The sequence below is a fragment of the Pseudomonas sp. WS 5051 genome (genome assembly GCF_012985715.1).
GTDB lineage: Bacteria > Pseudomonadota > Gammaproteobacteria > Pseudomonadales > Pseudomonadaceae > Aquipseudomonas > Aquipseudomonas bubulae.
Genome location: NZ_JAAQWV010000011.1, coordinates 1 through 57,671 on the forward strand (window position 1 = coordinate 1; position 57,671 = coordinate 57,671).

Here is a 57,671-nt window from a genome sequence, read left to right on the forward strand (position 1 = left end):
AGATATCTGCAACCAGATCCCAGGCTGCGTCGGGGAGTTCATACCGCTTTGCCATCTTGGCCTCCTGGCTTTAATGGCGGTGTATTTTACAGAAAATCGTATTTCTTGGGTTTACGTACAGAGCCTAGTGCTGGCTCCAAGGCTGGGGGGCTAAACTAATTTTATCCATGCGCTTATAGCTGGTCGAGCACCGCGCATCCGCACCTCTCACGTGCGAATTAGAGATTTCTGGTCGCTAAGTGAGCACGGTGTAGCAACTAGCATTGTAAAAACTGAGAACCGTAAACGGTTGATCGCACGGTACGCGCGTCAACATTTCAAGAAAGCCGCCGAATATTACAAAATTGTAATTTCTCAGACATGCCCCCGTTATCTACAGATTGCAACGATACAACTCGGCGATGATACAGGAGGCGCGACCAGCTTCCTTCAAACAACAATTCCAGCCGAAGAGCTTTCTAGTTCTGCCGAACCGAAGGAGTGATTAATGATTAACAATACAAAATTTTCGATAGCCGCTATGGCAATGGTTGTCAGCTCTGTGCCGTCCATGGTGAATGCGGAAGAAAAAAACGGCGGCTTTATAGAGGATAGTAGTCTTACCGTTCTTAACCGCAACTACTACTTCAATCGCGAACATCGTAACGGTGAGTCAAGCCCTACAGGCAATGGATATTCCGAAGCATGGGCAAACGCTATTATTACTAAATTCGAGTCTGGATTTACCCAGGGCACAATCGGTGTCGGAGTGGATGCGTTTGCTATGATTGGAATAAAACTCGACACGGGTGGCGGCCGTAATGGCGGCCGTAGTTCATTTGATGTCCTTCCAGTAAATAGCAACGGAGAGGCAAGGGACGAATATACAAAAGTGGGAGGTGCGGCAAAAATTCGCGCCTTTGACACCGTAGTAAAAGTCGGCGACGTATTCCCATCCACCCCAGTTGTGGCTGCTGGCGACTCAAGACTACTACCGGAAAGTTTCACTGGTGTCACAGCAACAAATACTAGCATTGAAGGCTTGACCGTTCAGGGCGGTCGCCTACATGCCATGAGCCAGCCAGTTTCGAGCAACATGCGCGACAACTTTGCGACCTTCTATGCCGGGCCTGTTAACTCGCCTTGGGTAGGCTACTTTGGTGGTGATTATAACTTAAACAAAAACGTCACCCTTAGTCTTTATTCCAGTCGCCTCAAGGACGCTTGGAATCAATACTATGCTGGCACCGGGCTAAACTACTCATTGTCAAATGAGCTTTCCGTATTCGGAGGCCTTAACTATTATAAAGCAGTCGACGAAGGGAAAAAATTACTTGGCGATTTCGACAATAACATATGGAGCGGGAAAATAGGCGTGAAGTATGGCGCACACACACTTGCACTATCCCATCAGCGAAATAATGGCAATAATGACTTCGATTACCTGCGTCAGTCGGACTCGATCTTTCTTGATAACTCAATTCAGTACAGTGATTTTAACTCACCTAAAGAACGCTCTTGGATGGTTCGCTACGACCTCGACATGACATCGTATGGTGTGCCTGGCTTGTCGTTTATGACGCGTTACGGTCGTGGCACTGATGCTGATTACTCTAACGCTAATACGACGTACATGAGACGCGATGCGGATGGAAACCCACTTACCGACCAGAAACGTTGGGAGCGTGACATCGAAGTAAAATATGTCGTTCAGACAGGCACCTTGAAAGATATGTCTTTGCGCCTACGGCAAGCTAATACTCGTGCAACCACATTTGAGTCGGATCTGGATGAGGTTCGTGTGATTATTGAGTATCCATTAGCTATTCTTTAAGATCTGCGCAGGATGAATCATCCTAGACGAACATTACGTTTTTGCTGAAAAATTTCAAAAATGTAATTTTTCAATCATCTTCCTGTTAGCTTAAGTAACTTATAGTAAACTGGAGTTTATAGCAATCTGCTAGCGCATCTGGCCAGATTGCTACAGGTAAGTAACACCCTTGCAAAAACCTGAAGCTCACTGCTGTCAAGTTGAAGCTCCGCATCCACTTTTAGATTACTCATCTAAATACGATGTATTTTAAGACGCCCTTCGGGGCGTCTTTTTTATGCCTGCCGTAAACACCCCCCCACATTTTATGTCTTATGACGCACGTCAAAAAGATGAGCCCCTATGCCAAGAGCGTAGAGGCTAACCACCTTTACGGCATGTTCCGGCCACTGTGTATCTGACTGTATTCAGTACTCCTTCAGAGTCTTCGTATGTCATAGCTGCGGGCATCACCCCGCACCCTTCCGCTGGTCGCACCATGCTAACTACATTCACAACATCTAATTTCATTCCGTATTTATATTGCTTAGCTACGGGAATATTTTTTCCATGCCTAATCGCATACTGCTCCATAGCTACGGAGTTGGCACTCATTCTTTTTTCAAAAACCTTGTCACTATCTTTAGCAAATACGCTTGAAGAGATCGCAGCGACCACAATAAAAATCACAGAATTAATAGTCTTCACTTTTTGCACCTCACATGTCAATAAAAACCCCGCAACCGGAATCGGGGCGGGGCTTATGTGTAGCACCACTACATTTACTTACTAATCTGGCCCTTATCACCGCCTGACATTTTCGGAGGAGTTTTTTTCAGCTCTTTGGCTAAAAACTTCTCCATAGCCTGCTCGGTAGCTTGAGTAGCTCTAGCAAAAGTCCGGTCTCCACCACCCTCAGCCAATGCAGTGGAAGAAAGAATCAATGCTCCTACAAGAGCGTAAATTTGTGCGATTTTCATTTCGACACCTCATATTAAATACTGGCATTAGAGTATCAATACGAAGCTATCAATACGGTGGCATTAAGATTACATATCCGTCATCATTGATATAAGTAGCCCGCTAATGAGGATCAGCAGCGGGCTTTAAAAACAAACTGCTATACTATTTCTTGTTTTTCGCTGTCTGCCTCTTCATCTTTACGGTGTGCCCAGTGATATAACGCAGGAAGTATAAGTAGGGTCAACGCAGTTGAGGACAGTATTCCCCCGATTACAACGGTAGCTAGGGGCCGCTGGACTTCCGCGCCTGTTCCAGTAGCTAGAGCCATGGGGATAAAGCCAAGGGATGCCACCAAAGCTGTCATTAATACTGGGCGCAACCGCGTTAGCGCTCCTTCATTGATCGCAGAATTCAACGAATGTCCCTCTTCTCGAAGGTTGCGGATAAAAGCAATCATCACCAGACCGTTCAGCACTGCCACACCCGACAATGCAATGAAACCAACACCCGCCGAGATCGACAGTGGGATATCACGTAGCCACAACGCCATAACACCACCCGTCAATGCGAATGGAATCCCGGTGAATACCAACATGCCGTCTTTGAGATTGTTAAACATCATGAACAGCAGGGTGAATACCAAGAGCAGAGCTACAGGGACAACTATCTGCAAGCGTTTGGCAGCTGATTGAAGTTGTTCAAACTGCCCACCCCAGGTTGCCCAATAACCGGCCGGAATCTCTACCTGCTGATCAATGGCGATGCTAGCCTCCTTAACGAATGAGCCGATATCCCGTCCACGTACATTGGCGCTGACAATGACCAGACGCTTACCGTTCTCACGACTGATCTGATTCGGGCCAAGTACAAGATCGAGGGTCGCCACTTCTGAAAGGGCAATAAAACCGATCTGATCGGCATTGCCATTGAGCAGCGCCGGGACTGGAATCAGCAGTGTGGACAACCCCTCAACGTCCTTACGCATGGCGTCGGATAAACGCACCACTATGTCGAAGCGGCGATCTCCCTCATACATCGTCCCGGCCTGGCGGCCACCGACAGCCACCGCAATGGTGTCTTGAACGTCTCCAACGTTCAGACCGTAACGTGCGGCTTTGTCGCGGTCTATGTTTATGGTCAGTACAGGTAGCCCCGTTGTCTGTTCGACTTTGACCTCGGAGGCGCCATCGACCCCCTGCATTGACGCGGCAATTTTCGCAGCGGTACTGTTAAGCACTGCCATGTCATCACCGAAGACCTTGACCGCCACATCACTTCGCACGCCTGAAATCAACTCGTTGAAACGTAGTTGGATAGGCTGGGAAAGCTCATAGTTGCTACCAGGCATAGCAGCCGCTGCTTTCTGGATCTCTTCTGTCAACGTCTCCCGGGATTTACTTGGATCAGGCCATTGATCCTTCGGTTTGAGCATCACATAACTATCAGAGATGTTCGGCGGCATTGGATCGGAAGCAATCTCTGCAGTACCGGTTCGAGCAAACATCCGTTCGACTTCAGGCACTTTTTCCAGCACAAGCTTTTCCAGGCGCTGCTGCATTTCCACCGATTGCGTCAGACTTGTACCGGGTACTCGTAATGCTTGCAGTGCAAAATCGCCTTCGCTGAGACTAGGTACAAACTCACTGCCCATTCGACTGGCGACCACGCCACTCGCAGCGATGACACCTAATGCCATGGCAAATGCCAGCGATCGATGACTCATGACCCAATCCAGCGCGGGGGCATAACCCCGTCGCGCTCCTCGCATTATCACGTTCTCATCTTCCTTGACTTTGCCCGTCACGAACATGGCAATTGCCGCAGGAACAAAGGTTACGGACAGCAGCATCGCGCCTAGCAAGGCGATCACGACGGTGAACGCCATGGGGTGGAACATTTTCCCTTCGACACCGGTCAGGGCAAAAATAGGTAGATAAACGACCATGATGATCAACTGCCCGAAAATCAGTGGTCGACGGGCTTCCTTGGCTGCTGCAAACACTTCGTGAAAGCGCTCGGAGCGAGTTAGGAGGCGCCCGTGATGGTGCTGCGCATTGGCGAGGCGCCGTATAGCATTTTCGACAATAACCACTGCACCGTCGACGATAATACCGAAATCCAGAGCCCCCAGGCTCATCAGGTTGGCGCTGACTTTGTTGGTGAACATGCCTGTGAAGGTAAAGAGCATGGCTAAAGGAATAACCATGGCAGTGATCAGTGCTGCGCGAATATTGCCTAGGAATAGGAACAAAATCGCGATTACTAGGATTGCACCTTCAATCAGATTCTTCTTGACCGTGGCAATAGCCTTGTCTACCAAGTTAGTACGGTCGTAAACAGTGATCGCAACCACCCCTTTGGGCAGTGAACGGTTGATTTGCTCTAGCTTGACTGCAACGGCCTGAGAGACGGTACGGCTGTTCTCGCCTATCAGCATGAACACCGTGCCGAGTACGACTTCACGACCGTTTTCGGTCGCCGCACCGGTACGCATTTCACGCCCAATATCCACGGTCGCCACATTTTTAATACGTATAGGAGTGCCATCGACGTTGGCGATCACGATATTGGCGATGTCGTCGGTGGTCGCCACTTGGCCAGGGGCACGAATCAGTAGTTGTTCGCCACTGCGCTCAATGTAGCCGGCTCCTACGTTAGCGTTGTTGCTTTCCAGCGCGGTCACAATGTCTGTCAGGGTCAGCTTGTAAGCGGCCAAGCGTTTTGGATCCGGAGCAATCTGGTATTCCTTGGCGAATCCGCCAATGGTGTTAATTTCGGCGACCCCAGGAACGTTGCGCAGCTGAGGTTTAATAATCCAATCTTGGATTACCCTCAGGTCGGTCGGCGTATAGGGGCTACCATCCTCTTTTACGGCGTCTTCTCGGGCCTCGACAGTCCACAGAAAAATCTCACCCAAACCGGTAGAAATCGGCCCCATGACAGCTTCCACGCCTTCGGGCAATTGTTCCTTTGCCATCTGCAATCGTTCATTGACCAATTGCCGGGCGAAGAATAGGTCGGTGCCTTCCTTGAAAATCACCGTAACTTGTGAAAGACCCGAGCGTGAGAGTGAACGCGTCTGCTCAAGTGCCGGCAGACCTGCCATGGCGGTTTCAATAGGGAAAGTGATGCGCTGCTCAGTCTCCAGTGGCGAGAAACCTGCGGCACCAGTATTGATTTGCACCTGGACGTTGGTGATGTCGGGCACGGCGTCGATCGGCAGCTTCTGGTAGCTAGCAATGCCGAGTCCGGCCATGAGGAGAACCGCGAGCAGGACGATTATGCGTTGCTCGATGGCAAATTGGATTAGGCGTTCGAACATGAGAACCTTCTCGTGGAAGTGGCGGATCAGTGGGCGTGTTCAGCCGAGGCTTTACCCAGTTCTGATTTCAGAATGAAGCTGCCGGCAGCAGCGACTTGAGCTCCGGGCTCCAGGCCCTCTGTGATCTCAGCCAGACCTGCTGCACGACTACCTATTACTACTGCTTGCGCCTTAAACCCGTCATCAGTTCGCACGAAAACTGTTGGCCTATCCTCGACCGTCTGGATTGCTGCTTCTGGTACTGCGACTTTCGCCAGCCGGGTATCGGTATCAACCAGTACGGTTACGAACAGCCCGGGACGCCAAGCTCCTTGCGGATTCGCTATGGACACACGGACAGTGGCGGTACGAGTCTGCTCACCCAGTAAACTCCCAACGTAGGCCACGGCACCCGTAACTTCCGCATTCAACTCAGCGGCACTAACCGTGACAGACTTGCCCACCAGGACTTTGCTCAAATCCTTAGGGGAAACGCCAAAAGTCACCCAAACATGCGACAAGTCCGAGAGTGTGAACGCATTGCTGGTTTCACTGACAACCTCACCAAGGCCCAAGTGCTTTTCGACCACAACGCCATCGAACGGTGCACGCAGCTCATACCGGTTGCCACCACTGGTCACCGAGCTGCCACTAAGTACGCTGATTTTTTGTCGGGCATTACTGACAGCGATTTCGGCCTCTTGCAGAGCCTGACGGGCTTGAAGGAAATCCTGTTCGGCAGAGATTTTGTCCTGCCATAACTGGCGTTCACGCTCGTAGGTAGTGCGCGCCAACTCTAGACGACGTTGCGCTGCGGCTTGCTCACTGCGCTGATCAGAAATTTGTTGACTGGCAATCACGGCTAGTAGCTGACCTTTTTTCACTGTTTGGCCAAGATTGACATGTACCGACTCGACGACACCAGGAACCCGGGGTACCACATGCGCAGTACGGTCTTCATCGAAACGGACTTCTCCAGGAAACGGCAATGAGAGGCTGATGCTCTGTTCCTTAGCTTCGATTAACTGAATGCCGGCAGATCTGATCTGATCGTCGCTCAGAGTCAGGTGACCTTCTTCTGCTTCCCCTTCTGCATGCCCGCCATCAACTGACTCCTTGGCCGCACCCTCGTTGCTGTGATCAGCATCGTGGCCCTGTTCTTCTTGCGTCTGTACGCCGGTGGACGCTGTTGACGTGCTACCCATCCAGAGCGAACCAACACATATGCCCACCGTGAGGGTCAGTGCGGTGACAAGGATTTGTTTTTTATCCATGGGACTCCCTACGCAGCTCAGTGGGCAGTCACGGATTACCGTGGCACTGCGATGCTGAGTAGCGGTTAAAAAAGTGTTATATGAAATTCAAGGGGTATGAGTGAGCTTGTCGACATCACCGAAAATTCGCTCGATACGCACCCAGGCGTCTGTCGCCTCAGCAATGGCCTGGATGTACTGACCGCGTGCGCTGATTAAGGTGCGCTGGGCATCTAGCACATCTAGGAAGTTGAATTTCCCCATTTCGAAACCACGGGTAGCGGTATCTACAGCACTTTGCGCGGCAGGTAGGATGGTTTGATTGAACGACGTGATTTCAGTGTTCGCTGTATTCCACTGAGCTAGAGTGGTCTGAATTTCTGTGCGCAGGCGTAACTCGCTGGCATTGCGAAGGTCGCGGGCCTGATCAGTTCGGCGGGCGGCTGCCAACACATTGCCCTGATTACGATTGAATAATGGGATGGGCATCGACAGCCCTACGACATTCACGCGCTCACGCTCCCGTTCATCGTATTGGCTACCTAAACTTACGGTTAGGTCAGGAATGCGCTGGGCTTTCTCCAAGCCAAGTGAGGCTTCACGCTGGTCAATTTGCAGCTTTGCCAACCGTAACTCCGCAGTCTGACCTATGCGATTAAGGAGCAGCGAAGGTTCCGGTACAGTTGGCATTGGCTGACTTGAATCACTTACAGACGCAAACGCCGGCAAAGGCACACCCATGACTCGAGCGAGTTGTTGATAGGCATTTGCCTCATCTCGCTCTGCCCGTTTCAGCTCTAGGCGTACCTCCGACAACTGGACTTCTGCTCGCGTACCTTCAACAGGCGATGACTTGCCACTACTGATGCGACCTTGAGCTACATGCAAGCCACGCTGTGCGAGCTCAAGTGATTGACGTGATAACAGCAACCTTTGCTGAGCCGTAGATGTGTTGTAAAACGCCTGAATGACATCGGCACGTAGAGCATTACGCTTGCGCTCCAATTCAATCTCGGCTGCATCTTGCGCTCGACTTGCCACTTCGATCCTAGCGCCTCGCTTACCGCCAAGCTCGATCGGCTGATTGATCATCACCGTCGTAGTGCGCGAATTTCGCCGGGTATCCTCAGCCTCCCAAGACAACTCAGGATTGGGAATCAAGCTCGCCTGCTGCCGATCTCCCTGAGTGATACCAATTTCCCACTGTGCTGCCGCTAGGTCAGGATTGTTGGCAAACGCCATTTGAAGAACTTGATCCATTGTCAGCGCCTGTGAAGCCGAACCAGCGGAAAAAGCCGTGCCTGATAGTGCAAGCGTGCAACTTAGGCCTATTACCAACATGGATTTTATGATACGCAAGGGGGTAATGAACTTTCTAAGCCAACGCAATTTTATATTTCCTTTAAAGCGAATTTTCTCAACGTAGTAACTGTAGAGTTCTTCACTTATCAACAAGGTGACTGAAGAATTACAAATATGTTATCCAGCTCTACTGCTGTAGATTTTGCTCTAATATAGGAGGTGTTAAAAAAGAAAAAACTTAAGGCGGTAATATGATGAAACAAAAATTCAGCAATTATCTGCCGAAGCGCACTTGTCGAATTGGGGTATTCATATGAGCACACGATGTGCTATATAGCCCCTGGATTATTTCCCGCGACAGATTGTCGCAACCCTAGCTTTGGCGCCTCAAAACCGCAGCTTTGGCTTGACCCTGAAGCAGCTACAGGCTTTAGAATGAGGGCTGTCATCTCGTAAGTTATTCAAACCATATGAGGATTGAAAATCCTATAAAAAGATAACACCAATCAGAAAACCACACTAATACGGTTATTATTTTTCTGAGCCCCCTTTAACTCTAGTCATTAAGAAGGTGAAATGTCATGCGAATCCTTGTAGTTGAGGACGAGCTCAAAACTGCCGAATACTTACATCAGGGACTGACTGAAAGTGGCTACATTGTTGATCGTGCGATAACTGGCGCGGATGGACTACATCTGGCGCGCCAACATGTTTATGATTTGGTGATACTTGACGTTAATCTTCCCGAACTTGATGGCTGGGGTGTTCTTGAACGTCTACGACAAAGCAGTAATGCCCGGGTCATGATGTTGACGGCCCGAGGGCGCCTAGCGGACAAGATACGCGGACTAGATTTGGGTGCCGATGATTATCTGGTTAAACCGTTTGAGTTTCCTGAGTTACTTGCACGGGTACGAACCCTGATGCGTCGCAGTGAGCACATACCTGTCCCGCAGGTACTAAAAGTAGCCGACCTGGAACTAGACCAAGGACGTCATCGTGCTTTTCGCGGTGAGCAGCGCATAGATCTGACAACCAAGGAGTTTGCGCTGCTGCACTTGCTGATGCGCCAAACTGGAGAAGTGCTTTCTCGCACCCAAATCATTTCACTGGTCTGGGATATGAATTTTGATTGCGACACTAACGTTGTCGAGGTTTCAATCCGTAGGCTGAGGGCCAAAATAGATGACCCCTTCGATAACAAGTTGATCCACACCCTTCGCGGTGTTGGTTACGTATTAGAGGCGCGTGTATGAAGCCGGTCAGCCTGTCAATGCGACTAGGTTTGACAGTAAGTATCTTGGGGGCGTTGTTGGTAGTGTTTTTGGCTGTCTTGGCCTTTTTTGCGCTGACGCACGAGCTGGATAAGTTGGCAAAAAACAGCCTGATCAATAAGATGGAGCAGGTTGAACATAGCCTCTCGCTATACGATGACACGGCCGACGTAAATTCCAAACCGCATTCGTTACTGGATCAGGTCATGGGACATGACAATCTGAATCTGACCATCTATGACCTGAAAAACCTCAGGGCGCCCTTACTGAAGTTTGGGCCTGGATTGTCGGATCCGCGGACTGAGTTGAAAGCTGCGACTGCTGCCGTTGACAAGGTTTCCTATTCCACCAATTCAGATGGTGAAGGTCGACACTTCCTTACCGCATCCAAGCTCATCCCATTAAAGAACGGTGTAAGCGTTCCCGTATTGCTGTCGATGGATTGTGCGAACGATGAAGCGCTGCTCAGCGCGTACCTTAGGTCGACGATTATTGCACTACCGCTTTTACTAATACTCATCGGAGCAAGTGCTTGGGCCGTAGTACAACAAGGACTTTCTCCACTGAGAGAGTTCCGGAAGGTCGCCGCCATGATCTCGGCTCAAGATCTCAACCATCGACTTTCTGTTGTTAAAATGCCTCAGGAGCTTAGTGAGTTGGCTCATGGCATCAACTTCATGCTGCACCGGCTCGACAGCGGTATTCAGCAGCTGTCGCAATTTTCAGATGACTTAGCCCATGAATTACGATCCCCGATCACCAATTTGATGGGCAAGGCCCAGGTTACCCTTTCTCGGGAGCGTCCGGCAGAAGAATACAAAGCTGTGCTGGAGTCATGCACCGAGGAGTTGGGCCGTGTCACGCGAATTGTCTCGGATATGCTCTTCTTAGCTCAGGTCAGCCATCCCGCGGCACTTGTCCCGTTCGAAATAATCACCTTAGAAGATGAAGCATTTAAGGTGGTCGATCTGTTTTCACTGTCTGCGGAAGAGAAACGTATCACCCTGAATGTTACCGGAAATGGCAAGACCATTGGCGACAGGTTAATGATACAGCGAGCAATATCCAATCTATTGTCCAACGCAATACGCCATTGCCCTGCGGGACAATCTATTTCAATTGTTATTGAAAACTATGCCAAACAGGTATCGCTACTTGTAGGCAACCCTGGAGCAGGAATCGAACCTCAGCATCTGCTGCACTTGTTTGACCGCTTTTATCGAATTGATACAAGTCGCTCGCGTGCTGAGGGTGGCACTGGTCTTGGTTTAGCTATTGTTCGATCGATCATGAGCCTCCACCAGGGAACTGCGGATGTTCAAAGCATGCCTGGCAGCATGACCGTTTTCAGGCTGAGCTTCCCAAACCTCGACGGACAGACCACTTGGCAACAGGCTAGAAAGGTTTAAGGGTAAATTCCCGCAACAAACCTGTGCAACTCTCCCTGCACCACTGGATATGCGCCTGTGGTCAGGTTTTTTAATGTCCGCTGAGTTCTGAGTACATCGCAGCAGCCCCTACTCCGACATGAGATGTTTGCAAGATCCCGCTCTAGTGCTGCATGCCTTCGTTTTCTTCAAGCGTTGCATGAAACTGCAAGTTTTCCAATTGAAGAGTCGTATGGCTGATATGGAATACCTCGCTCATCAGCCGAGTCACCTCAGCCAATATATCTTGCTCAGCTCGGGAGCTACGCAGGATTACAAGGTGAGCACTCATGACATTCTTGCCGCTGGTCAGGGCCCAGATATGCAGGTCATGGATATCCTCAACGCCTTCAACCGCCCTGATGCACGCTTCCACTTCAGCGATATCGATGCCATCCGGAACCCCTTGCAACAGGATGTTCATGCTTTCTTTGAGCAAAACCCAGGTTCTGGGAAGCACCCACAGGCCGATAGCTGCGGCAACGATCGAATCAACCCAAGTGAATCCGGTAAAACGAATGATCAATGCCGCCCCTATTACGCCCATGGAGCCCAACATGTCGCTCCATACTTCTAGGTACGCGCCTTTTACGTTAAGACTTTCGGCACTGGCAGACATTAGCAACCGCATTGAAACAAGGTTCACAACTAGTCCGATCACTGCGACGATCAGCATCCCTGTCGATTGGATTTCTGTCGGGGCTTTAAATCGCTGATAAGCTTCATACAAGATGTACACCGCCACCATAAACAACAAAATCGCGTTAAAAGCAGCTGCGAGGATCTCAAATCGTGCATAGCCGAATGTCCGTTTTTTATCCGCAGCGCGTTTGGCAATTTGAATAGCTATCAATGAAATAGCCAAGGCAGTGGAATCAGTTAGCATGTGAGCCGCATCGGATAACAACGCCAAGCTGCCTGTCACGAAAGCCCCAATGACCTCCGCGATCATGAAGCTTGTCGTTAACGCCAGAGCGATCCACAATTTTTTCTCGTGTCCTGCACGAGCTTGACCGTGACTATGACCAGCGCTCATATGGCTCTCCATGCGGGTGAAAGGATGCGGCAACTACTCAAAAGATCGTCAACGGGTCAATCTTCGTCAAGAAGAGATTTCGGTTTTGGAGAGATGCAACTGAAAAGCACTTATTTGGACGCGACCTGTGTTCCCCCAAGGCACCCACACTCTAGAAAATAGCAGTACTGCGAATACGCGTATTATTTGTACCCAAACTTCCCGGAATCAGATGTTAGTAGACCGATAGGTCTTTGTCGCGCCAATTTTCATCTCGGCTTCTGCTTGATTTCTCAGTTGGCTAGCCATTTCATCCATGATTGAGTTCAGATCAACACTATGAATTCAAATATAGGCGGATCGATAGCTCGTCGTCCGCGTCTATTTTCTAAACGTAATGTTGGCTTAATTCCTTGTCGGCTTCATTACCTATATGTCGGAGGTCGGAGCTTGGCGACAGGGTGTTAATGACATGAGTCAATTTGTAACGACCATTTGAAGCGACTACACTCCAGCGAATGAAACGCTACGTGCAGTTTTGCATCATATTCATGATCAGCTTAGCGCTTCCTCTCAGCGGGATGGCGGGAGTTCAGGCATCGACAGAACCGTGCCCCATGAAGACGATGGGCATGACGATGATGGACGACATGGGCATGGACTGCTGCAACGATATGAAAACCCTGTCCGAGCACGGAAAGCCATGTAAACCGGGACATGAATGCAAGGCAGGCAGCATATTGCAAGTCTCGACTTTCAAGCCTTCAGTAGCCGTGTTTAGCCCCGTAGTACTTTCCTTCTTTAGTGATTCCTTGCCTGCACAAACCCCGTCCAGGGTGTGGCGACCGCCCCGCGTTTGATTCCTGTCCCATATTGAGCCTCATTCCGCATTTGCGGGATGCAAGAGCTGAGCGCATGTCTTTTAATGCGTGCAGTGGATGATCACAGGAATCCTAAACATGAACTCAAAGTGCTATTGCATAGGCTGGTCCCTCGCGGCCGGTCTGGCTGCAAGCGTACTGGCATTGCCGAGCTTGGCGGGTGGATTGACGCTTGATGAAGCGTTGCGGCTGGCCGAAAACAATGCACCGTCGCTGACCGCACAAGACGCCAAAATTCAGGCTGCCAGCAGCGCAGCCATTCCAGCGGGGGAGCTGCCTGACCCCAAACTGCTGCTGGGTGTGCAGAACTATCCTGTTGGCGGTCCGGATCGCTGGAGCATCGACCAGGACTTCATGACCATGCAAATGGTTGGGGTCAGACAAGAAATGCTCAACAGCGACAAGCGCAAGGCGCGTATTGAGGTCGCCGATGCGGCCGTTGAACGCGCCGCGGCGCAGCGTCGGGTCGAACGTCTGAACGTGCGCCAATCCACGGCGTTGGCCTGGATCAGTAGCTACTCGGTTGAGCGCAAAGATGCTCTGTTCCAGGACTTCTACAAAGAGAACCGCCTGCTGAGCGATACCGTCAGAGCCCAGATTGCCGGTGGCCGGGCTCAACCCGCCGATGCGGTAACACCCAAGCAAGAAGCAGCTCGACTGGCGGAGCAGCAGGACGATCTGATCCAGCAGCGAAGGCAGGCCCGAGCTGCCCTCAAGCGTTGGATTGGGGCCGCCGCAAACGACGAGCTTGTAGGTCGTTTGCCTGAATGGTCCGTCGATACCTCCGGTTACTCCCACAACCTGCAGCACCATCCCGAGCTGGCAGCGTTTGCCCCGATGACCCGAGAAGCGCAAGCCAAAGTTCGTGAAGCCGTGTCGGAGAAACAGTCAGACTGGAGCTGGGAGCTGGATTACCAGCACCGTGGCCGAGCGTTTGGGGATATGGTCAGTGTGCAGCTTTCCTGGGATCTGCCGCTGTTTCCTGGCTCTCGCCAAAATCCCAAAATCGCAGCCAAGCAGGCTGAACTCAGCCAGCTTGAGGCCGAGCGTGAAGCCCTGTCACGCGAGCACACTCAGGAACTGGAAAACCAACTGGCTGACTATGAGCGTCTGAATCGTGCGGTGCACCGAAACCAGGACAGTCTGTTGCCTCTAGCCAAGGAAAAGGTCGAACTCAGCATGGCCAGTTATCGTGCCGGAAAAGGCGATTTAAATGCCGTTGTTGCGGCCCGGCGTGAGCTCATCGAAGCGCGCCTCAAACAGATTGAGGTGGAAGAGCAGCGGGCGCTGACCAGTGCGCGTCTGTACTTTGCCTATGGGGAGCCCAGCCAGTGATCCTTAAAAAGTGGAATGGGGCATTGTTGGTAGGCATCTCGCTGGCATTGGGTGTTGCCGGTGGTTACTGGTTCGCTCAGCAGCGGATGAACGGAGTATCCAGTACTGCCCAGGAGAGGGGTGTCAGCCCGTCGGGTGAACGCAAGGCTCTGTATTGGTACGACCCCATGTACCCGCAGCAAAAGTTTGATAAACCCGGAAAGTCCCCCTTTATGGACATGCAGTTGGTGCCTCAATACGCCAGCAGCGAAGGGGATCGTGCGGTCGTCAGTATCGATCCAAGCCTGACCCAGAATCTCGGTTTGCGCTTTGCGACGGTCACCCGGGGAGTCTTTGATTCCAGCCTCGATGTGGCAGGTGTCTTGGCGTTCAACGAGCGTGATGTCGCGGTGATTCAGGCCCGTACCGCCGGCTTTGTGGAGCGGGTCTATGCCCTTGCTCCTGGGGATGTCCTCAAAGCCAATGCGGCCCTGGCGGATATTCTGGTGCCGGAATGGGCCGCGGCTCAGACAGAGTTTCTGGCCCTGAAGCGTAACGGGGATGCCGATCTGTTGGTTGCGGCCCGTCAGCGCCTGCGACTCACAGGGATGCCGGCAGCACTGATTACTCAGGTTGAACGTAGCGGTAAGGTTCAACCGTATCTGATCCTGACCAGTCCCATCGCCGGTGTGCTGCAAGAGCTGAACGTACGCGCGGGCATGACCGTGGCGACGGGCAAGACTCTGGCACGGGTCAATGGCTTGAGCAGTATATGGCTAGCCGTGGCCGTTCCAGAATCAGATGCCGGAGCCATCACTGTGGGGCAGGCGGTCGAAGCGCGTCTGCCAGCCTTCCCGGGGACGACGTTCAGAGGCAAGGTCAGCGCGATTTTACCCGAGACCAATCCGGACAGCCGCACTCTGCGGGTGCGGGTGGAACTACCCAACCCGGACAAGCACCTCAGGCCCGGTTTGACGGCGCAGGTGCGCCTGAGTCATTCGACCGGGGAAAGTGTGTTGTGGCTGCCGAGTGAAGCAGTCATTCGCACTGGCCGACGCGCCCTAGTGATGCTCGCTGAAGACGCCGGTCGCTATCGCCCGGTGGAGGTGCAACTCGGGCAGGAAAGCGATGGCAAGACGGCGATTGTGAAAGGTCTGACAGAAGGACAGAAAGTGGTTACGTCCGGCCAGTTCCTGCTCGACTCGGAAGCCAGTCTTAAAGGCATTGTTGCCAGCGCTGAGGAAGATTCACCACTCGGCGCAACAGCCTCCAGTTTTCATGAGGCCGATGGGCAGATAGTTGAGATCAACGACAAAGACGTGACGCTCGCCCATGGTCCTTTCAAGACGCTGGGCATGCCCGGCATGACGATGACTTTTCCTCTCGCCAGTCCGGCGCTGATGCAGGGCCTCAAGGCTGGAGACAAGGTTCGGATCGCGGTGAGCCAAACTGACGATGGTTTGCGTGTCGAGCGCCTGGACAAGTCGGGGAGCCAGCCATGATTGCTGCACTGATTCGTTGGTCGGTGGCCAACCGGTTTCTGGTGCTACTGGCTACGCTGTTCGTCACTGCCTGGGGCATCTGGTCGGTACAGAGCACACCGATCGATGCATTGCCGGACCTCTCCGATGTGCAAGTGATCATCCGCACCCCTTATCCCGGACAAGCGCCTCAGATTGTCGAGAACCAGGTGACCTATCCGCTGGCCACCACCATGCTCTCAGTGCCGGGAGCCAAGACTGTACGTGGTTATTCCTTCTTCGGTGACAGCTTCGTTTACGTGCTGTTCGAAGACGGCACGGACTTGTACTGGGCCCGCTCGCGAGTGTTGGAGTACCTGAGTCAGATACAAAGCCGATTGCCGGCCAGCGCAAAACCGGCGTTGGGGCCGGATGCAACGGGAGTGGGCTGGATCTATCAGTACGCACTAGTGGATCGCACGGGTGGGCACGACTTGGCACAGCTGCGCGCACTTCAGGACTGGTTCCTCAAGTACGAACTCAAGACCCTGCCCAATGTTGCAGAAGTGGCTACGGTGGGAGGCATGGTCAAGCAGTACCAGGTGCAGCTTGACCCGCTCAAGCTGGCCAGTCTGGGCATCACTCAGGCACAGGTGACCGAGGCTATCGGCAAGGCCAACCAGGAGACAGGCGGCGCCGTGATGGAGATGGCCGAGACTGAGTACATGGTGCGTGCTTCCGGCTACCTGAAGACGCTCAATGACTTTCGGGCCATCCCGCTAAAATTGGGGGCGGCCGGAGTGCCGGTCACCCTTGGTGATGTCGCCACCATCCAATTAGGCCCGGAAATGCGACGTGGCATCACCGAACTCGACGGCGAAGGCGAGACCGTTGGTGGTGTGGTGATTTTGCGCAACGGCAAGAACGCTCGCGAGACCATTGCGGCGGTCAAGACCAAACTCGACGAACTGAAATCCAGTTTGCCGGCCGGCGTTGAAATCGTCACCACCTACGACCGCAGCAAGCTGATCGATCGCGCGGTGGAAAATCTCAGCCACAAGCTCATCGAAGAGTTCATCGTCGTCGCTCTGGTCTGCGGGATCTTCCTCTGGCACTTGCGCTCATCCCTAGTGGCGATCATTTCGCTGCCGGTGGGCGTGTTGATTGCCTTCATCGTCATGCGCTACCAAGGCATCAACGCCAACATCATGTCCTTGGGCGGGATTGCCATCGCCATCGGCGCTATGGTCGATGCCGCCGTGGTGATGATCGAGAACGCCCACAAGAAGATAGAGGCTTGGCACGCGGCCAACCCAGGGGAGAAGCTGAATGGCGAACGTCATTGGCACGTGATGACCGAAGCGGCTGCGGAGGTAGGCCCGGCACTGTTCTTCTGCTTGTTGATCATCACCCTATCGTTCATTCCGGTATTTACCCTGGAAGCCCAGGAAGGGCGGCTGTTCGGCCCGTTGGCTTTCACCAAGACCTACGCCATGGCGGCAGCGGCGGGACTGTCAGTGACGTTGGTGCCAGTGCTGATGGGTTACTGGATTCGAGGTCGAATTCCCAATGAACAACAGAACCCGTTGAACCGGTGGTTGATTCGAATCTATCAGCCAGCCCTGGATGCAGTACTGCGTCGTCCCAAGGTCACGCTACTGGTGGCGCTCTTGGTATTTTGCAGTGCGCTATGGCCAATGTCTCGCCTGGGGGGCGAGTTTCTGCCACCGCTGGACGAAGGCGATCTGCTCTACATGCCTTCTGCACTTCCGGGGTTATCGGCACACAAAGCCGCGCAGCTGCTGCAGCAAACCGACCGTCTGATCAAAACCGTGCCTGAAGTCGAACACGTTTTCGGTAAAGCAGGGCGTGCCGAAACCGCAACCGATCCGGCTCCCCTGGAGATGTTTGAAACCACCATTCAATTCAAACCACGCGAGCAATGGCGTCAAGGTATGACACCGGAAAAACTGGTGGAAGAATTGGATCGAGTGGTGCGAGTTCCGGGGCTGACCAATATCTGGATACCGCCGATTCGCAACCGTATCGACATGCTGGCTACGGGGATCAAGAGCCCCATCGGGGTGAAGGTTGCCGGCACCAATCTGATGGAAATTGATACGGTCACTCAGGCGGTCGAGCGCGTGGCCAAGGGGGTGCCTGGTGTCAGCTCGGCTCTGGCGGAGCGACTGACCGGTGGCCGATATATCGATGTGGATATCGATCGCAAGGCCGCCGCCCGCTACGGCCTGAATATCGCCGATGTGCAATCCATCGTGGCCGGTGCTATCGGTGGAGAGAACGTTGGGGAGACCATTGAGGGGTTGGCACGGTTTCCAATCAACGTGCGTTACCCTCGGGAATGGCGTGACTCGCTCGGTGCTTTGGAGCAATTACCTATCTACACCCCGTTAGGCAGCCAGATTACCCTGGGTACTGTGGCGAAGATTAAGGTCAGCGACGGCCCGCCGATGCTCAAGAGCGAGAATGCTCGGCCTTCGGGCTGGGTTTATATCGACGTGCGGGGCCGGGACATTGCCTCAGTCGTCGCCGATCTGCGCCGGGTCGTCAGTGAACAGGTCAAGTTGCAGCCAGGCATGAGCCTGAGCTACTCGGGGCAGTTCGAATTTCTCGAAAGGGCCAACGCCCGACTAAAACTAGTTGTGCCTGCCACGTTGTTGATCATTTTCGTGCTGCTCTACATGACTTTCGCCCGCTTCGATGAGGCCTTTTTGGTCATGGCTACTCTGCCGTTCGCCCTAACGGGCGGGGCATGGTTCCTCTATCTATTGGGGTACAACCTTTCGGTCGCAACCGGGGTCGGCTTTATCGCGCTGGCCGGAATTTCGGCCGAATTCGGTGTGATCATGCTGCTCTACCTCAAGAACGCTTGGGCCGAACGTGAAGACCTCGGCGACAACACGGAAGGTGGGCTGGTAGCGGCGATCCGTGAAGGAGCTGTACAGCGCGTTCGCCCCAAGGCCATGACGGTGTCCGTCATCATTGCCGGCCTGTTGCCCATTCTGTTGGGCAGCGGAACCGGCAGTGAAGTGATGAGTCGCATCGCCGCGCCAATGGTCGGCGGGATGGTCACAGCTCCCTTGCTTTCCCTGTTTGTCATACCGGCAGCCTACAGATTAATGCGCCGTCGGAACCTCTCGGGTTGTATCCACTAACCCTTAAGGAAAAAGCCGTATGAAACTGCCGCGGGATCGAATGCGTCGTTTCAGAGCAAGGTTTCGTACAACCACCACTCACCTACTTGATCCCAGCCATGAGGGCGATTCGGTAGGTGAGTTCACCATCCGCTTACTGTCATACAGACTTCACGCTCGGTACACTGGTCGTGCAAGGGGAATATTTCTTTCCTTTAACACTGTTTTAAGCCCTTAAGTGAAAGATTTCTTTTCCTTGCGGCCAGATTGATTTTTTGAATTGTGGAGCCAACGACCTATGACTCAAGACTATAAAATTCAGTTTTTTGGAGAGTATTGAACAAAGGCTTGCTTGACAGATATCCCAGCGGCCTAGGTTCGAGCGCACACATACTCTTGAAACGCCTTTAGTAGGCGTTCAGTGAAGAGTGAATCGCCCCAAATTCCCCATAAGTCAAAGGTGGTCCATTGGACAGCAAGGCAAAAAAACGCCAAAAAACTCACGCTTTAACCGATCCACCTCCCTTGCGACTACATCGACTTGTGGACGTTATGTGTAGACGCCATATTCGATTCGGATCAGAAGATCCTTCACCAAAGTGCACCCAGCCTGCGTTATTATCAGATCGCATGGCACCTTATCGCCCAGGCCAAAAGCGGGGCGTTCTAGCCAGTTTTCGGCCGACCGGCGGGTACCGAGTACCCGTTCAGTTATAACTAGAATCTGCCCGCGACTGACGAGATAGTCCCTATACTCTATGCTCCAACACGCAAGAGGGGCTCGGGAAAAGAGCGCTGAAACTCGTGAGTCGTCCACCCCAGCAGCCTCGCAAATAATTCGATAGTCACCTGATGAAGCCATCGCCTCATCGTAGTCGTGCGCCTACTGACGACCGGCCTACAAAGGGTGTAAGAGAAGCTCACGTAACCATCGTCCACAACGGGCAAGGCTGCTCATAGGCGTCGGAACCTTGGAGAACTATGCACATTTCCAAAATGGCACTGATCAACTACAGGAGTATCAGCAATACGACACTTAGATTCCAGCGGGGCATCACACCATCATTAGCGAGAATGGTTTAGGTAAGTCCAATATCCTTAGTGCTATTGACACAATGACACACTCTGCCTACGACTGGAGCAATCCAACTTCAATCGATCGCCCGGCGAATGGCGAGGACATTTGATTATCTCATGAGAATCCTAGGTAGCGGTACTCAAGCCGTTAATGCCGGAAGCGCTTCATTAATGAGTAGTTATTGCGAGGAATAAACTTGTGAGCACTTCAGTTGCCCTACCAATAAGCATCAGCTCATTCCGGCCATTCTGGGACACATCTTCGAGGTTAACGTGAATAACCGTTGCTCCCGCAGAGTGTGCAATTTCTGGGATGTCAGCTGCCGGTGTCACTATGCCAGATGTTCCTACAGAGATCAGTACATCGCAGTCACGCACCCTGTTCATAGCAGCTTTCCAGGCACCATTTGGCAAAGCTTCCCCAAACCAAACTACACCTGGTCTCAAACGTCCGTTACAGCGTCGACATCGTGGTGGCTCTCTTTCCAAACCCGACAAGGGTACCGACAGATCATCCGAGGTGAGCCTAGAGAAACGATTGCATGCGAAGCATTTAGGATCCTCGAGGCTGCCATGTAAGTGGTTCACATCTGTCGATCCAGCACGTTCATGAAGGTCATCGATATTCTGAGTTACAACGTAAACCTCACGGTCCGTTGCTGACAGTTTCTGGACCATTGAATGTGCAGCATTTGGCTGAGCCTGCTGAACCTGATGTCGCCTCCACAGATAGAATCCCCACACTAACGCCGGGTTGTCTCGGAAAGCATTGGCGGTCTCCAGACGCTGCGGGTCGTGGATCGACCATAGGCCTGTGAGCTTATCGCGGAAAGTCGGAATTCCGCTTTCGGCAGAAACCCCTGCACCCGTGAAGAAAACAACTTTTTTGGCTAACCGCAGGGCCTGCACAGCGCGCTCTTGATCGTTCATTGGGTTGCGCTCTCCGGTAGCAGTCCTTTGGTTACACAAAGCCTATCACCAACAGAGCAATGAGCGTCGTACACGTCAGGCTTTTAAGATATTTCAGACACATGATATTTACGGAGAGACAGTGTGCCCTCACCCACGAAGGCCAATCAGATCAGTGCTCCTTCGATGAATCCGGTAATCTCGAATACGCGATCTTGAAAGGTTGGTACGAGGCTATTCCTCATCGGGTTTCGCAGCGAGATCAGCAACCTCCGAGGCGATACGTACCAGGAGTCCCTCCACATCTACGTCTTTGTCCTTGATGAGGTAGGCTTGTGTAAGAAGCGTGAGGGGATGGACCTTCAGCGTCTCAGCAAGTTGATCGATCTTTTCCAGCGTAGGACTTTTGAGGCCTCGTTCCAGAGTGCTGAGATAGGTACGACTACTGACGGAAGAAAAATCTTCCTGCGTTAACTTTCTCTGCATGCGTATATGACGCAGTGCCAGGCCAAACGCAGCGTTCTGGTTCACTGTGAAGGTTCCTTAAAAGGAACCATAGAGCCTTTTTGATCACTTTAGGGCTACAATCTATAGTGTTCATTTATCAACTACGTGTCGCTATGTTTACTACCTACCGCTCCACCGAAATAACCATTGAAGGTCTCGATAAGCTCCAGCAAAGCCAAATGTGGCGCTGCGTCGAGCAGGAAGTCATCCATCCTTGGTATTACGTCCAGATCGGACGATGGGGTCGACGCTCCGCCTCCAGCTCGATGATGATGATCCACCACGCTCATGAACTTAGGGAGCTCGTTGACCGCCAATCAAATCTGAGCTGGCTTGAGCAGGTCCATTTCGTTTGCCCACCGCACATGAATGGCACTAGTTCCTGGACCATGGAGCCGCTGATAAAAATCTCCGTACTAACCTTTCCAAACAGTGAAGACTATGATCTCCAGATCAATGTCGCTGAGGGACATTCGTACTTTCTAAATGGTATCGGCAATGCAACCGCATGCACCGTTGCGCATATTTTATACGATGCCACGCGAGACATAAGTCCTAAATAAAAGCGCCAGCCCCAATATAGTCTTCTGTCAATCTATGTCGAAAATCTTCGTGGAGACAGGGCTGCCGTATTTTTACGGCCTAGGCCCGTATTAATATAGCGAACAAAATCTGCCTGGTGGGAAAATGACAATGTCTCTCGAGCGTACCCGCTCAGTGATCCAGACCCGCGACTTTCGGGTAGAGTTTTCCCTAGAAATTTCTTTACCCGAACTCATGCGCCGTGATGCTGAATATCTTTTATGTCATTATCCGACCAGAAGGGACATGGTGACGGCGGCCTGCATTGAGGAGCACACCAATTCATTAGCAGAGCTTTTCGGGTCAGTTTTCAACTCACCAATTGATGAATATTCGCGTGATAGAGCCTATTACTGCCCGTCCCCACGTTACCCTATATGACAGCATACTCATTCGACTTGCGGCTACACCTGAGCAGGCTTTGTCCTCGTTCACCTCGGGTGTCGATAATACTCGGCGCAATATTTAGACTAATGCTACTGTGCATCACCGCCACCTGAGGCAAGGCCATATTCAAAGTAAACATGAATGCAGTGGCTGATTGAGTTTCAAGATCAATCACACCACTCGCTCGACGACATGGACTGTGATCAACATTTAAAGAAATAAGGTAACCTTACGAAACAGCAGAGGAACAATAAACCACGCTTCCTCAATCCTTATCTATGACAACCGAAAAAAGGTTTTAAAGTTTGTTGGAAACCGTTCTTAATCTCTGCAATCTCGATTTCCAACTCCCGAACACGCTCGCACAACTGCAAGTTCTGTGTCAGAACCCTATCGCGTTGCTGACAGGCGAGCACCAAATCAGATTTTATTGCATTCAACTTACCCAGCGTCTGCCTGACAGTTTCAGCGTCACTTTTGCTAGTAGTGATACCAGGCAGACCGATCCTATAAGCTTCAATTTTTGCCAAAAGAGACTGATGAGTCTTCCTAGCTTTTTTCAAGTACCCCCTGTCAAACCCTGCTTCAACACTAACAACGCCAGCTGTGAGCTTAGAGGCGTCTAAACCAACATGCTGCGAAACAACAGGAGAGCCTTCGATAAGACGCTTGAATGCATCCTCGCAAGCTTCCAATCCGCTCTCCCCTTTCCTAATAATCTTCATAGTAAAGCCTCCACGACTCCAATTAACCTGGATCTGAAATTGACAAGTTTCTCGACATCTCCCCGAATAACTTGATACTCCCCAGTACCTTCGGAATAGTATTCCAATTCAGCAACAGCCACCTTAATTGCTTCATTAATTTTTTCGGACTTGATAACTGCACCATCACAAGAAAGGCAGGCCGTATATTCTCCGAGCAAGAGAGAATCACAGCGTCCGACCTTAGTGCATCCTCCTAAAAGTGTTGGGCGATAGGAAATCTCACCCGCCTTGACACGCGCAAGTGTATCAGCGCGTAAATCCTCGATGTGAACCTGCCCACTTTTTATGCGAGATTTTTGTTTTTCCATATACGAACCAGTACCTCCAAAAAGAGGAGTATCCTGGGTTATTAAGTTAGCCAAAATCTCGTTAGCAATGGAAATCGGCATACCCATTTGAAACTCAAGAGCAATATGAGATTTGGGTAGTACAAAATCTTTTTTTATTGGGTCATAATATCCAAATATTGTCTTCAGATTTTCAAAACCATTCCGATAGTATCGCGCCATTTCAAGCGACATATGCTTGTACTGTGACTTTAAAGAAGGTAAGGATACAAAGCCACTATTACTGGCATAAAATGCAAGAGAGCGGCGAAGCTGATGACTTGCTAGTGGCCATGGCTTGCCAACTGAATACTTTGTCTCGCTATAAAAATCTCGGCTAGTATCGGTTTGCACAAGTTCTTTAAGATCGTCCGGTTGAATTTTTGTCCGATCGAGCCATGACGTGCGGACATTTTTACGCGATAGTTCAGATAGCCCACCTGCATGAGGACTAATTAATATAGACGGACTAGAAAAAAGGTTAAACTCCGATGCGGTAACCGAAGGACTGAATTTAGCGAGGCCATTTTGGATCGCCTGTGCAAGTTTTACGGCTTTTATAACTTCCGCAGTAGCTAGCCATGACTCTTCCTTCTTGTACCCTTCAAACTTAGTAGTGGTCGATAACAATGTAACCATCTTAGATGGATCGCGCAGTTTCCCATTACTATCCGTAGTACACGCAACTACCACCTCCTCTGCCAAGCATTCATACTTGAGCCGCATCACCTCCTGATCACGCATACCGGTATAGAGATGTATTACCATTTTCAGCAAGAATTGAATGCTAGATATCGCTAAAGAAAAACTTCGTCGGCATGAACACTTGAAATCATCGACCAACAACTCAGTTAACCCATGATTATTAACTGCTTGTTCAAAAGTTGCTCGACGATGTCTTTTTCGGATACCACGACTTTGTTGAACTAAATCAGATAGGCCGTAGTAGCGGTCCACAAAATCAGAAATAAAAGCGCTAAGACTATCTGCTTTTGAAAGCAAGCGATCCAGGATGTCTGACGAGTTATTTATGATCTCAAGATAAATACGGGTGGGAATTACTGGGGTCTGCTTTTCACCCTTAGGAATACCAAAATCCAAATCAGAGACACTTAGAACCTTATAGCCTAACCGCTCCCCTCCGACCGCTACGAGACTTCTCATCAAAGGAGGAAAACGTCTGATAAAAGTATCGTTACCATTCATACTCGTCACAAATGCAGCCAGATAAACCGGTGTCGTAAGCAACTCTTTTAAAGACAGCACGCCCACCAGAGGTTTATGTTTTTGCTCGTAGCAAAAACGGGCCGCACTGCCCAACCGATGAAAATAGCCACTAATCGTTACTGCCGAAAGCTTCCCAACCCGCCCGGTTCCGATATAATAAATTAAGCAGAAAAGAGCATACTTAACTTCTTCAATTAAAAGTGCTTGATCATCTTCTGTAGTTGAAAAAATCGACTTGAATTTTATTATGTTTATTTTTTTTGCGCTTAACCTGTAAGGATTAAAATCCCACTCATCATCTCCATACACAGCCGTAGCTTGCCCTTCGCTATTACGGCACAAAACAAAACCTAATTCCGGCCTAAGACTAGACATTGAATTTGTTGGCGAGTCGGGTGACAATGATCTCGACCGATCTGACTGAGCAAAGAGGGTGCTAACATATGGTATCGTCAAAATACAATTCCTACTTTTTCATAACGCTGCATCCAGTTTTCCCAAAACACGGTTAACACCCCTAAATTATCAACCTTGTACTTAATCAAACTTACTATTTCCGCCGATTCTGGCGATCGCTTAGATATCTCATCAACAATGTAATCTATACGGACACATAAATCCTTATACAAAATTTCAGCATGAGCCAGATCAGAAGTAGATGCACGGACTGAATTAGCTACGTATTGCAAACTTAATAGCTTATGAATATCTTCCTGATCTGCATGGCAGGAATAATGCTTACAATACAAACAACCGTATTGAGATCTACAACTGGGTTGCAATACTGTCACATCTGACTCTGGAGCAGGTTGAAGGAAAGCATCACAATGCCCAGATGCTATTGATGTCCCGCCTGAACCCCTAATTTCAATCGCTCTCTCAGCCGCTCGCCTCACCGACTGCCAATAAATACCGAATTCCTCCTCCTGCTGCTCAATCGGAGAGTCCGAGTAATCATTAACATTTGTACTGAGGGAATGATTAAGAACATCAGCTACCGTAGTAGGTGAAATGCCTAGTGAGTGCAGTACTAAACTTTTATACTTTCGAATCACACGAGTGGAAATATTCGAGTACGCTGAATCAAGATATACGCCACTGATACGCTTATAAAATGATTGAGAGAATAGTAACTGCAATGGCCTAATCACTCCCGCCCGTCTACCATTTGCGTTAATCATGAAAAAGAGCTTATCGAATTTTTGGCCGTTAAGAACCCAAGTTCGAAGTACTAAATACTCCTTCAGTAAATGCACTCCCTCCCGCCCTAACGCATAGCGAGTTTTTAACCCTTTGGCTCTGAACTTTATAGCTGAGAGCTCCTTCTTAATCAAAGATTTTTGGAGCTCCAAACCCTCCTCATGATCGAACTGGATCAACTCGCTAGCTGTAGTTCCAAGCAAGATCAAGAGTATATTTGTATAAGCCTGCATTGCTAAAGATGCCAATCGTATTCGCCAATGACAACGCATATCAGTATTGGCAGAAGACAAGGTTCTGTGAGCTGAAGACAAGTCTACTTGCGCTTGATATGGGTTTACTCGAACTCCAAGCTTCGAGGCCCGCTCGATATATTCTGAAACTGTAGATATTCGCCGCTCGGATATATTGTAGGACTTAACATCCTGGTTCTTCAATGGCGTTAAAGCTCCCACATTAGAGGGAAAGTGCACCACTTCGAACTCACCTAAATTTAAAACGAAAGGATATTCTTCACCCTTAATAACAAACTCACTTAATCGACGCGCTAACGTCAAACAAGTCTTTAGGTAAGCTGTGACACTCTGCTCACGGGGGGCTCTGGAATTACCCCTCTGGCTTCTGATAGGTATTGCCGATCGAATGATAGCCAAATGTTCCAAAGGAAATTGATAACCAATTAATTTTGACATGGCTCTTTGCAAATTATTTGCTGATACTGGCACTATTTCCTTTCGAGCGATTCGACCATTCAGGTACTGAGTGTAACCTTGGTATGCAAGTGCGGCGGATATTTCATCACTGCAAAAATTTGAGTGACCGTTTTCATCACACCACCTTATTGCAGACTCAAAACTACAAACGTTATGCAGAATTGTTCTGTGACTTAGTGCAGTAGATAATTCAAAATAAATAGACCGGAGCAGTTCTCGACGTTCTTCAACAAAAGATAAATTATCGACTAGGTTACATCGCCGATCTTCTCGAACAGCATTTCTTGCCCGGACAGTATAAGCTAGACAACCAACATCAAGAGGTGAAACCCTAACGGCTTTATCGAGCTGAATTCGAATACTTTCCGGCCGCAAAAAATCTTGATTTAACTGCGCAACAGTTATCACATGAGTTTCGCGATGCGTAAATTTTATATCGCTCATTCGAAAAGACCTAATTTCAAGTCGTCATACCCTTGAAATTTAAATAACTGCTCTTCGTACATTTCTTGAGCCATTAGTTTTTGCGAATGCATTTTGAAAAGTTTTAAATAACTTTCAGTCGTTTCTCTTCGCTTATGATGCATTCGATGTTGAATGAACGTAATTTCCTCGCCTGGAAGAATCTGGCCCGTCGCGAGAAGTGGCTGCAGTAGTTGATAAAGTTGAAATGCGTATGTTGCTCTCAACCAATGGTATGAAAAATCATTGGGAAGTTCCACACCCGCCACGCACATCAACTTCCTCTTGACTGTATCAACTACTTGTCCAGCAGGACGCGATTTGACGACCGGATATCTTGGGTCATCTTTTGCCATGTAGTAGCAACCTCCCTGATCTGAAAGAAACAAGTATAGGTCTTCCTCCCTCATATGACTTTCAGGAAAATGACGCTCCATCTGCTCATTAAATTTCACTCTTCGCTTTACCATTAAGTTACTAGCTGATAACACTCTCAACTCATCAGCGAGTTGCTTGGGGAAGTACAATCGTTGTTTAGTATTATTTTTGGTGTCTATACCCGTACCAGGTCCAGCATGTAGTAAGTAGGTACCATCAGCTTGTAGATTCTCTTCCGTAAAATTTTTTAAATGTTTAATTCTTATCGTTAACACTGTTTGCTTCCGAGCTCCTGTCATCAGAGAGGTCAGCATTAACAGTCGCTCCATAGGAGACCACTTTTTGTCTTTGAGTATATTTAGTAATGACGCAAGTTCGACATTTGCAAGAGGTCGTAGATCTTCCCCATCCTCCCGGACAAATCCAATAGGAACAGAACTTTTCGGCGCAATCGGTTTAGTTTGACTTCTCTTGACAGCAGATACTAATTTAGTTCCGTGCACACCCGACACTAAAAACGCTGTCTGTTTCGTTGTATCCACTCGATCCATATCGATACTGTGCCAACTAGACGACACAAATTTATAAAAATTATATACTACCCCTGTATACTGATTCACTACCGCCTTGCTACGTCGCGCACTACTCAACAAATGGGAAAAGTACTTATAAGTTGGTCGCAATACTGGGCGCTTTCCTGAAAAATCGAGCCAATCTAACTCTCGCTCCTCGCAAAAAATTAGATAATCAAGCAGTTTACTAGCTCGGCGCCGAATATCATCCGAAGGCCGATTGGAGACAACTTTATTCTTTATCAAACTAAGTAAGTATGAGTTTGCTTCAATCCATGGCCGTCCATCTTTGTGAAAAAGATAAGGAAAGTTAAATAGATCGCCACTAACCCCATGAGCACCAAGTTCATTAACCTGATACATCCTAATCGTTTCAGGACAGCACGCGAGCTCCGTCTCGACACCTCCCCGGGGAACCGTCGAAAAATGCAATTCGGCGAACACGTTCCGCACCCGGGGCATGAGCACCAACCGGCCACGATGTATTGGATTCACATAAGACATCGTCGACCTCACATTTTTTTGTCAATCCTATTTGTTACGCGATTTTTCCTCAACGCTTTTTGTCAATCTTTCCGAGTTAAGCGATTCGACCCATGGATCCAACTTATGGAATAGCTTGGGGTAGCGCCCCTTCAAATCTTTTTTCACCTCGGCATAGGTACTTCGCCAGAAGTTGGCCAGATCCTGGGTTACTTGCACCGGACGCCTTGCCGGAGAAAGCAGGTGCAACTTGACCACCTGGCGCCCGCCCGCAATACGCGGGGTGTCCGCCAGCCCAAACAACTCTTGCAGGCGCACCGCCAGAATCGGCGGGTGTTCGCTGTAGTCCAGCCGCACCGAAGACCCTGAAGGCACCTTGATATGGTGGGGCGCCAGTTCGTCCAGGCGCTGGGGCAGCGGCCATTTGAGCATGTTATGCACAATGCTCGACAGGTCGAGGCTGGCAAAGTGACTGAGCCGCGACACACGCCCCAGATACGGCCCCAACCAGTCTTCAAGCCCGGCCAGCAAGGCGGCATCGCTGACGTCGGGCCATTCACTTTGTCCCTGGATCTGCAGGTCCAGTTGACGCAACAACGCTACCCGCGCCTGCCACTGGCGCAGCTCGGGCGTCCACGGCAACAGCTCCAGCCCCTTGCGTCGCACCAGATTGATCAGCGCTTGCGTACGGGCCGCTTCGTCGAGCCCGGTCAATGGCTCTCGACTGAGGACCAGCTCGCCGACCTTACGCTGGCGCTCGGCACGCAGCACGCCCTCGCGCTCATCCCAGTCCAGTTGATCAACAACGCTGACCTGCTCGCTCAAGACACCCTCGAGCAAGGCAGGATCAAACTCGGCCGCCAGATAAATGCGCTCTTCACGTTGCCCCTGACGGCTGCCCAAATCGGCGATGACCAGCCAGGGCTGTTTCATCAGGCCATCCACTTCGCTGAACAACGCCGCACGGCCATTGGCCAGACGATATTCCGCCCCACCAGGTTTACGCTGTTGGGCGACCCGATCGGGGTAGGCCAGCGCCAGCAAGGCACCCAGCCAGCGCGGGTGGTCGGGGTCGGCGACCGGCTGCCTGGCCTTGCCACGCAAGTACCCGCGATACTGCCGGGCCAGTTGTTTGGCCCGCTGCACACCGCCCTGCCCGCCCCGTGCGGCGCGGCTTTCGCCTGACAGCAGGGCCAGCCGGCTATGCAGGTCCGCTCCGACGCCGCGCAGGATATCGCGCTCCCCCAACAACGCCGCGATATCACAGGCCATGTCGGCCAGCCCAAGGTCCTGACCGCGCAGCAATAGATGGGCAATCCGCGGATGTGCAGGCAGTTCAGCCATCGCTTCGCCGTGGGGGGTGAGTTTTGCTCCGTGCAAGGCACCCAGCCGATCGAGCAATTGTCGGGCCTGTGCATAACTGGCCGAGGGCGGCATATCGAGCCAGATCAGTTGCTCGGGAGTGACACCCCAGCGTGCCAGTTGCAGCGCCAACCCGGCCAGATCAGCCTGCAGGATCTCCGCACTGCCATAGGCCGCCAGCTGCGCGTGCTGGTCCTCGGACCACAGGCGATAACACACACCCGGTTCCAGACGCCCGGCGCGGCCGGCGCGCTGGGTGGCACTGGCGCGGGAAATGCGCTGGGTATCAAGGCGGGTCATGCCGCTGCCCGGGTCAAACCGCGGAACACGCGCCAGCCCGGCATCGATCACCACGCGCACGCCGTCGATAGTCAGGCTGGTCTCGGCAATATTGGTGGCCAGCACCACCTTGCGCAGGCCTTTTGGCGCAGGCTCGATGGCCGCACGCTGGGCCGCCAGATCCAGTTCTCCATGCAAAGGGCACAGCAGAATATCGCTGCGCGAACCCAGCGCGTCGGCCAGTTGCTGATTGACCCGGCGAATCTCCGCCTGCCCGGGCAGGAACACCAGCAGGCTGCCGCTTTCATCGTTGATGGCATCGAGTACGGTCTGCACCACTCGCGGCTCGATAAACTCACCGGGCACAAACGGCCGCCCCCAGCGCATCGCCACCGGGTACATGCGGCCCTCACTGCGCAAGATCGGCGCATCGTCGAGAATGCTCGCCAGCCGTTCGCCCTCAAGAGTGGCGGACATCAGCAGAATTTTCAGCGGCTGTTCATCCCGAAACAGCTCACGCCCATTGAGGCTCAAGGCCAACGCCAGATCGGCATCCAGACTACGCTCATGGAACTCGTCAAAAATCAGCAGGCCTACCCCTTCCAGCGACGGATCGTGCTGCAGACGTCGAGTAAGGATGCCCTCGGTGACCACTTCGATACGGGTGTTGGGGCCGACCTTGCTGTCGAGGCGTATTCGGTAACCTACGGTTTCGCCGACTTTTTCACCCAGTTCACTGGCCAGCCGCTCGGCCGCCGCACGGGCCGCCAGGCGCCGGGGTTCGAGCATCAGGATCTTCTGCCCGGCCAGCCACGGCTCGTTGAGCAGGGCCAGCGGCACACGGGTGGTTTTACCGGCGCCGGGCGGCGCTTCGAGCACGGTTTCATGGCGCTCGGCCAGGGCCAGGCGCAGCGCAGGTAAAACTTCATCAATCGGCAAAGAAATCATGGTGGCTCCAGAACAGAGCGGCGAGTATAACGGCGAACAGTAATGATCCAGTCCTTTGAACATGTTTGAGGTTTTAAGTATGCGTATGCCTTCGCGAGTAATCGGCAGTGTCGTGGTTGCGGCACTGTTCACCCAATTGACTGCTTGCGGCAGTATTTTCTTTCCAGACCGCCGCGGCCAGATCGACGGCAAGATCGACCCCATGATCGTCGTACTGGATGCCGTGGGCCTGCTGTTTTATGTGATCCCGGGGCTGATCGCCTTCGGTGTCGACTTCGCCACCGGCGCAATTTATTTCCCGCCGGGCAAGACCGCACAAATCGCCCCGGAAAAACTGCGCGAAGCCATCGGCGCAGACGGCAAGGTGGATAACGCCAAGCTCCAGGCCATCCTTGAAAGCGAACTGGGCCGCAGCTTCCCGCTGAACGATCCACGCCTGATCCAGCACCGGGGCAGCGCCCAGCAACTGGCTATGTATGGCTTGCAGCCAGCAGCCTGAAGCACGTCATCATTCATCAGGAAAGCACCATGACCAGCAGCCCGGAACACGCCCGCCTGTTACGTCTGGCTACCCGCGCATCAGTGGCGGTGGCCAGCCTGTTGATCGTAACCAAGGCCATCGCGTGGTGGCTCAGTGGTTCGATCAGCATGCTCGCCGGCCTGACCGACTCGCTGCTCGATGGCGTAACTTCGTTTCTCAATTTGCTGGCCGTGCATTACGCGCTGCGTCCCGCCGATGAGGATCACCGATATGGTCACGGCAAAGCCGAGTCCCTGGCGGGCATGGCGCAAGCGCTGTTTATTGGCGTGAGTGCAGTGCTGATTGCCTTTCAGGCGGTGGAACGGCTGAAAAACCCGGAGCCGGTAGGCGCACCGTGGATCGGAATTGGCGTCATTGTCTTTTCGTTGCTGATGACCGTAGCACTGCTGGTGCTGCAACACCGGGTGATCAAGGCCACGGGGTCCAACGCGGTGCGCGCCGACTCGCTGCATTACCGCTCGGACCTGATGCTCAATGGCAGTATTTTGCTGGCGCTGGTGCTGGCCAGTGTAGGTTTCCCGCAGCTGGACGCCTGGTTTGGCCTGGGGATTGCGGTGTATATCCTGTGGAGCGCACTGCAGATCGCCCGTGAGAGTTTTGCCGTGTTGATGGATCAGGAGTTACCCACGGATGTCAGTGAAAACATGCTGAATCTGGCCTGCAGCGTGCCCGGCGTGCTCGGCGCCCACGACCTGCGCACACGGATCTCGGGCAATACCTGGTTTGTGCAGTTTCACCTGGAGCTGCCGGGTGAACTGACGTTGTCCGCAGCCCATAGCATCTGTGACCGCGCGGCTGAAGCCATTGAACAGGTCTATCCGCGGGCCGAAGTACTGGTGCATGCAGACCCGAAGGAAGTGGTCAAACCGAGGCTGAGCAAGGCTCCGTAGCAGGCTTCAGATCAATACGTCACTTGATAACCACGACTGCTCAGGCAACTGCCCTGCGCCTGCCGATAGGCTTGCACCACTTGCGCCGCTGGGGCGTATGTCGCCTTGGCAGGGTCGAAGCCGCTTTGCTCCACAGCCCAGCGATAGCAGTCATAACGGTCCTGACCGATTTGGGCCGGGCTTTGACCGTTCATCGGGTAAGCCACCATCTCATAGTTGTTGCTCGCGGGCTGTTGGTAGACCGTCGGCGGCTGGACCACTATGTAATCGCGAGTTGCAGGTTGATAGGCGTAATACGCCCCCGCCGCGAGAAACATCAAGGTACTGCCAAACCACACTTCCCTAGCGTAATCAGGCAAAAACCCTACGCGCAGTCCATAAGGCGGCTGCACCACGATGTAACGCGGGCCTTGAGGGCGATACCAGTAGCCGCCTGAAAAGTAGTAATTCTGGCCGCGATACGGCACTTGCCAGTGCTGACCGGGGAACCGCTCTACCACATTACCCGGGCGATATTGCGGCCCCGGGCCCCAGCCATTGCCATGCCCGGACGGGCGACCGGCCCAGCGCTGGTCGTTGGGATGACGGTTATTCAGGCCAGGAGCGTAACCGCCGCCATACCAATTCTGATTGCCGCCCCGGTTCGGCGACTGAGTCTGCTGAACCCTGTCGGGGCGCGGCTGGATCGGCAGGTTATTACCTTGTTGATTCGGCCGCGGCTGATGATTGTCTGCACCCTGTGGCCGACCTTGCCAGCCGCCATCACCACGCTCATCGGCCAACACCTGGCCGCTGACGCTCACAAAGAGCACGCCAACTGTAGCCAAACGCCAGATACGCGATTTCATGCTGTTTCTCACTGAAGGACAGGGCTTATAGATAAGACTGGGGTTTCAGGAAGCGGTTCTACGCCAGGCAGTGCATAACGCAACTTATTTTTTGCCAGACGAAAAAAGGGCGACCCGTCGGTCGCCCCTTGAATTTTCTGTCCTGGCTCAACACTTGTGATGTTGGCTCACCTCGCTCCGTCTTCTGGACAGTGCGTAGCCCGGGGGCCGGGGCAACCCTGTGGGGTTGGCGGCCGCGGCTGGCCTGATTCGGCGGGCCGCAGTGGACTCTATGTCCGGGCAGTGATTCTGGTTTAAAGAATAGGCGTTTGGCCGCGGCAGGCGATTGCGAAGATTGCTCGATAAAACATTACTTGCGCAATTTTTGACTTAAGGTGGATACTTTCACGCAATAGTTATGACAAAGGGTAACTTCGTGAGCAAACTCGACCGGTATGACCTGAGCATTTTGGCGGAATTGCAGCGTGACGCACGCATCTCTAACCAGGAACTGGCCGAACGTATTGGCCTGTCGCCATCTCCTTGCTCGCGCCGCGTTAAACAGCTTGAGGATGACGGCTACATCAGCCGTCAGGTGGCGCTGCTCGACCGCAAACTGCTGGGCTTGAGCCTTACAGCCTACGTGCTTATCGGAATGGACCGACATACACCAGAGCGTTTCGAGAACTTCGAAGCCTGCATCCGCGCCCTGCCGCAGGTGCTGGAATGCAGCCTGGTGACCGGCATGGACGCCGACTACCAACTCAAAGTGGTGGTCGCCGACATGGACCACTACCAGAAGCTGCTGCTGGGTGAATTGACCCGTATCGAAGGCGTAACCAGCGTGCGTTCGAGCTTTGTGCTCAATCAGGTGCTCAACAGCACCGAGCTGCCGCTGACCCATTTGCGCACGTAAAAATAGAACCTGTAGATACTCTGTTGCAGGTCAAGCCCTATTGTGGGAGCGAGCCTGCTCGCGAACGACCTTCGCGAGCAGGCTCGCTCCCACAGTTGCAGTGTTCCTGCAGCTGCCGAGGAACGAAGGCTGCGTTCGGCTGCGAAGCAGTCGTAAAATCAGCCCACGCGATTCTTCAGTTGTAACGCGCACTCTGATCTTGCGATTGCTTCACAATCGAACGCAGCTTCGTGCCTTCAGCAGCTGCTACGGGTGTAGCGACATCCTCTCACTACCCAGATCAATATCCCCACACTTCCCTGGCGTATACTCCTACGGCTTTTTCCCACGATGTCGCCGGAGAATACCGATGGATCCTGCCGTACTTGAAGAATGGATGATGACGATTCTGGTCAGCGTGCTGATCATTTTCATGGCCTTTATCGTCTGGGATCTGGCGAAGAAGTCCAAAGCTGGACGCTTCGGCTCCATGATCCTGTTTTTCGTCCTCGGCCTGGGCGTTGCCGCGTTTATCATCAAAAGCGTGGTCATCGGCCTGATCGAATCCGGAGCCCTATAGCCGCGCCGGAACTTCCCGGTACTGCCCCTGCTCCAGCCCTTCAATGCTCCAGTCACCAATGCGTACCCGCACCAGGCGCAAGGTCGGCAAGCCCACTGCCGCCGTCATGCGCCGCACCTGACGGTTGCGACCTTCACGAATCACCAGTTCCAGCCAGGCGGTCGGGATACTTTTGCGAAAGCGTACCGGCGGGTTGCGCGGCCATAGGTGCGGCTCGTCCAGGGCACGCGCTTCGGCAGGCAGGGTCTTGCCGTCATTGAGTTCAACGCCATCACGCAACTGCTGCAGTTGCTCCGGCGTGGGCTCGCCTTCAACTTGAACCCAGTAGGTCTTGGGCAACTTGTGCTTGGGGTCGGCTATCCGCGCCTGCAGCTGGCCATCATTGGTCAACAGCAGCAAACCTTCACTGTCCCTGTCCAGTCGCCCGGCCGGGTAGATGCCCGGAATCGGGATAAAGTCCTTGAGCGTGGCGCGCCCGCCTTCGTCGCTGAACTGGGTCAGCACATCGAAGGGTTTATTGAACAGGTACAGCTTGGGATCAGACGGTGGCGCTTTGGCCACGCGGCGATTGGCAGCTGGCGCGGTGAGGCTTTTCGAGGCCGGGCGGCGTGGGGCGGGACGAGACATGACAAAAAAGGCTATCTAGCGATCAGGGCTGGCAATGCTAGTCCCCCGATCGCTAAATGACCATCACCGATCAACGGAACGGCGGTTCATCAAAGCTGCGCAGCTTGCGCGAATGCAGGGAGTTGAGCTGGCTGCGCATCAAGTCCACGGCAGCAATGCCGATTTTCAAATGCTGGCTGACCGCGCGCTCATAGAAGGCATTGGCCGAACCTGGCAGTTTGATTTCACTGTGCAGCGGTTTGTCCGACACACACAACAGCGTGCCATACGGGACGCGCAAGCGATAACCCTGGGCAGCAATGGTGCCGCTTTCCATGTCCACGGCAACAGCACGGGACAGGTTGATCAGCGGACGTTCCTGAGCCCAGCGCAGCTCCCAGTTGCGATCGTCATAGGTCAGTACGGTGCCGGTACGCAGGCGTTTTTTCAGCTCATCGCCGCGCTCACCGGTAACCTGTGCGGCAGCCTCCTGCAGCGCCAGCTGGACTTCAGCCAGGGCCGGAATCGGAATGTTCGGCGGCACGACCCGATCAAGAATGCCGTCACGACGCATGTAGGCGTGGGCCAACACATAATCGCCAATGGTCTGCGACTGGCGCAGACCGCCGCAGTGACCAATCATCAGCCAGCAATGCGGACGCAGCACGGCCAGGTGGTCGGTAATGTTTTTCGCATTGGACGGGCCGACGCCAATATTGACCAGCGTCACGCCATGACCATCACTGGCCTGCAAGTGATACGCCGGCATCTGGTAGCGATGCCACACCACCCCCGCCGCGATGGCCTGGGCCTCGCCGTAGTCCATCGATTTTTCGATGATCACATTGCCCGGCATCACCATGCGCACAAAGCGCGGGTTGTCGCGCAATTGCTCAAGGCCATGGAGGATGAACTGGTCAACATAGCGATGGTAGTTGGTCAGCAGAATCCACGGCTGCACATGGCGCCAGTCGCTGCCGGTATAGTGCACCAGGCGGCGCAGGGAGAAGTCGACCCGGGCGGCGTCGAACAGCGCCAGGGGCAACGGATCGGTGTTTTCCCAGTCGTACAGGCCATCGGCGATGCCGTCGGTGGCAGCAGACAGGTCGGTGCTCGGAAACACCCGCGCCAGCGCGGCAGCGGTAACGCCGGAGCCGGCCAGTTCATCACCTTGCTCGACCACATAAGGGTAAGGAATATTTTGCTCACTGACGCCGACTTCTACTTCAACGGTGAAGTCGCGCATCAAGGGCACCAGCTGTTCCAGCAGGTAATTACGGAAAGAGGCGGGATGGGTGACGGTCACACTGTAGGTGCCCGGTAACTGGACCTTGGCATAAGCACGGGTGGTGGTCGGCACTTCACCGTTGATACGGTAGGTCAAACGCAGTTCGGGGTAGCGAAACAGCGCGCGTTCTTGCGCAGAGGGTTCAACCCGATCCTTGAGATAACGCTTGAGTGCCTGGCTCAAGGCCGTGGTTGCGCGCTCGTGCAAGGCAGCAAGCCGGTCAACGGCCTCTTCAGCGGTGGAAACGACAATAAAAGCTTCGGTCACGATAAGCATCCTGTCTTCTGAGCGGGCAGGCCTTTATCTTGCCTGTATCGATGGCTAAAGGCAGCTACAAAATTGCCTGCCGAAGATTTCCTGTGGCTGCTGGGGATAAACAGAATATAGGCTGCCTCACGCAAATCCCTGTGGGAGCGGGCTTGCCCGCGATGGCATCGACCGGGTCTGGCAGATAAAACCCGTCGTCTGCATCGCAGGTAAGCCAGCTCCCACAGGGTTGGGGATATTCAGGCAACCTGCGGGGTGGCGCGGGCAACGATGGCTGCCACATTCAAACCCCGCGGCAATGTACCGTAAACCCGGCCGCTGCCCTGTAGGCGGCTGGCGATAAAGGCGTCGCTGACATCGCTGTTACCAGCCTCAAGCAGCAGTTTTGCCTGTAGGCCAAGGGCGATGTCTTCTGTCAGTTGGCGAGCGCGATACTGGATATCGTCAGTGTCGTTGAGCGCCGCCTTAAGCTGCACAATGTGCTGCCCCAGGCACACATCGCCATGCCCGTCGCCCAACTCGGCAAACAGCGCATCGAGCACGCCCGGCTCTTTGGACAAGGCTCGCAACACGTCCAGGCACTGCACATTACCCGACCCTTCCCACGTCGAATTGACCGGCGCCTCGCGATACAGGCGCGGCAGGATGCTGTCTTCGACATAACCTGCGCCCCCCATGCATTCGGCCGCTTCGTTGATCATGGCTGGAGCCCGCTTGCAGATCCAGTACTTGCCCACCGCTGTGACCAACCGGGAAAACCTGGCCTCATGCGGGTCATCCGGATTGTCCAGCGCCCGCCCCATGCGCAGGCTCAGGGCCAGTGCCGCCTCGCTTTCCAGCGCCAGGTCAGCCAATACGTTCTGCATCAGTGGCTGATCTGCCAACACCCGACCGCCCACCAGTCGATGGGCGCAATGATGGCTGGCCTGGGTCAGCGCCTGACGCATCAAGGCACTGGAGCCGACCATGCAGTCGAACCGGGTCATGGCGACCATTTCAATAATGGTCGGCACGCCACGACCTTCTTCGCCGATCATCCAGGCCAATGCCCCACGAAACTCAACTTCACTGGAGGCGTTGGAGCTATTGCCCAGTTTGTTCTTCAGGCGCTGAATATAGAATTGGTTGCGGCTGCCATCCGGACGATGGCGCGGCAGCAAAAAGCAGCTCAGGCCTTTTTCGGTTTGGGCCAGGGTCAGAAAGCCGTCACACATGGGTGCCGAGCAGAACCATTTGTGTCCCAGCAGTTCATAGGCCTGCCCCGGCCCTTTGGCCCCTACGGGGTAAGCCCGCGTGGTATTGGCACGCACATCGGTGCCGCCCTGTTTTTCAGTCATGGCCATGCCCAGGGTCACGCCGGCCTTTTGGCTGATATCGACATTACGCGGGTCATATTCAGTGGCCAGCACTTTGGGCAGCCAGATGGCAGCCAGGTCCGGTTGCAGACGCAAGGCCGGCACGCTGGCGAAGGTCATGGTCAAGGGGCAGCCGCTGCCCGCTTCGGCCTGGCTGTGCAGGTAGGTCATGGATGCGCGGGCCACATGGGCACCGGGTTGCGGGTGGGCCCAGGGCAAGGACGGCAAACCATGCTCAATCGCCGTGCGCATCAGTTCGTGGTAAGCCGGGTGAAACTCCACCAGATCAATCCGATGCCCAAAACGGTCATGACTGACAAACTGCGGTTTGTTTTCATTGGCCAGAAAACCCGCAGCCATCAGCGGGCCGCCCGCCAGAGCACCATACTCGTCAATCCGCGCCTGCGCCCATCCCGCGCCGAAATGCTGGCTCCAATACTGCAACGGCAGGTCAATGCGGTACAGGTTCACGCCGTCCAGAGACGGCGGCTGATTGGTCACCTGATGGGTTTCTGCGTATTGATGCAAGTTCATTGCGCGGGCTCCTTGGGATCGTACCAATGAGCCAGTGAAGCACGCATCTGCGGCTAAACAAGGGGCATAAACGCCTAAAACTCGGCGTTTTTATCGTTATTGTCGATCAGCAGGCGTTGCGCCAAGGTCTGTTGCAAGTCCTCAAAACGCAGCGGTTTCAGCAGATAATCAGTGATCCCGTCGACCTGCTCGCGGGCTTGCTGCGCCTGGGCTTGCGACTCGAACAGCGCCAGCACGGGCAACTGCGCACAGGCGGCCAATGTCAGCAGCTGGCTGCCCATCGACGTAGCACAGACCTGGGCCAACGGGCACGCCAGCAGCACCGCATCGACCCGCTCGCGGCGCAACGCTTCTATGGCCGCCTGCCCCGTGTCAACGCCGAGCACGCGATAACCCAGTTTGAGCAACATGGCGCGCACTACCACAGGGTTTTCCGGGCCTTCTACCAGCAAGACCACACACTCCCCGGGCGCCCTCAGCTGCAACGCCGAATGAGTCGTGTGCGGCTGGGTTTGCACCGAGGGTTCGAGTTCCAGCAATAGCTGGAACTGTGAGCCTTGCCCCGGCTGGGAATGGTGGGTCAGGCGCCCGCCGAGCAGTTCCACAAGGCGCCGGCAAATCGCCAGGCCGATACCCAGGCCGCCATATTCACGGGTCATGGAGCCATCAACCTGAAAGAAGTGCTGATAAAGTTCGGCCTCTTCCTGGTGAACAAAACCAATGCCGCTGTCGATTACATTGAACGCCAGCGCCCAGCGCCCGGTCTCTGCGGGTTTACCGGTAACACGCAAAATCACCCCGCCCTCACGGGTGAACTTGATCGCGTTATCCAGCAGGCACTCCATGCACTGGCGAATTTTATCCGCATCACCTACCCATTGATCCGGCAGATTGCGGCCCACTTCGTACGAAAACTCCAGCCCTTTACTGCGTGCCGCCGGCCTGAACTGATCGCTCAGCCCCTGCAGCAGTTCATTCAGGCTGAAGGGCCGGGGTTGCGCGACCAGTCGTCCGGCCTGCAGTTCGGTCAGGGTCAGGATGCCATTGACCATGTGCATCATTTCTCGTGCTGAACCTTGCGCAGTCTTGGTGTACTGCTCCAGCTCAGGGCTCATGTCCAGGGTTTTGATCAATTCCAGAGAGCCAATGACACCGTTCATGGGCGTGCGCAATTCGTGGGTAACGGTTGCCAGAAACTCGTCTTTGAGCTGGTTGGTACGGGCCAGTTGCTGGTTCATGGCGGCCAGTTTCTGTCCCGATTCCTGCAGCGTACGCGCCTGCAGGTCACGCATGGCGTTGATCCGGTCGGCAAGCGCCAGCGACAGCAGCCCCACCTCGATTGCCGAACCTATCTGGCTGGCGTACATGGTCAGGAAAACGTTCGGCAGGTAACCCAGCACCATCAGCGTATTGACCAGCCCCCCGAGCAGGAAGGCCGACCAGGCGATCACAAAATAACGCGCGACCCGCAGGCCACGTACCCATGCCACCACACCAGCGGTAAAAATGGTGACAATAAACGCCAGCGCCAGGCCGGTGGCCAGGCGCAACGACACGGCATAGCTGGTGGTCAGTGCGAGCACCATCACCAGAGCACCCACGCCCATCAGCAACATCAGTGCCCGGTCAAGCCAGCGGCTGTGGGAGGCGGTGTGCAAGAAGGAGCGGGCGAACTGGCAACCAAAAAACGCCGATGCACCAATCAGGAACGGGGTGGAGGCATTGGCCCACCACGGGCTGTCAGGCCAGAAGTACTGCACTGCCGCACCGTTGACCGACAGCTGGTAAAGGCCGAACGAGGCAATATAAAAGATGTAGTAGAGGTAGCTGGTGTCACGCACGCTGAGGTAAATAAACAGGTTGTAGACCAGCATCCCCAGCAACACGCCATAAATCAGGCCCAGGATGTAAATCCGCACGGGCTGCTCTTCAAGATAGGCCTGGGCCGACCATAGCGTCAGCGGCGCCTGAACCGAACCCTGGCTGGCCAGACGCAGGTACACCGTCTGGCTTTGCCCCGGGCTGAAGTTGAGCTCAAACAGGTAATTGTTTTCTTTGATCTGACGACTGTCGAAGGGTAGTGCATCGCCCGTTCGTTCGGCCAGCCGGTAGTTGCCCGCGGCGTCTGCCAGGTAAAGCTCGATGGAATCAAGCGGCGGGTATGCCAGCTCCAGCAGCCAGGTGCGATGCACCTGCGGGTCTTGTGGCTGGTAGTGCAAATCCACTTTGATCCAGAAGGCCGAGTGCGAGTAGCCCTTGTTCAGCGTGTCTTTGGTATGGGGCTCGAACAGTTCGCCGTGTGCGGTGACATCTGCCAGAGTCGCTTCGCCGCCCGCGTCTTCGAACACCTGCATCACGCGGCCCAAGGGCAGGCTTTGTGTGGATTCGTCAAAAGCGACTGCGCTGGCCAGCATCGGTAGCCAGCCCAACAACATCATCAGCAAATAGCGCATACAGCCCCAACGTAGCTCACTCGAAGACGCGGGCAACCCCATATTCCCTTTGAGATCGCGTCGACCGAATGACCGGTTAATAATTTGAAGGCACTTTAACATAGCCATTAATGGCACATACACACCATCTAACAATTCATCACAAAGGCTCTAGTACGGGCATTACAGAGCTAAATAAGCGCTGAGACCGAAGATTCTTAAGGCCAGGCAACGGCTTACAAACTTCCGCTAACCTGACACCGAGCAAGCGCCCGTAAAAACTGTTTGGTGGTAAGCTCGCGCACCATGAATATCTACAGTTCTCGCCCCGTTGTCCTCTGTCTCTCCGGCCATGACCCCAGTGGTGGTGCCGGCTTGCAGGCAGATATCGAAGCCCTGCTGGCTCAAGGCTGTCACGCCGCCCCGGTAGTGACCGCCCTGACTGTGCAGAACACTGTCAATGTCCGCGACTTCCGCGTGCTGGATCGCGAGTGGGTACTGGCGCAAGCCGATGCCGTGCTCGGCGACTCCACCGTTGCGGCGGTCAAGCTGGGCATGCTCGGTTCACTGGAGATGGTCGATACCGTAGTCGAACTGCTTCAGGCCAATCCGCATCTGCCGATGGTCTGTGACCCGGTGCTGCGTGCAGGCGGTGGCGGACGACTGGGCAAGGACGAAGTGGGTTACGCCATGCGCGAACGCCTGCTCCCCCTGGCCACCATTGCCACCCCCAACCTTCCCGAAGCCCGCATCCTGGCCGAACTGCCCGATGGCAGCGCCGATGAGTGCGCTGAAAAACTCCTGCCATTTTGTCGGCACCTGCTGATAACCGGCGGTCACGGTGATGAGCACGAAGTGCATAACCGCCTGTACAGCCGCGACGGCAGCCGCCACACCTTTACCTGCCATCGCTTGCCGGGCAGTTACCACGGCTCGGGTTGCACCCTGGCCAGCACGTTGGCCGGGCGCCTGGCCATCGGTGAAGAACTGGTCAGCGCCGTGCAAACCGCGCTCAATTACACATGGCGCACCCTGCGTGATGCAGAGCAACTGGGGCAAGGGCAATTTGTACCGCGCCGCTTGCCGCTGGATTTTTGCTCGTAACCAATGAGGCTCACCCCATGACGCTTCGCGGCCTGTATGCGATCACTGATAGCCAGTTGCTGGCTGGCAAACTGCTGCCCTATGTGGAGGCGGCCCTCGATGGCGGCCTGACCCTGTTGCAATATCGCGACAAAAGCACTGACGACGCCCGCCGACTGCGCGAGGCCGAAGCCTTGCGCGGGTTGTGCGAACGCTACAAGGCACACCTGATCATCAACGATGATGGCGAGCTGGCCGCCCGCCTGGGTGTCGGCGTGCACCTGGGGCAGACCGACGGCCCGCTGACCCCTGCCCGCGCCCTGCTGGGGCCACAGGCAATTATCGGTTCGACCTGCCACAGCCAGGTCGAACTGGCCGAGCAAGCCGCCAAAGAAGGTGCGAGTTATGTCGCCTTTGGCCGCTTTTTCAATTCCAGCACCAAACCCGGGGCGCCAACCGCTACCCTTGAGACCCTGGACCAGGCCCGCGCCCGCCTCAGCCTGCCGATCTGCGTGATAGGCGGAATTACCCTGGACAATGCCGCGCCGCTGGTGGCCCACGGTGCCGACCTGCTGGCCGTGGTGCATGGCCTGTTTGGCGCCGAAAGCGCCCGGGAAGTCACCCTGCGCGCCAAGGCCTTCAACACCTTGTTGTCTATTTAAATACCGAATCCTGATTCTGAGAGAGCCCACCATGTCTCGTTCCGAAACCCTGTTTGCCAACGCCCAGAAACACATTCCCGGTGGCGTGAACTCGCCAGTGCGTGCCTTCAAAAGCGTGGGCGGCACGCCGTTGTTCTTCAAACACGCCGAAGGCGCCTACGTGACTGACGAGGACGACAAGCGTTATGTCGATTACGTCGGCTCGTGGGGCCCGATGATTCTTGGGCACAGCCACCCTGACGTGCTGGACGCAGTACGTGCGCAACTGGAGCACGGCCTGTCGTACGGCGCCCCGACCGCCATGGAAACCGAAATGGCCGATCTGGTGTGCTCCATCGTACCGTCAATGGAAATGGTGCGCATGGTCAGCTCCGGCACTGAAGCGACCATGAGCGCGATCCGTCTGGCCCGTGGCTTCACTGGTCGCGACAATATCCTCAAGTTTGAAGGCTGCTACCACGGTCACTCCGACAGCCTGCTGGTAAAAGCCGGTTCCGGCCTGCTGACCCAGGGCGTGCCAAGCTCGGCTGGCGTGCCGGCAGATTTCGCCAAGCACACCCTGACCACCGAGTTCAACAATATCGACGCGGTTGCACAGCTGCTGAGCGAAGTCGGCGACACCGTGGCCTGCATCATCGTCGAACCGGTTGCCGGCAACATGAACTGCGTGCCGCCTGCGCCAGGCTTCCTTGAAGGTCTGCGCAGCCTGTGCGACCAGCACGGCGTGGTTCTGATCTTTGACGAAGTGATGACCGGCTTCCGCGTCGCCCTCGGCGGTGCCCAAGCCCACTACGGCGTGACTCCGGACCTGAGTACCTTCGGCAAGATCATCGGTGGCGGCATGCCCGTCGGCTGCTTTGGCGGCAAACGCGAGATCATGCAGCACATCGCGCCGCTGGGCCCGGTTTACCAGGCGGGCACCCTGTCCGGCAACCCGCTGGCCATGGCCGCCGGCCTGACCACTTTGCGCCTGATCAGCCGCCCGGGCTTCCACGCCGAGCTGAGCGATTACACCACCCGCCTGCTCGATGGCCTGCAACAGCGCGCCGACGCGGCCGGCATCCCCTTCGTGACCACACAGGCCGGCGGTATGTTTGGCCTGTACTTCAGCGGCGCCGATGACATTGTCACCTTTGACGACGTCATGGCCAGCGATGCCGACCTGTTCAAGCGCTTCTTCCATTTGATGCTCGAAGGAGGCGTATACCTGGCACCCAGCGCCTTCGAAGCCGGTTTCACCTCGATCGCCCACGGCGAAGCCGAGTTGCAACTGACCCTGGACGCCGCAGAACGCGCATTTGCTGCACTGAAATAATCCAAGAAACGGCAAGGGCGAGCGCCCTTGCCGTTTTTTTATGCCAGTAATGAGCAGATCTTTTAGCCCACCCGTCCATAATCGTCTTAAATCAATGGATATCGCGCTCAGGCAGCAGAAAAACGAGTAAAGACTTTGTAAGGTTGCCTCTGCTTATTTCATAATGCGCGCCTATACATCCCATGATCGGGTTAACCCGTCATCCAGAGGTACGTCGATTCCCATGAACCGCACCGGCCGCGCCCTTGCACTGGGCTGCCTGTTGCTCCTACAGCCGTTGCTTGCCCAGGCAGGCGGTAATTCGTTGTTGATCCCAGCGATGGGTCGCTGCACCCTCAATACTCAGCCTGAGGACCTCGCCGAGGCGCTTGCAGCCTGTGAAGAGGCGGCAAAAGCCGGGGATGCAGAAGCCGAATACGAGTTGGGCGAGTTCTATTACGACGGTAAAAACACCCCGCAAGACTTCAACAAGGCGCTGAGCTACTTCGAAAAAGCCTCGCTGCAAGGCCACGCCATGGCCCAGTTCCAGCTCGGCACCATGTTTTTCAAAGGCGAAGGCGTGCCGGCCAACAACATTCAGGCCTATATCGTGCTGAAAATGGCTGCGGTCAACGGCGCCGAAGACGCCCTGGACACCGCCGACATGGTGGCCGAGCAAATGCCGCGCGACCAGCTCGAAACGGCTACCCAGATACTCGGACAGATCTTCCGCAAGTATTTGCAGGAGCTGCAATCTACCGACGCCCGCTCGCCGTTTTCACCATTGCCCTGATTTCAAACCCTTGCTGGTTTGCTGGCGACAACGTACCTGTGCCGGATACGGCTTTTCCTGGATGTCATCCGGATGTTCAGCGATTAAATTACCCGTCGCCCCAATGACATTGAAAGCATCACGGCCACTACAGAAAAAATCGCCAGCACATACGAAATCAACGCCAGGTCACTCGCGTGCTTGTGAGCCACCAAAGTCCGCAAGAATGTTATTCCGTAATAGGGCATGACTCGACTGATGGTGAGTGGCACTAATAGAGCGACGCATGAATTTTTCATAGCGCATCACTTAACCCTCCACCGAAAACATTTTTTACCCAACTCAACTTAATGCTGCGCCTGCACAACCTCAAACGCTACGTGAAGACCATCCTCGTCTTATGCATTATGCACACGGGGTGATTCATGGGCTGAGCGCTGCAGCTTGAAGCTGTTAAATATATATCTAGGTAATTATTCTTACGCCAAATAAAGATCAACCTTACTTAAGCTTAAGTTAACTTGATTACGTTGTTTTCACCCATGATTATTATGCCCATCATTGTTCAAAGCCCTGTTTTAGAGCCTTGAACAGAATATGATGATAGGCCGCGACCCTCGATTTAACGGGTTTGACCCGTTACAAGAAACAACTCATGATTTCCTCTCGCTGCCCACGGTCTTGCGCTGCGCAGTAGCTATTGGCGTGTCATCACGCAGTTCACTCTTTAAACGTGGCAATAGTGTGCTCATTTGATTGACGCGCTGTTCTTTTTTTTTGTATCAAATGCGTCGATCTATTTGGGCACGGGGGAATACCTGTGCGTGATCCGAGATATGACATTTTGTTTGAGCCGGTCCAGATAGGGCCCGTGCGTACGCGCAATCGTTTTTACCAGGTACCGCACTGTAATGGCATGGGGCATGTACATCCTTCGGCTATGGCACGTATGCGCGCAATAAAGGCCGAGGGCGGGTGGGGTGTTGTCTGCACGGAAGAGTGCGAAATCAGCCCCTTGAGCGAATTCTCGCCTTATATCGAAGCACGCCTGTGGGACAAGCGCGACATACCGGCGCTGGCCCGCATGTGTGACGCGGTTCACCGGCACGGTAGCCTGGCGGGTGTGGAACTGGCCTTCAATGGCTATTCCGCGCCCAATCGCACCAGCCGCGAAATCCCCTGGGCCCCCTCCAATACCCCCGTGCGCGGCTACGACCCGGTGCAGGCCCGCGCCATGAGCCGCGCCGACATCAAGCAACTGCGCGAGCTGCACAGGGCTGCGGCCTTGCGTGCCCGTGATGCAGGGTTTGACATCATTTATGTATACGCTGGCCATGATCTGGGCTTGCCGTTCCACTTTCTGACGCAACGCAACAATCGCCGCACGGATGAATATGGCGGAGCGCTGTTCAATCGTGTGCGCCTGCTGCGCGAGTTGATAGAAGACACCCGGGATGCCGTCGGTGACCGCTGCGCCGTTGCCGTGCGCCTGGCCGTTGACGAGCAGCAGGGCTGCGCCGGCCTGACCCGGGACAGCGAAGGCGTCGAAGTGTTTTCCATGCTGGCCGAGCTGCCGGACCTTTGGGATATCAACGTTGCCGACTGGGCCAATGACAGCGTGACCTCGCGGTTTGCCCCAGAGGGTTATCAGGAGGCATTCCTCACCGGGCTCAAGGCCTTGACCAGCAAGCCGGTGGTGGGTGTAGGACGTTTCACCTCGCCCGATACCATGGCCTCGCTGGTGCGCCGCGGGGTGTTGGACCTGATCGGCGCGGCCCGCCCTTCTATAGCCGATCCTTTCCTGCCCAACAAAATCGACCAGGGGCGCACCGACGAAATTCGCGAGTGCATCGGCTGCAATGTTTGCGTCAGCGGCGATCACACCAGCACGCCAATGCGCTGCACACAAAATCCGACTATGGGCGAGGAATGGCGACGCGGCTGGCATCCGGAGCAGGTTCCGGTCCGGCGTGCCGAGGGGCGAGCGCTGGTAATCGGCGCAGGCCCTGCCGGTCTTGAGTGTGCCCGGGTACTCGGCGCTCGCGGCCTGGAAGTGATGCTGGCTGAAGCCACTCGCACCCTGGGCGGACGCGTGGCCAGCGAGTCCCGGCTACCGGGGCTGGCGAGCTGGTCGCGGGTGGTCGATTACAGGGTGGATGCCTTGAGCCGTCTGGGCAATGTCGAGATCTACCGTGAAAGCCGCCTTGAAGTGCAGGACGTTCTCGACATTGAAGCCAGCCACGTGTTTGTCGCCACCGGTTCGCGTTGGCGCAACGATGGCCTGGGCCGTGTGTTGCGCCAGCCTCTCCCTGGGCTGGAAAACCTGCCCGTATTCACGCCGGATGATGTGATGGCAGGCGCTGTGCTGCCTTCGCCCGTGGTGGTGTTCGACGATGACCACTACTACATGGGCAGCGTACTGGCCGAGAGCCTGATTGCCCGGGGAGTCGAGGTGCTGTATGTCACCCCGGCCGCAGATGTTGCCCCCTGGACCCACAATACCCTTGAACAGCACCGGATCCAGCGCCGCTTGCTGGAACTGGATGTCACCATCATCACCTCCCATACGCTGTGCAGCCTCACGCCGTACGGTGTACAGGCAGCGTGCACCTACACCGGGCGCCCGCGTTTCATTCCTGCCGCAGGGGTGCTGCTGGTGACCTCCCGCGAGCCTGAGCAGGGTCTGTTCGACGCCCTGCAGGCCGAGCCCCGGGGTGTGCAGCAGGTGATCCAGATCGGTGATTGCCTGGCTCCGGGCACAATTGCTGCCGCGGTGTACTCCGGGCATCGCTTTGCCCGGGAGTTCGACGCCCCCCCCGGGTTGCTTCGCATGCGCCGGGAGTTGGTGGCGCTGGAAGACTGGCCGGCGCCTTGAATTCTTTCTTGAGTGGTCAACCTGTCGCCCGACGGGCAATAGCGACCCGACGGGCGGTTATTACAACAACAATAAGGAATCAACCCATGAAAAAGATACTGTGGATGCTGGCACTGCTGGTGGTGGCCGTGCTGGCTTGTGTCGTAGTCATTGCCCCGGCGCTGGCCAAGGATTACCAAGTCATACGTTTTGGCACCGACCCGACCTACCCGCCCTTTGCCTCGAAAAGTGCCGACGGCTCACTGGTGGGCTTTGAAATTGACCTGGGCAACGCCCTGTGCGAGCGCGTGCAGGCAAGCTGCAAGTGGGTCGAAATCGATTTTGACGGCATGATCCCCAGCCTCAATGCTCGCAAGATCGACGGCATTCTGGCCACTATGGCGGTGACGGCGGCGCGGCAAAGGGTCATTGATTTCTCGTCCGAGGTGATGACCACGCCCAATGCGCTGGTGTTCAAAAAAGGCGCTGGCCTGGATGCCAGCCTGCAGGCGGTAAAAGGCAAAGCCATCGGCTACCTGCAGGGCAGCACCCAGGAGGTCTATGCCAAAGCGGTGCTGGCCAAGGCCGGGGCGAAACTCGTGGCATACCCGGATCAGGATCGGGCCTACGCTGATCTGCAAGTCGGGCGACTGGACGCGGCCCTCCAGGATCTGGTTCAAGCCGAGCTGGGCTTTTTGCGCTCTCCCCAGGGTGCTGCCTTTGAGGCCGGCAAGGCGATTGAAAGCGACCTGATGCCGGGCACCAGCGCCATTGGCATCCTCAAGGGCAATCAAGCACTCAAGGCTCTGCTCGATAAAGGCCTCGCCCAACTGCATGCCGATGGCACCTACGCACGGCTGCAAAAGCAGTATTTCGGGGATCTTGTTCTGTACAGCAATAAATGAGCGGCCTTCAGGTTTACGCGCCATTGCTGGCACTGGGCACCTGGATGACGATCAAGCTGGCGCTGATATCACTGCTGCTGAGCCTGTTTCTGGGGCTGCTGGGCGCAGGAGCCAAGTTATCCACAAGCCCTGCGGCGCGATGGATGGCCCGGCTTTACACCACCCTGATCCGCGGCGTGCCCGACCTTGTGCTGATGCTGCTGATCTTCTACGGCCTGCAAACCTGGCTCGGCCAACTCACGGACAGGCTGGGCTGGGCCTATATAGAGATAGATGCTTTCACTGCCGGGGTGATGACCCTGGGCTTTATCTACGGTGCTTACTTCACCGAAACCTTGCGCGGCGCCATTCTCGCAGTGCCCTTTGGGCAGATTGAGGCTGCCAGTGCCTACGGCCTGAGCCCGATGCAGTGTTTTTGTCGTGTGCTGTTCCCGCAGATGATGCGCTTTGCGCTGCCGGGGTTGGGCAACAACTGGCTGGTGCTGCTCAAGGCAACCTCGCTGGTGTCGATCATCGGCCTGGCCGAGCTGGTAAAGGCAGCCAGCGACGCGGGAAAAAGCAGTTTTCAACTGTTTAACTTCCTGGTGCTGGCGGCAGTGATCTACCTGCTGATAGCCGTTGCCTCCAACAGCGTATTGCACAGGCTTGAGCGGCGCTTCGCCGTGGGGTTCGAGCGGGGTGCGCGATGATCGAAGTATTGCTGTCGTATTGGCAGCCTTTTTTGTATAGCGATGGCCAGCAGATCAGCGGTCTGGCCATGACCTTGTGGCTGACCACTGCTTCCATCGGCATGGGTTTTGTACTCTCGATCCCGCTGGCCATTGCCCGGGTTTCTGAAAACCGCTGGGTGCGCTGGCCGGTGCATGGCTTTACTTACCTGTTTCGCGGCACGCCGCTGTATATCCAGCTGTTGATCTGCTACTCGGGCATCTACAGCCTTGCCGCCGTTCAGTCGCAGCCGTTGCTGGGCGCATTTTTTCGCGATGCAATCAACTGCACCCTGCTGGCCTTCACCCTCAATACGTGCGCCTACACCACGGAAATCTTCGCCGGTGCGATCCGTTCAATCGCCCGGGGGGAGGTACAAGCTGCCCGGGCGTATGGCTTCAATGGCTGGAAGCTCTACCGCCGCGTCGTCATGCCCCAGGCACTGCGCCGCGCCTTGCCGGTTTACAGCAACGAAGTGATCCTGTTGCTGCACTCCACCACCCTGGCCTTCACCGCCACGGTCCCTGACATTCTCAAAGTCGCCCGGGATGCCAACGCGGCCACCCTTCAGACCTTCCCTTCGTTTGTCATCGCTGCCGGGCTGTACCTTATCGCCACCTTTGCCCTGGTGGGACTGTTTCACCTGGCCGAGCGGCGCTGGCTGGCATTTCTCGGCCCGCGCCGATAGGAGAACCCCCATGCACCACCAACGTCATGATGTGCTGGCCGCCGTTCCGGGCACCTGTCGGCAAATCCATAGTTTTCATTACGGACCAGCGCCAGAGCACGGGAAAATCTATATCCAGGCGTCGCTGCACGCGGACGAGCTGCCGGGCATGCTGGTGATCTGGCATCTCAAGCAGCGCATGCTGGAGCTCGAGCAGGCCGGCCTGTTGCGCAAGCACATAGTGCTGGTGCCCGTGGCCAACCCGGCGGGGCTGGAGCAGGTGTTGATGGACGTGCCCCAGGGGCGTTTTGATAACGAAAGCCGACAGAATTTCAACCGCTTCTTTGTGGATGTCAGTCAGGAGGTGGGCGATAGTGTCGAGGGCCAGTTGACCCAGGATCCAGAGCACAATACGCAACTGATCCGCTCGGCCTTGCGCCGTGTCCTGGTCGCCACGCAGCCGCTGACCCACGTGCAGGCCCTGCGTCAGACCCTGCAGACCCTGGCGTGCGATGCCGATATGGTCCTGGACCTGCACTGCGACTTCGAAGCCGTGCAGCACCTGTACCTGGCCCCGGCCTTCTGGCCGCAGGTAGAGCCCCTGGCCCGTTACCTGGGGGCCCGAGCCTGCTTTATGGCCACCGAGTCGGGCGGGCAGTCCTTCGATGAATGGTTCACCCTGTTCTGGGCGCAGATGCAAGCGCGCTTTGCGCCACGCTTCCCCCTGGCGTGCTGCAGCTTTGCCGTGACCGTTGAGCTGCGAGGGGTGGCGGATGTGACCCACGAACTGGCGCGTGACGATAGCCAGGCGCTGATCGACTACTTGATCCATGCGGGTGCAGTCGAAGGGCAGCCAAAAGCACTTCCGGCATTGCTCAACCCGCCGACCCCGCTAGCGGGCGTCGAGCCGTTGAACAGCCCCACGGGGGGTTTGCTGGTGTTTTATGCGCAAGTGGGTGACTACCTGCAGGCGGGGGCTGTGGTGGCAGACATCATTGACCCCATCACGGACCGTATTACTCCAGTGGTCTGTCAACGCGAAGGCTTGCTCTATGTCCGCTCATTGCGGCGCATGGCGACTGCGGGAATGACCATTGCCCATGTCGCCGGGGCGCAGGCGTATCGACAAGGGGACTTGCTGTCGCCATGAAGGGATTGCGAGCGCGGGAAGGGAAAGAAAAGCCCCTACTTGTCCGGCATCGGAAACGGAAACGGCATCACATTGCTGACACCACGGGCTTCACTGATTTTAGGCGTGCCCAGCCGCTCAACCTCATCGATACGGACAATCGAGTGCATCGGCACAAAGCTGCGCACCACACCTTCAAACTGAGCCTTGAGCTTTTCTTCGCTGGGGTCGACAACCATTTGTGTGCGCTCACCGAAGACGAATTCCTCTACTTCCAGAAACCCCCACAGATCACTTTGATAGATCTGCTTGGCGTACATTTCGAACACCTGGCCCTGGTTGAGGAAAATCACCTTGTAGATTGGAGCTTCACGTTTGGTCATGGTGGGCGGGTAAGCATCTGAAGGTAAAAAAGAGGGCGCGAACTATAGCATAGCCATCAGACGCACAACGCTAGGAAGCAACGGCTATGACCCCTATAATGTGCGGTTCTTTGAACCACTTGATGAACACCCATGGCCAAGAAGCTTTACATCGAAACCCACGGTTGCCAGATGAATGAGTACGACAGCTCGCGCATGGTCGACCTGCTGGGTGAACATCAGGCCCTGGAAGTCACAGCGCGCGCCGAAGACGCTGATGTCATCCTGCTGAATACCTGTTCAATCCGTGAACGTGCCCAGGACCGCGTGTACTCCCAACTGGGTCGCTGGCGCGAACTGAAACTGGCCAACCCCGACATGGTTATCGCCGTGGGCGGTTGCGTGGCCAGCCAGGAAGGCGCGGCGATCCGCGATCGCGCCCCGTATGTGGACGTGGTATTCGGCCCGCAAACCCTGCACCGCCTGCCGGAAATGATTGACGCCGCGCGCATCACCAAACTGCCGCAGGTTGATGTGTCATTCCCTGAAATCGAGAAATTCGATCACCTGCCAGAGCCTCGCATCGACGGCCCAAGCGCCTACGTGTCGGTCATGGAAGGTTGCAGCAAGTACTGCACGTTCTGCGTGGTGCCTTACACCCGCGGCGAAGAAGTCAGCCGGCCCTTCGATGATGTATTGGCCGAGGTGATCCACCTGGCTGAAAACGGCGTGCGTGAAGTGACCCTGCTTGGCCAGAACGTCAACGGCTATCGCGGCCTGACCGAAGGCGGTCGCCTGGCCGACCTCGCCGAGCTGATCCGTGTGGTGGCGGCGATCGACGGTATCGAGCGTATCCGCTACACCACTTCCCACCCGCTGGAGTTTTCCGACAGCCTGATCCAGGCCCACGCCGAAGTCCCGGAGCTGGTCAAACATCTGCACCTGCCGGTGCAATCGGGCTCCGACCGCATTCTGTCGGCGATGAAGCGCAATCACACGGCCCTGGAATACAAATCCAAACTGCGCAAACTGCGCGCTGCCGTACCGGGGATCTGCATCAGCTCCGACTTTATTGTCGGCTTCCCGGGCGAAACCGAAAAAGACTTCGAACAGACCATGAAGCTGATCGAAGACGTGGGTTTCGACTTTTCCTACTCTTTTGTCTACAGCCAGCGCCCGGGCACCCCGGCAGCAGACCTGACGGACGACACCCCGGAAGAGCGCAAGAAAGAGCGTCTGAACGCGCTGCAACATCGTCTCAACCAACAGGGCTTCGAGATCAGCCGCCAGATGGTAGGGTCGACCCAGCGGATCCTGGTAACCGACTACTCGAAAAAAGACCCGGGCGAGTTGCAGGGCCGGACCGAGAACAACCGCATCGTCAACTTCCGCTGCGACAACCCGCAGTTGATCGGGCAATTCGCCGATGTGCATATTGATGCGGCCCAGCCGCACTCGTTGCGGGGCTCGCTGCTGAACTGACCACACGCCATCGTCCCTTGTGGGAGCGGGCTTGCTCGCGATGCACGCAACACGGTCCGACTGGATGAGTGCGGTGGTGCAATCGCGAGCAAACCCGCTCGCACATCAAACATTTGGTGAAGTCCTTTCACGCTTGACCTGCTAGCGTTATCCTTAATTTCATATCAATTGCCTAAGGGCGGCTAAATACGACCTTGAACGCACCCATCGAACCACATCGCTTCCTTCTCGAGCCCTTTGAGGCCCGCCGTTTCGCCAATCTGTGCGGGCAATTCGACGAGCATCTGCGCTTGATCGAGCAACGCCTGACGATCGAAATCCGCAATCGCGGTAACCAGTTCGAGCTGATCGGCGACCCGAAAATCACTTCTTCGGCAGAAAACCTGCTGCGCCGCCTGTACCGCGAAACCAAGGCCACCGAGCTTTCGCCGGACATGGTTCACCTGTTCCTGCAAGAGTCTGCGGTACAAGACCTCGCCAGCAACCCGGTGGCTGAAGCCAGTGTTTCGCTGCGTACCAAAAAGGGCATGATCCGCCCTCGCGGGATCAACCAGCAGCGTTACGTCAAAGAGATCCTGGGCAACGACATCAACTTCGGCATTGGCCCGGCGGGTACGGGTAAAACCTATCTGGCTGTGGCCTGCGCAGTTGATGCCCTGGAACGCGAGCAGATCCGCCGCATCCTGCTGGTGCGCCCGGCGGTTGAGGCCGGTGAAAAGCTCGGTTTCCTGCCGGGTGACCTGTCGCAAAAAATAGACCCGTACCTGCGCCCGCTCTATGACGCACTGTACGAGATGCTTGGTTTTGAATACGTGGCCAAGCTGATCGAGCGCCAGGTGATCGAAGTCGCGCCGCTCGCCTACATGCGCGGCCGCACGCTGAACAACAGTTTCATCATTCTCGACGAAAGCCAGAACACCACGGTCGAGCAGATGAAAATGTTCCTGACCCGCATCGGCTTCGGCTCGACCGCCGTGATCACCGGTGACATCACCCAGATCGACCTGCCCAAAGGCACGAAATCGGGGCTGAACCATGTCATTGAAGTGCTCAAGGACGTGCCGGGCATCAGCTTTACCCACTTCCAGTCCAAGGACGTCGTGCGCCACCCGCTGGTGCAGCGCATCGTCGAGGCCTACGGTCGCTACGAACAGGAAGCCGCCGACAAGCTGGCCGCGCTGCCCGCTGCAAAGGATTACCGCCACGATGCTTGAGCTTGACCTGCAACTGGCGACTGACGCCAGTGCCCCCAGCGAAGCCCAGTTCCGCCAATGGTGTGAACTGGCTTTGCGCCAGCGCAGCGCCGATTCGGAAATGACCATTCGTCTGGTAGACGAACCCGAAGGTCGTGAACTGAACCACACCTGGCGCCAAAAAGACTACGCCACCAATGTGCTGTCCTTCCCCGCTGACGTGCCTGATGAGTTCCTCGATATCCCGCTACTGGGCGATCTGGTGATTTGCGTGGCCGTGGTCGAGCGCGAAGCCGCCGAACAAGGCAAAAGCCTTGAGGCCCACTGGGCCCATCTGGTGATACACGGTTGCTTGCATCTTCTGGGTTACGACCATATAGAAGACGAAGAAGCCGAAGAAATGGAAGCACTGGAACGAACGTTGCTTGCAGAACTGGGTCATCCTGACCCGTATGCAGACGACGAAACCGAATAACACCCACTGAAACTACCAAGGGATACGAGTAAATCGCTATGAGCGAAGACCGATCGAGCAACGGGCAAAAGTCATGGTTAGGTAAGCTGACCCAGGCCTTTGCCCATGAGCCGAAAAACCGCCAGGAGCTGCTTGAGCTGCTGCGCGAAGCACACCAGAACAAACTTTTGGACAGTGAAGCGCTGGCCATCGTCGAAGGTGCCATTCAAGTGGCTGACCTGCAGGTACGGGACATCATGGTTCCTCGCTCGCAGATGATCAGCATCAAGGCAACCCAGACCCCCCGCGAATTTCTCCCGGCGATCATTGACGCGGCGCACTCGCGCTACCCGGTGATCGGCGAAAGCCACGACGACGTCCTTGGCGTCCTCCTGGCCAAAGACCTGCTGCCGCTGATCCTTCAAGAGAACGGCGACAAGTACAACATCAAGGATTTGCTGCGTCCGGCGACATTTGTCCCCGAGTCCAAGCGCCTTAACGTGTTGTTGCGCGAGTTCCGCGCCAACCACAACCACATGGCCATCGTGATTGACGAATACGGCGGCGTTGCGGGTCTGGTGACGATTGAAGACGTTCTCGAGCAGATCGTCGGCGACATCGAAGACGAGCACGACGTCGAAGAAGACAGCTACATCAAGCCGTTGCCCAGCGGTGACTTCCTGATCAAGGCCCTGACCCCGATCGAGAACTTCAACGAGTTCTTCGACACCGAATTCTCCGACGACGAGTTCGACACCGTGGGCGGCCTGGTCATGAGCGCATTCGGGCACTTGCCCAAACGCAACGAAACCACTGAAATCGGCCCCTACCGCTTCCGCATCCTCAATGCTGACAGCCGCCGGATCCATCTGATTCGTCTCACGCCTATTGCCCGCTAAATCTCAATACCAAGGATTGAAATGCGCTGGATAACCTCCCCCGGCTGGCCCGGTAACTTGCTGGCCGTGGTGGCCGGCGCACTGACAACCCTGGCGTTGGCCCCCTTCGATATCTGGCCATTGGCACTGGTTGCCCTGGCCCTGTTCTATCTCGGTTTGCGCGACCTGTCGCCAAAACAGGCGCTGGGCCGAGGCTGGTGTTTCGGTTTTGGCCTGTTTGGCGCGGGCACCAGCTGGATCTACTACAGCATCCACCACTTCGGCGGCGCTTCGGTGCTGCTGGCCGGTTTCCTGATGTTGTTGTTCACGGCAGCCATCGCCTGGTTCTTTGCCCTGCCCGCCTGGGTGTGGGCGCGCTGGATCCGTCGCAATGAAGCGCCGTTGGCCGATACACTGGCATTTGCCGCGCTATGGGTTGCTCAAGAGGCGTTCCGCGGCTGGTTCCTCACCGGTTTCCCATGGCTGTATTCCGGTTACAGCCAGCTGGACGGCCCTTTGGCCGGGCTCGCACCGTTGGGCGGCATGTGGCTGGTGTCTTTCACTCTGGCCCTGACCGCTGCCCTGCTGTGCAATTTGCCACGCCTGATCAAGGCCAGACGCAAGGCTTTTGTCGCCGCAGGGGTGGTCTTGCTGATCGGCCCCTGGGCCGTCGGCCAGGCCCTCAAGCACCACGCCTGGACCAGCCCTTCAGGTGACCCGCTGAGCGTGGCGGCGATCCAGGGCAATATCGAACAAAGCATGAAATGGGACCCGGCCCAGGTCAATGCACAGCTGGCCCTTTACCGTGACATGACCTTCAGTTCCAAACGTGTCGACCTGATCGTTTGGCCAGAAACCGCTGTCCCTGTCCTCAAAGAGAACGCTGAAGGCTTTTTGAGCATGATGGGCCGGTTTGCCGCCGATCGTAACTCAGCGCTGATTACCGGCGTGCCGATCCGCCAGGAAGTGCGACATGAACCGCGCTACTTCAACGGCATCACCGCCGTGGGCGAGGGCGATGGTGTTTACCTGAAACAGAAACTGGTGCCATTTGGCGAATATGTGCCGTTGCAGGATGTACTGCGCGGCCTGATCGCATTTTTTGATCTGCCAATGTCGGACTTTGCCCGCGGCCCGGCGGACCAGGCCATGTTGCAGGCCAAGGGTTATCAAATCGCGCCATTGATTTGCTATGAAGTGGTGTATCCGGACTTCGTGGCCGGGCTTGCTGCCCAGAGCGATATCCTGCTGACCATCAGCAATGACACCTGGTTCGGCACCTCGATTGGGCCGCTGCAACACCTGCAAATGGCGCAGATGCGCGCCCTGGAAGCCGGGCGCTGGATGATTCGGGCCACCAACAATGGCGTCACGGCATTGATTAACCCGTTTGGGCAAATCACCACGCAAATTCCGCAGTTCGAGCAAGGCATCATGTACGGCGAAGTGGTGCCAATGCACAACCTCACGCCTTACCTGCAATGGCGCTCATGGCCACTGATCATCCTGTGCAGCCTGCTGATTGGCTGGGCCCTGGTCACCAGCCGGATTGCCAAGACGGTCTAGCCTTGTGCTTCTGCGTCTTCTACCCTCACCCCAACCCTCTCCCGGAGGAAGAGGGAGCTGACAGGTGGTGTTGCGTAGAGCTGCTTTTGCCTTTAATCCCCTCTCCCTCCGGGAGAGGGCCAGGGTGAGGG

At 55.0% G+C, this 57,671-nt stretch carries 46 protein-coding genes and 1 pseudogene; 27 read left to right on the plus strand and 20 right to left on the minus strand.

The annotated features are described in order from the left end of the window. Positions 1-487: 487 nt before the first annotated feature. Positions 488-1,813 carry an OprD family porin gene (locus tag HBN79_RS17255; protein ID WP_048401430.1) on the plus strand — a complete coding sequence of 442 codons (1,326 nt, stop codon included), beginning with the start codon at positions 488-490 and terminating at the stop codon, positions 1,811-1,813. 360 nt (positions 1,814-2,173) lie between these two features. On the opposite strand, the gene HBN79_RS17260 is transcribed toward HBN79_RS17255, so the two are convergent. The 5 genes from HBN79_RS17260 to HBN79_RS17280 all read right to left on the minus strand — a co-directional run bounded on the left by HBN79_RS17260 (position 2,174) and on the right by HBN79_RS17280 (position 8,650). Next, positions 2,174-2,500 (minus strand): DUF2790 domain-containing protein, encoded by a 327-nt coding sequence (locus HBN79_RS17260; protein ID WP_048401567.1) that lies wholly within the window; start codon positions 2,498-2,500, stop codon positions 2,174-2,176. 74 nt (positions 2,501-2,574) lie between these two features. Further along, entirely contained in the window at positions 2,575-2,772 is a 198-nt protein-coding gene (locus HBN79_RS17265; protein ID WP_048401431.1) for a co-regulatory protein PtrA N-terminal domain-containing protein, read from the minus strand. Between the two features lie 140 nt (positions 2,773-2,912). Next, entirely contained in the window at positions 2,913-6,077 is a 3,165-nt protein-coding gene (locus tag HBN79_RS17270; protein ID WP_048401433.1) for a CusA/CzcA family heavy metal efflux RND transporter, read from the minus strand. A gap of 26 nt (positions 6,078-6,103) precedes the next feature. Beyond that, positions 6,104-7,330 carry an efflux RND transporter periplasmic adaptor subunit gene (locus HBN79_RS17275; protein WP_010655500.1) on the minus strand — a complete coding sequence of 409 codons (1,227 nt, stop codon included), beginning with the start codon at positions 7,328-7,330 and terminating at the stop codon, positions 6,104-6,106. Positions 7,331-7,417: 87 nt separating this feature from the next. Further along, positions 7,418-8,650, minus strand: a complete 1,233-nt coding sequence (locus HBN79_RS17280; protein WP_131690204.1) for a TolC family protein — start codon at positions 8,648-8,650, stop codon at positions 7,418-7,420. Between the two features lie 542 nt (positions 8,651-9,192). Here HBN79_RS17280 and HBN79_RS17285 point away from each other — a divergent pair. Together HBN79_RS17285 and HBN79_RS17290 are read left to right on the plus strand one after the other, a co-directional pair. Continuing rightward, entirely contained in the window at positions 9,193-9,867 is a 675-nt protein-coding gene (locus HBN79_RS17285) for a heavy metal response regulator transcription factor (protein WP_010655498.1), read from the plus strand. Further along, positions 9,864-11,294: a heavy metal sensor histidine kinase gene (locus tag HBN79_RS17290; protein WP_048401435.1), complete on the plus strand. Its 1,431-nt coding sequence runs from the start codon at positions 9,864-9,866 to the stop codon at positions 11,292-11,294. The genes HBN79_RS17285 and HBN79_RS17290 overlap by 4 nt, the downstream gene beginning before the upstream one ends. Before the next feature lie 142 nt (positions 11,295-11,436). On the opposite strand, the gene HBN79_RS17295 is transcribed toward HBN79_RS17290, so the two are convergent. Continuing rightward, a complete protein-coding gene (locus HBN79_RS17295; RefSeq protein ID WP_048401436.1) occupies positions 11,437-12,348 on the minus strand; it encodes a cation diffusion facilitator family transporter in 912 nt (303 codons plus the stop codon). A 66-nt stretch (positions 12,349-12,414) separates the two neighbouring features. Continuing rightward, positions 12,415-12,543: pseudogene (locus HBN79_RS17300) on the minus strand (DUF3703 domain-containing protein); the annotation flags it as partial. 302 nt (positions 12,544-12,845) lie between these two features. Between HBN79_RS17300 and HBN79_RS24005 the strand changes: the two are divergent. The 4 genes from HBN79_RS24005 (at position 12,846) to HBN79_RS17315 (ending at position 19,158) form a co-directional block, all read left to right on the plus strand. Continuing rightward, on the plus strand, positions 12,846-13,187 hold the full coding sequence (locus HBN79_RS24005; protein WP_048401438.1) for a hypothetical protein: 342 nt from the start codon (positions 12,846-12,848) through the stop codon (positions 13,185-13,187). A 99-nt stretch (positions 13,188-13,286) separates the two neighbouring features. Further along, entirely contained in the window at positions 13,287-14,543 is a 1,257-nt protein-coding gene (locus tag HBN79_RS17305) for a TolC family protein (protein ID WP_048401440.1), read from the plus strand. Continuing rightward, entirely contained in the window at positions 14,540-16,024 is a 1,485-nt protein-coding gene (locus HBN79_RS17310) for an efflux RND transporter periplasmic adaptor subunit (protein WP_048401442.1), read from the plus strand. The genes HBN79_RS17305 and HBN79_RS17310 overlap by 4 nt, the downstream gene beginning before the upstream one ends. Then, positions 16,021-19,158 carry an efflux RND transporter permease subunit gene (locus tag HBN79_RS17315; protein ID WP_048401444.1) on the plus strand — a complete coding sequence of 1,046 codons (3,138 nt, stop codon included), beginning with the start codon at positions 16,021-16,023 and terminating at the stop codon, positions 19,156-19,158. The genes HBN79_RS17310 and HBN79_RS17315 overlap by 4 nt, the downstream gene beginning before the upstream one ends. A gap of 1,224 nt (positions 19,159-20,382) precedes the next feature. Here HBN79_RS17315 and HBN79_RS17325 read toward each other — a convergent pair. Both HBN79_RS17325 and HBN79_RS17330 read right to left on the minus strand, forming a co-directional pair. Then, positions 20,383-21,144 (minus strand): NAD-dependent deacylase, encoded by a 762-nt coding sequence (locus HBN79_RS17325; protein WP_048401446.1) that lies wholly within the window; start codon positions 21,142-21,144, stop codon positions 20,383-20,385. 213 nt (positions 21,145-21,357) lie between these two features. Then, positions 21,358-21,654 carry a helix-turn-helix transcriptional regulator gene (locus tag HBN79_RS17330; RefSeq protein WP_082149378.1) on the minus strand — a complete coding sequence of 99 codons (297 nt, stop codon included), beginning with the start codon at positions 21,652-21,654 and terminating at the stop codon, positions 21,358-21,360. A gap of 89 nt (positions 21,655-21,743) precedes the next feature. On the opposite strand from HBN79_RS17330, the gene HBN79_RS17335 reads away from it, so the two are divergent. Together HBN79_RS17335 and HBN79_RS24095 are read left to right on the plus strand one after the other, a co-directional pair. Continuing rightward, entirely contained in the window at positions 21,744-22,193 is a 450-nt protein-coding gene (locus HBN79_RS17335) for a hypothetical protein (protein WP_048401571.1), read from the plus strand. Positions 22,194-22,323: 130 nt separating this feature from the next. Then, a complete protein-coding gene (locus tag HBN79_RS24095) occupies positions 22,324-22,593 on the plus strand; it encodes a BPSL0761 family protein (protein ID WP_306419317.1) in 270 nt (89 codons plus the stop codon). Between the two features lie 278 nt (positions 22,594-22,871). On the opposite strand, the gene HBN79_RS17340 is transcribed toward HBN79_RS24095, so the two are convergent. The 5 genes from HBN79_RS17340 to hrpB all read right to left on the minus strand — a co-directional run bounded on the left by HBN79_RS17340 (position 22,872) and on the right by hrpB (position 31,316). Then, positions 22,872-23,324: a hypothetical protein gene (locus HBN79_RS17340; protein WP_048401448.1), complete on the minus strand. Its 453-nt coding sequence runs from the start codon at positions 23,322-23,324 to the stop codon at positions 22,872-22,874. Further along, a complete protein-coding gene (locus HBN79_RS17345; RefSeq protein WP_236010225.1) occupies positions 23,321-25,294 on the minus strand; it encodes an integrase in 1,974 nt (657 codons plus the stop codon). Before HBN79_RS17345 ends, HBN79_RS17340 begins: the two co-directional genes overlap by 4 nt. A 77-nt stretch (positions 25,295-25,371) precedes the next feature. Further along, a complete protein-coding gene (locus HBN79_RS17350) occupies positions 25,372-27,276 on the minus strand; it encodes a hypothetical protein (RefSeq protein WP_048401450.1) in 1,905 nt (634 codons plus the stop codon). Then, a complete protein-coding gene (locus HBN79_RS17355; protein WP_048401452.1) occupies positions 27,273-28,748 on the minus strand; it encodes a site-specific integrase in 1,476 nt (491 codons plus the stop codon). Before HBN79_RS17355 ends, HBN79_RS17350 begins: the two co-directional genes overlap by 4 nt. Before the next feature lie 27 nt (positions 28,749-28,775). After that, positions 28,776-31,316 carry an ATP-dependent helicase HrpB gene (hrpB, locus tag HBN79_RS17360; protein ID WP_169916952.1) on the minus strand — a complete coding sequence of 847 codons (2,541 nt, stop codon included), beginning with the start codon at positions 31,314-31,316 and terminating at the stop codon, positions 28,776-28,778. A gap of 79 nt (positions 31,317-31,395) precedes the next feature. On the opposite strand from hrpB, the gene HBN79_RS17365 reads away from it, so the two are divergent. Both HBN79_RS17365 and HBN79_RS17370 read left to right on the plus strand, forming a co-directional pair. Beyond that, positions 31,396-31,815, plus strand: a complete 420-nt coding sequence (locus tag HBN79_RS17365; protein WP_169916953.1) for a polyribonucleotide nucleotidyltransferase — start codon at positions 31,396-31,398, stop codon at positions 31,813-31,815. 29 nt (positions 31,816-31,844) lie between these two features. Further along, a complete protein-coding gene (locus tag HBN79_RS17370; protein ID WP_094999407.1) occupies positions 31,845-32,747 on the plus strand; it encodes a cation diffusion facilitator family transporter in 903 nt (300 codons plus the stop codon). 11 nt (positions 32,748-32,758) lie between these two features. Here HBN79_RS17370 and HBN79_RS17375 read toward each other — a convergent pair whose 3' ends face one another. Continuing rightward, positions 32,759-33,595, minus strand: a complete 837-nt coding sequence (locus HBN79_RS17375; RefSeq protein WP_095031777.1) for a DUF6515 family protein — start codon at positions 33,593-33,595, stop codon at positions 32,759-32,761. A 397-nt stretch (positions 33,596-33,992) separates the two neighbouring features. Between HBN79_RS17375 and HBN79_RS17380 the strand changes: the two genes are divergently transcribed. After that, positions 33,993-34,490 carry an Lrp/AsnC family transcriptional regulator gene (locus HBN79_RS17380; RefSeq protein ID WP_016779293.1) on the plus strand — a complete coding sequence of 166 codons (498 nt, stop codon included), beginning with the start codon at positions 33,993-33,995 and terminating at the stop codon, positions 34,488-34,490. A gap of 349 nt (positions 34,491-34,839) precedes the next feature. Next, positions 34,840-35,049 carry a DUF2788 domain-containing protein gene (locus HBN79_RS17385; protein WP_016779292.1) on the plus strand — a complete coding sequence of 70 codons (210 nt, stop codon included), beginning with the start codon at positions 34,840-34,842 and terminating at the stop codon, positions 35,047-35,049. On the opposite strand, the gene HBN79_RS17390 is transcribed toward HBN79_RS17385, so the two are convergent. The 4 genes from HBN79_RS17390 to HBN79_RS17405 form a co-directional block, all read right to left on the minus strand. Further along, complete coding sequence (locus HBN79_RS17390; protein WP_169916967.1) at positions 35,044-35,610, minus strand: pseudouridine synthase; 567 nt, start codon at positions 35,608-35,610, stop codon at positions 35,044-35,046. The two genes, HBN79_RS17385 and HBN79_RS17390, sit on opposite strands and share 6 nt — an antisense overlap. Positions 35,611-35,746: 136 nt before the next feature. Then, positions 35,747-37,219, minus strand: a complete 1,473-nt coding sequence (gene amn, locus HBN79_RS17395) for an AMP nucleosidase (protein WP_153327098.1) — start codon at positions 37,217-37,219, stop codon at positions 35,747-35,749. A gap of 230 nt (positions 37,220-37,449) precedes the next feature. Beyond that, positions 37,450-39,099, minus strand: a complete 1,650-nt coding sequence (locus HBN79_RS17400; protein WP_169916954.1) for an acyl-CoA dehydrogenase family protein — start codon at positions 39,097-39,099, stop codon at positions 37,450-37,452. Positions 39,100-39,173: 74 nt separating this feature from the next. Next, positions 39,174-41,552, minus strand: a complete 2,379-nt coding sequence (locus HBN79_RS17405; protein ID WP_094999412.1) for a hybrid sensor histidine kinase/response regulator — start codon at positions 41,550-41,552, stop codon at positions 39,174-39,176. Positions 41,553-41,837: 285 nt separating this feature from the next. Here HBN79_RS17405 and HBN79_RS17410 point away from each other — a divergent pair, with 285 nt between their 5' ends. From HBN79_RS17410 to HBN79_RS17450, 9 genes are all read left to right on the plus strand, one after another. Continuing rightward, complete coding sequence (locus HBN79_RS17410; RefSeq protein WP_094999413.1) at positions 41,838-42,635, plus strand: hydroxymethylpyrimidine/phosphomethylpyrimidine kinase; 798 nt, start codon at positions 41,838-41,840, stop codon at positions 42,633-42,635. Positions 42,636-42,652: 17 nt separating this feature from the next. After that, positions 42,653-43,276, plus strand: coding sequence for a thiamine phosphate synthase (gene thiE, locus HBN79_RS17415; RefSeq protein WP_094999414.1), 624 nt, complete (start codon positions 42,653-42,655; stop codon positions 43,274-43,276). A 31-nt stretch (positions 43,277-43,307) separates the two neighbouring features. Beyond that, positions 43,308-44,591: a glutamate-1-semialdehyde 2,1-aminomutase gene (gene hemL / locus HBN79_RS17420; protein ID WP_095019041.1), complete on the plus strand. Its 1,284-nt coding sequence runs from the start codon at positions 43,308-43,310 to the stop codon at positions 44,589-44,591. A 223-nt stretch (positions 44,592-44,814) separates the two neighbouring features. Beyond that, positions 44,815-45,363, plus strand: a complete 549-nt coding sequence (locus tag HBN79_RS17425; protein WP_094999416.1) for a tetratricopeptide repeat protein — start codon at positions 44,815-44,817, stop codon at positions 45,361-45,363. A gap of 799 nt (positions 45,364-46,162) precedes the next feature. After that, complete coding sequence (locus tag HBN79_RS17430) at positions 46,163-48,217, plus strand: FAD-dependent oxidoreductase (RefSeq protein ID WP_133143811.1); 2,055 nt, start codon at positions 46,163-46,165, stop codon at positions 48,215-48,217. Between the two features lie 86 nt (positions 48,218-48,303). Then, on the plus strand, positions 48,304-49,101 hold the full coding sequence (locus HBN79_RS17435; protein ID WP_094999418.1) for a transporter substrate-binding domain-containing protein: 798 nt from the start codon (positions 48,304-48,306) through the stop codon (positions 49,099-49,101). Further along, positions 49,098-49,790, plus strand: a complete 693-nt coding sequence (locus HBN79_RS17440; protein ID WP_169916955.1) for an ABC transporter permease subunit — start codon at positions 49,098-49,100, stop codon at positions 49,788-49,790. Before HBN79_RS17435 ends, HBN79_RS17440 begins: the two co-directional genes overlap by 4 nt. After that, entirely contained in the window at positions 49,787-50,497 is a 711-nt protein-coding gene (locus HBN79_RS17445) for an ABC transporter permease (protein WP_169916956.1), read from the plus strand. The genes HBN79_RS17440 and HBN79_RS17445 overlap by 4 nt, the downstream gene beginning before the upstream one ends. Before the next feature lie 10 nt (positions 50,498-50,507). Continuing rightward, positions 50,508-51,626: a succinylglutamate desuccinylase/aspartoacylase family protein gene (locus HBN79_RS17450; RefSeq protein WP_095023451.1), complete on the plus strand. Its 1,119-nt coding sequence runs from the start codon at positions 50,508-50,510 to the stop codon at positions 51,624-51,626. A gap of 35 nt (positions 51,627-51,661) precedes the next feature. Here the strand turns inward: HBN79_RS17450 and HBN79_RS17455 are convergent, their stop codons facing one another. Beyond that, positions 51,662-51,988 (minus strand): DUF1820 family protein, encoded by a 327-nt coding sequence (locus HBN79_RS17455; RefSeq protein WP_016779282.1) that lies wholly within the window; start codon positions 51,986-51,988, stop codon positions 51,662-51,664. Between the two features lie 132 nt (positions 51,989-52,120). Here HBN79_RS17455 and miaB point away from each other — a divergent pair, with 132 nt between their 5' ends. From miaB to lnt, 5 genes are all read left to right on the plus strand, one after another. Further along, positions 52,121-53,449, plus strand: a complete 1,329-nt coding sequence (gene miaB, locus HBN79_RS17460) for a tRNA (N6-isopentenyl adenosine(37)-C2)-methylthiotransferase MiaB (RefSeq protein ID WP_094999422.1) — start codon at positions 52,121-52,123, stop codon at positions 53,447-53,449. A gap of 194 nt (positions 53,450-53,643) precedes the next feature. Next, positions 53,644-54,663 (plus strand): PhoH family protein, encoded by a 1,020-nt coding sequence (locus HBN79_RS17465; RefSeq protein WP_094999423.1) that lies wholly within the window; start codon positions 53,644-53,646, stop codon positions 54,661-54,663. Next, positions 54,656-55,117: an rRNA maturation RNase YbeY gene (gene ybeY, locus HBN79_RS17470; RefSeq protein ID WP_016779278.1), complete on the plus strand. Its 462-nt coding sequence runs from the start codon at positions 54,656-54,658 to the stop codon at positions 55,115-55,117. The genes HBN79_RS17465 and ybeY overlap by 8 nt, the downstream gene beginning before the upstream one ends. 38 nt (positions 55,118-55,155) lie before the next feature. Further along, positions 55,156-55,995: an HlyC/CorC family transporter gene (locus tag HBN79_RS17475; RefSeq protein WP_016779277.1), complete on the plus strand. Its 840-nt coding sequence runs from the start codon at positions 55,156-55,158 to the stop codon at positions 55,993-55,995. 21 nt (positions 55,996-56,016) lie between these two features. Beyond that, positions 56,017-57,540, plus strand: a complete 1,524-nt coding sequence (gene lnt / locus HBN79_RS17480) for an apolipoprotein N-acyltransferase (RefSeq protein WP_094999424.1) — start codon at positions 56,017-56,019, stop codon at positions 57,538-57,540. Positions 57,541-57,671: the final 131 nt, after the last annotated feature.

Coding starts and splice junctions, on each gene's coding strand:
- HBN79_RS17255 (WP_048401430.1), top strand. CDS start 488: ATGATTAACAATACAAAATTTTCGATAGCCGCTATGGCAATGGTTGTC.
- HBN79_RS17265 (WP_048401431.1), bottom strand. CDS start 2,772: ATGAAAATCGCACAAATTTACGCTCTTGTAGGAGCATTGATTCTTTCT.
- HBN79_RS17270 (WP_048401433.1), bottom strand. CDS start 6,077: ATGTTCGAACGCCTAATCCAATTTGCCATCGAGCAACGCATAATCGTC.
- HBN79_RS17275 (WP_010655500.1), bottom strand. CDS start 7,330: ATGGATAAAAAACAAATCCTTGTCACCGCACTGACCCTCACGGTGGGC.
- HBN79_RS17280 (WP_131690204.1), bottom strand. CDS start 8,650: ATGTTGGTAATAGGCCTAAGTTGCACGCTTGCACTATCAGGCACGGCT.
- HBN79_RS17285 (WP_010655498.1), top strand. CDS start 9,193: ATGCGAATCCTTGTAGTTGAGGACGAGCTCAAAACTGCCGAATACTTA.
- HBN79_RS17290 (WP_048401435.1), top strand. CDS start 9,864: ATGAAGCCGGTCAGCCTGTCAATGCGACTAGGTTTGACAGTAAGTATC.
- HBN79_RS17295 (WP_048401436.1), bottom strand. CDS start 12,348: ATGAGCGCTGGTCATAGTCACGGTCAAGCTCGTGCAGGACACGAGAAA.
- HBN79_RS24005 (WP_048401438.1), top strand. CDS start 12,846: ATGAAACGCTACGTGCAGTTTTGCATCATATTCATGATCAGCTTAGCG.
- HBN79_RS17305 (WP_048401440.1), top strand. CDS start 13,287: ATGAACTCAAAGTGCTATTGCATAGGCTGGTCCCTCGCGGCCGGTCTG.
- HBN79_RS17315 (WP_048401444.1), top strand. CDS start 16,021: ATGATTGCTGCACTGATTCGTTGGTCGGTGGCCAACCGGTTTCTGGTG.
- HBN79_RS17325 (WP_048401446.1), bottom strand. CDS start 21,144: ATGAACGATCAAGAGCGCGCTGTGCAGGCCCTGCGGTTAGCCAAAAAA.
- HBN79_RS17335 (WP_048401571.1), top strand. CDS start 21,744: ATGTTTACTACCTACCGCTCCACCGAAATAACCATTGAAGGTCTCGAT.
- HBN79_RS24095 (WP_306419317.1), top strand. CDS start 22,324: ATGTCTCTCGAGCGTACCCGCTCAGTGATCCAGACCCGCGACTTTCGG.
- HBN79_RS17340 (WP_048401448.1), bottom strand. CDS start 23,324: ATGAAGATTATTAGGAAAGGGGAGAGCGGATTGGAAGCTTGCGAGGAT.
- HBN79_RS17345 (WP_236010225.1), bottom strand. CDS start 25,294: ATGTCTAGTCTTAGGCCGGAATTAGGTTTTGTTTTGTGCCGTAATAGC.
- HBN79_RS17350 (WP_048401450.1), bottom strand. CDS start 27,276: ATGAGCGATATAAAATTTACGCATCGCGAAACTCATGTGATAACTGTT.
- HBN79_RS17355 (WP_048401452.1), bottom strand. CDS start 28,748: ATGTCTTATGTGAATCCAATACATCGTGGCCGGTTGGTGCTCATGCCC.
- hrpB (WP_169916952.1), bottom strand. CDS start 31,316: ATGATTTCTTTGCCGATTGATGAAGTTTTACCTGCGCTGCGCCTGGCC.
- HBN79_RS17365 (WP_169916953.1), top strand. CDS start 31,396: ATGCGTATGCCTTCGCGAGTAATCGGCAGTGTCGTGGTTGCGGCACTG.
- HBN79_RS17370 (WP_094999407.1), top strand. CDS start 31,845: ATGACCAGCAGCCCGGAACACGCCCGCCTGTTACGTCTGGCTACCCGC.
- HBN79_RS17375 (WP_095031777.1), bottom strand. CDS start 33,595: ATGAAATCGCGTATCTGGCGTTTGGCTACAGTTGGCGTGCTCTTTGTG.
- HBN79_RS17380 (WP_016779293.1), top strand. CDS start 33,993: ATGACAAAGGGTAACTTCGTGAGCAAACTCGACCGGTATGACCTGAGC.
- HBN79_RS17385 (WP_016779292.1), top strand. CDS start 34,840: ATGGATCCTGCCGTACTTGAAGAATGGATGATGACGATTCTGGTCAGC.
- amn (WP_153327098.1), bottom strand. CDS start 37,219: ATGCTTATCGTGACCGAAGCTTTTATTGTCGTTTCCACCGCTGAAGAG.
- HBN79_RS17400 (WP_169916954.1), bottom strand. CDS start 39,099: ATGAACTTGCATCAATACGCAGAAACCCATCAGGTGACCAATCAGCCG.
- HBN79_RS17405 (WP_094999412.1), bottom strand. CDS start 41,552: ATGCGCTATTTGCTGATGATGTTGTTGGGCTGGCTACCGATGCTGGCC.
- HBN79_RS17410 (WP_094999413.1), top strand. CDS start 41,838: ATGAATATCTACAGTTCTCGCCCCGTTGTCCTCTGTCTCTCCGGCCAT.
- thiE (WP_094999414.1), top strand. CDS start 42,653: ATGACGCTTCGCGGCCTGTATGCGATCACTGATAGCCAGTTGCTGGCT.
- hemL (WP_095019041.1), top strand. CDS start 43,308: ATGTCTCGTTCCGAAACCCTGTTTGCCAACGCCCAGAAACACATTCCC.
- HBN79_RS17425 (WP_094999416.1), top strand. CDS start 44,815: ATGAACCGCACCGGCCGCGCCCTTGCACTGGGCTGCCTGTTGCTCCTA.
- HBN79_RS17435 (WP_094999418.1), top strand. CDS start 48,304: ATGAAAAAGATACTGTGGATGCTGGCACTGCTGGTGGTGGCCGTGCTG.
- HBN79_RS17440 (WP_169916955.1), top strand. CDS start 49,098: ATGAGCGGCCTTCAGGTTTACGCGCCATTGCTGGCACTGGGCACCTGG.
- HBN79_RS17445 (WP_169916956.1), top strand. CDS start 49,787: ATGATCGAAGTATTGCTGTCGTATTGGCAGCCTTTTTTGTATAGCGAT.
- HBN79_RS17450 (WP_095023451.1), top strand. CDS start 50,508: ATGCACCACCAACGTCATGATGTGCTGGCCGCCGTTCCGGGCACCTGT.
- HBN79_RS17455 (WP_016779282.1), bottom strand. CDS start 51,988: ATGACCAAACGTGAAGCTCCAATCTACAAGGTGATTTTCCTCAACCAG.
- miaB (WP_094999422.1), top strand. CDS start 52,121: ATGGCCAAGAAGCTTTACATCGAAACCCACGGTTGCCAGATGAATGAG.
- ybeY (WP_016779278.1), top strand. CDS start 54,656: ATGCTTGAGCTTGACCTGCAACTGGCGACTGACGCCAGTGCCCCCAGC.
- HBN79_RS17475 (WP_016779277.1), top strand. CDS start 55,156: ATGAGCGAAGACCGATCGAGCAACGGGCAAAAGTCATGGTTAGGTAAG.
- lnt (WP_094999424.1), top strand. CDS start 56,017: ATGCGCTGGATAACCTCCCCCGGCTGGCCCGGTAACTTGCTGGCCGTG.